Raw genomic sequence first — 57,671 nt, 5'->3', positions numbered from 1 at the left:
AACTCTTTCTGCTTTGACCATTCACTATATCCAATAACTTTATCTGGCTTATCTCCTATAACTGTTGCTCCCTGTGCCACTAGTTCTTTAATTCGCTGTAAAGTTTTAAGGTGCATATACCCGGTTTTGTACAAATGCAATGCACGATAACGGGTACCTTCAGGCAGCACTAGGTATCCGTCCTCCACTTTTACCCGGTTAATAAGCACCTCAGTATTGGTGTAATCGTAGCCAAACCCAGCTGGCACTGATGTATTATTCGCATTACCTACGCGCAACGGAGCCATATCCCCAAGGTGAACAAGAAAATCGGCATCGGGAACTCCTTGTTGAAGCAAATATGAGCCGCGCGCCAAATACTTAAACCAGGCTTTTCCTCCATTGCCCCACCACGTTTGGGTTCTATCAATATGGGACCCAATCGAGTCCATCGTCATGCCCGGCTTGACAAAGTTGTTAGGTTGATGCGCAAAGCGGTGGAACATGGTTTCGTTTATGCCCCTTGCCCACATTTCGTCACCATAATGTTTATAGAAATATGGATGGCCATACCAATTTACCGTATTAATAGATGTGAAAGACTCAGCTGATATAATGTTCTTTCCATATATGTGGGCAGAGGAGATAGCAGCCATAACACGGCCGTTATATTCCTGCTCTCTTACCCAAAATTCTCCCATAAGGCGGTCCGCTTGCCCCCCTGCGGCTAATTCATCAAAAGGCCCCCAACCATAGGGTTCAATGTACGACTCTAGGTCGTACTCATTTGATACCCGAGTAAACTCCCCAAAATAATTCTGAACCATAAGATCTGACAAGTGCTGTCGAAAATCTTGTAAAATAGCGCCTGTATGTTCAGCGGATTCTATAATGCGGCCTGTCAATAAAGGTAACCACGGGATAAGATCGTAACCAAACTTCGCTTCAAACGACTTATCAATATTCTGTGTCCAGTTTTGGCCTCCTACTTCATAGCTATCAATCTCTGTTGTTTTTAGAGATTGTATGCCTTCCTCCTGCACTTTTTTAACCAGCTTCCCCACATACTGTTCAAAATGGTACCGCAAAGCACTGGGATCGAACTTATCTACCTCTAAACCTTCTCCTTCAACCGTAGCCGGCACATTAAAAGCCCCTGTACTGGTGTATCCAAATCGCAGAATACGCCAATTTCCACTTGGCACTTGAACACCGTCTTGAGGCAAATCACCTCTATTTAGTACCACGACATCATTTACGCTAGTCATTGCCTCAGGCGCTAATGAAGGCGTCATGCTAAGTCTTCCGCGCTCCATTGCATTCATTGAAAGCCAATTGTCAATGCGAGGTATCGACCACAAGTCAAAGCGTTTAATAGCAATAGGTTTAGTAAAAACAATTCTAAAGTACTTTGCCCTAAATCCATCCTGCTCCTTACTGACTAGCTGCGGACTGAATGCCCACATCCTAGCCCCCGTTCTCGGCCTGCGAAGTTTATCAACCACGGTGGTAAAGTTGATACCATCGTCTGACACCTGTAGTGAAGCGTCCCCATGCCGGTTGGGCGTTTCTATCTGTAAGCTACGCAGCGACGCAGCGGTTTCAAGCTCAATTTGAACCCAATACTCATCATTTTTATTTTTAACAAACTCGAGTTCTGTATCCCAATCGCTATCCGACAATGCTGCAACGTTCAGTGCAGAATCTGAAGCGCTTAGCTTCGCATTGGCAAAGGCATTATTTGCATTAAATTTATTTATAGGTAAGGCGATTACAGCTACGTCTCTATAAAACCCCTCTGCGTAACCCGGCTGAGGTGGCGTTAAATTTCTTCCTCCACTTACGGCAACTTCTGACCATGTTATTCGCTTCATGGACAATTCAGGCGTAATCCAAGGTCCGCCACTCGAAGTCCAGCCATCTGAATTATGAATACCAAACTCTATGTTGTTTTTGTCGGCTTGTGCGGCAGCATGAACGAGATGATCGTAGAATTCTTCAGTACCAAATCTGATTGGCCCGTTAGATGAGTAAGGTACATTGCGTCGATGAACATGAAAAAATATGGCGCCCCCGATTCCTGCATCACCCAGTGCCCTGAAATCCTCGGTAAAGCCATCTTTACTGAGATTACCGTTCATTGCGTGCATCCAAGTTTTAGGTAAAAAAGTCTTTTCAGGGTTTTTAAAAGCTTGTTCCGACAGGGTATCTGCGTTCACTAAACTCCCGAATAGAAAGACGACTAATGACATTTTACAAACGACGTCAGCAACAGAATGGAACATTTCAGCAAATTGACTTTGATTCATAATGATTACTTTTGTAACATTGCGATTACATATGACCGAATATATATCACCTTTGTTTGTTTTTAAAGGGAAGGTGACTTAACACTCACATCTATGTGAGGCCAACCGAGAAAATAATTATGAAACTCAAACGTGATGCGTTCACAGAAGGCGCCTCAAACGCCAACATTCTATGGCTAACGACCCTATTGCTTTGCGTTATCGCGATTACCAGCGGTTGCAGCCTGACGGATAGCCGCGTGGAATCTAAAGAGAAAGTCAGCTTTTATTCTCAGCGCCAAGCTTTGATCGATACGTTTTCTAAGACGGATAATGTTTTCGCTGCGCTTGAAGCACAAATAGACCCTACGGATCCGGAAAGCAAAAGCTATTGGCAATGGCGGATAGACCAGTACATGTTCGGTCAATACCCCGAATACCAACCCATTTACAACGCTTTTAAAAGCGGCAAAAGTTTCAGCGATATTTACGGGATGGCAGAAGAAAATTTAGGTCCAAAGAAACCGCTGCCAGCAATACTTCCTGAGTTACCACCTGGATATTTCACAGATAACTTACAGGGCAACCCCCACAGAGGGTGGCATTATGTAGACGGCGATACGGTATACATCACTTACCAAGGCCAGCTAACAGACCCCTACATAGCTAAATACAATCTCGTCACTCACCAATGGCAAGGGCCGTTCAAAGCAGCGGAAAGCACCCTGTCAAAGGATGAACGCAAAATAGATAGTCACGGCAGGCCAGTCATAGAAATGGATAGCGAAGGATACTTACACCTGATATACGGTGGCCATGGTGGAGAACGCGAAGATGGGCTTAACCCAATGTCTATTGACACACCGCACGCTGGCGGGCGAATGCTTCATGTCATGTCCAAGAACCCCTATGATATTAGCGAATTCCATTACGTAGACGACATATCTCCCTTCGCTTCTTATACAAAAAGCTACAAAATGGGTAATGGTGATATCTATTTTTTTACGCGGGCAGGTACGCACAAGTCCCCTTGGGTGTACTACAAAATGAAAGCGGGGACCCACAGATTTGAGCAACCAGTAATAATTACAGCGCCAACACCACAGCTAGATAACCCAATCAATGTGGATACATTTTATATCAATCCGCTGAAAATATCTGATTCAGAAATTGCTATTAGCTACTTGTGGCACGAATGTAACTTCCTCGAATTACACGACAAAACTACGTATGCCCGTATTAATGCATATTACATGCGTTTAGATACAACCAATGACACCATGTACAACGCCCAAGGTGAGCAAATACAACTTCCAGTAACCCTGGAAGTCGCTAATGAAAAGATGCTAGCTTTCGATTCCACTGACAAGGAGGAAACACCGTTTGCTACCGTTCCTGTGGTATTAGAAAGCGGGGCACCGGCATTAGCCTACGAGGCACGCACTAAAGACGCACGCGAATGGCGTCTGACGTCATTTAACGATGGTCAATGGACACATAATTTGCCTATGCCCAACACGGTAAACCGCTCACTTCGCAATGAGAATGGCGAAGAAGTAATTAAAATCCTTGAGATAGAAGAGTTAACAAAAGAGCAAAACAATCACCATGCTTTAGTGACCTACCGCAATCGAAACAACCACACCACTTTCGCTAAAGCAACTAGTCAAAATGGCGTTAACTGGCAGGTAAAAGATGTATATCTTTCCCTTAAAAACACACGGATACAAATGGAGGCAATCCGCGATAGTTCAGGTGATGCTGTTGCGGTGCTTTTAAATGTCAAGCAAGGCCCGTCTCAACGCTTGTACTTGTGGCAAGACGGCACTTTTCGATCACCTCAACACCAACCAAATCAGAGTAACTTTTCAAAGAGTACAGCTATCATTTATGAATCTTTTGAAAACAAAGGTTGGAATGCCGTATCGCCTCGAGGCTTCACCCCGGGGTTAGACGCTGCGCTTGCCAAGAACTTTATGTTCAATCAACTGCAAAGTGAAGACGCTTTTGATTTGGAAACGGAGATTGTTCGCAGTGGTCAGTATGCCGCAAAACTAACATGGCATCACGAAAATCCGGCCGCTTACAATGGCGACCCTAAAAAAATAGATAACGTTGACAGAAAAGCCATGTTCCACGGTTTCAAAACACAAAAAGTAAAAGGCGCAGAAGCCTGGTACGGTTTCAGTTTTTTCTTTCCTAAGGAGGGAACGCAAAACGAACCCAATGAGTGGCTGTTTTTTCAAATACACGGCAGTGCCGATAAACGGCTGAAAGAACATTCTAGAAACCCTCCATTTAGCCTGACTCTTAGTGAAAGCGGTATGAAAGGAAATTGGAAATGGGACCCATATACGCTCAGCCCCACACGCCACGGCGATGGAACGTCTCACTTTAAAATACCAGGTAGTAAAGCAGACTATCTGGATAGATGGGTGGACTTTGTTCTTCATGTCAAGGTGGACTATTCGGATGCAAAAACAGGTTTCTTAGAGCTATGGGTAGACGGCAAAAAAGTCCTCAATCAGCACAATATCCAATTTGGTTACAACGACGACAAAGGCATTTATCCCTCATGGGGATTGTATTTCAATGGTGATTTAAGTGGTATGAAAAATGAGCACTACCTGTATCTAGATGAAATACGCATGACAGATCATCCTGATGCAACATACGAAGATGTAGCGCCAGGCCAGTAGATTATTAAGATTGTTCTGCAATAAGCAAAGTTTCTCTAAAAATCGGTTACGGTGATGCTGCCCTCTAACATTTTAGCCAGCGATGCCTCCCATTCGGAGGTGTCCCAATTCGTGCGTCTCCCCATAGATATAGCACGTTCCAGTTCTTCAACCGCGCGTTTGAAATCTCGTTCTGGGCGCAGCCTGTAAGAAAGAGATAGCAGGTAATAATATTCAGGGTTGAGGTTCTGAGAACCAACTATTGAGTCCAGATGTTGTATTGCCCCTTCAACGTCTAACAGCGATGCATCTGCTGACGTTAATTTTATTTTGGCAGTATGCAAGGCTGCCGCATCATTCCCTTTTTTCATTGCCGATTCAAACCAAAAGAGTGCTTTCTTCTCATCTGCAATAACCCACGGGCTAGATAGCAATAACTTACCTAATCGATACTCAGCCCGAACGAGTCCAAATTTACTTGCTTCTGTTATCCAATGAATGGCTTCGGGGATCGCCTTCTGGCTCAAATACAACTGCATGCCATATTCATACATTGCTGCTGGGTGCCCTTTAACAGCCAGTTGCTTTAATAAAGCCTCTGCCTCGCCAGCTTCACTTTGCATCCAAGGAAACACTACCATTGCCATTGCATACTCATAGAGAGATGCTAGCGAAGGATTACTTTTAGCTGTCCGCACAATCCGACGAGTTTCTCGATATAGGCTAGGTATTTCCTTATTTAAGGTGAATTGATCACTAATGGCTGCGCCCAAATATGCACGGTGTACAAACGCGGCTGGCTTTCCGTTGAGTACAGGCTTCGACAATGGAAAAAGTTTATACGCATTGAGATAACGCTGAGTGTTCCCCGACTTTTGCACCACGCTTACGTACCTGACAGAACCGTCACTGGCCACGTCATTTTCCACTACGAGAAAGCCGGGGTTGTTAACAACCAATACCAAATCCGTTACGTCGTCCTCCTCCATACTATTCAATTCATCGTCAAAGTTTTGAAATTCGTTCAATGCTTCAAAATAGATGTTGCGTTCCAGCTCGTCATTTCCGTCAAACGTTACCTTTTGGTCAAGTGTATTGTGATTTAATTCTGGCAAGTACTGCTGTTGATGCAAAAGATGCTTCTGTTTGACCTCGTTGACGACTTGCTTGACGAGCATTAGCTGCGATTCATCTAGCGAAGAGAGCATGTTATTTACCAACGCTTCAGCATTGTAATATTGTTTTTCTGCGGCTAAAGAAAAATAAACCAAAGCAGATACCGCATCTGTCTCCACTCCCAGTCCCTTTGAATACATAACCCCCAACTGATATTGGGCATGAGCATTACCCAGCAGTGCACTTTCTAAATACAGGGGCACAGCCAATGCGTAATTTTTGTGCTTAAATTCGGTATTGGCTTTAAGTACATTCACTGCAAATGCATGAGCCGACAACCCTGTCAAAATGGCTGTGGCCAGGAGTTTTTTAATTGTCATTATTGGAGTCCTTTATAAATTTAACAAGTCAAGCTATAAGACATGTAATGACTCTTGTGACCGCGAGTATATGCATGGCTCAGGTCGAGCATGTAGTAACCACGGCTCTATTGCAGCACCATAGAAAAATGCTTGAATACCGCTGGACTAGCCGTCTTCACCGGCTTATAGCCAACGTATCTCATATTTTTGTACCGCAAAAGATGGAATAGCGCCCTTTATGACTACATCTGAATGCGAAGAGGCACTGCCGACCGACGCTCCTTCGCGCCACTCACTCCAGTTAAGAGAATTCATTTTTCCGTAGTTAACTCTTTTTTCCGCGAATACAGATTGACCTTCTTCATTCAGAGCGTTTTGCAGTGAGGCTGTTGGATGAGTATTAGCTTTGCGCCATCCTCCTTCGCTTTCCGGTATCATAGCTTGGGGGAAATCTTCGCAAAATTGTTGCTCGATCATTGTTTCACGGTCAATTTGTGTGACCCGATACCTATATTTCGTACCTGCCGGTTTGTCGACATTCATGACAAGCTTCAGTGACTCTGGTTTCTGGTAAGCTGGGTTTTCCGTGTTGAAATTGAAGGTGAGTATATCCAACCCGTCGCCTTCCTGTCGTTGTGAGAAAATACCGTCGACCCGGTTGCCTTGGACCGTTTTTTTTACATTTGAGAAATTATCGAACACAGCATTGCCCAGCATACTGTGAATCGCTAACTGCGTCATAGCCTCCGGACTATATGAACCATCATGCATATTCCCCCACTGAAACACCTTTCTGATATCATGCGTTAATACCATTTTGCTGAACATGGCAAAAAACGCAGCATTGTGAGAAGTAGCAACGCTAACAAAGCCAGCGCGCTTCATTTTCACAATAAATTTGTATTCATGGATCTCAAAGTCGGCATGGGGGTTAAAATCTGTATGTGCCTTTATGGGGGCAATTTGTGTCGCATATACCTCGTCCATATCCATTTCGTGTGGATGTGTGATATGCGGATAATAAGAAATTGCGAGAAAATCATACGGAACGTTATTTTTCTTCGCCCAACTTACGAAAAAAGGAGCGTACGCGTTTTCCGTATTTCCCGTATAATCTACGTAGTGGCTTTTGTGAGATGCTTCGCGAAAATGAGCGCCCACTTTTGCGTTTGGCAGCACAGATTTAACCGCCTCAACGGTATTGCGGTAGTGTTCGAAAAACGCTTCGCGAGTGGCCGCCCAATGCTGTGGTCTGGTATCAATTTCAGAGCCAATTCGAAAGCGCCAGGCGCCTACTTTATCTTTCCCATACCGGCGAACTAATTGGGTCAAAAATTCCCGAATATATGCTTGCCATGCTTCTGAATCATTCGGGGGTAATCCGTTGCCGTAAACACCTACCCTGTCTTTCTTTAAATAGTGTTGCCCATCCGGCTCATCGACGAACTTATAACCTCGCTGAAATGCCCAGGGAGGGTTGTCTAGAACAATTTGAAATATCTCCCAGTCATTCTTCAACCATTGATCAATTCGCTCAAAAGCAGGGGCAAAGTTATAAACGTACTTTTCGCCATCCCACAGATAAGTATCACCAGTGAGATCCTGGTTAAACCATCCACCTAGCGTCCTTACCATATTGACTTTCGGTATGCGCCCAAATGAGGCGGGTTTGGATCCCGCATTACCTCGCTCTGTGCGAACGGCAACATCAAAGAAATCGTACACGTCGCCACGCTGTAACCGCTCGTCAGTAAAATCCGATGTCAAAACCACCTGCATTTGGTTATTGGCTATATGCCGTTTTTGATAAAACGAAGGGGCATCGAGCGGAAATTTTTTATGTAGCAGCATCCGAAGTTTATTTTCGATGCCGGTATGCTTTGGCCCTCCCGACTCATTAGATCGTGCTACAGGAGTTTTTCTGTGATCGTATAATTCAACGTATTCTACCTTTTGCGTTTCTGCGTTTCGCCATTCGGTGTACCGCCAGTCCCCATCAGTAACCGTAACCCCCATTATTTTACCCCGGTTAAACAAACTGTAGGCCGCCTCTTTAAAATCTTTGTCGGGTTCGTCAACCAGGGACAATAAGCTCGTGCCATCAATATCTGGTATTGAAATACCTGCAGCTTCTGCAAGTGTGGGGAAGATGTCCACATTCTCTACCAGCGCGTCTGAGGTTTTATTGGCAACACGTGTTTGGTGAGACAATTCACGACTAATGATCAGCGGTACACGGGTATCTAACTCCATGTTTGTATGCTTGTTCCATGCACCATATTCTCCCAACTTATAGCCGTGGTCACTCATTAGTACCACTAACGTATTTTCTCTCAAGCCAAGTTCGTCTACTGCATTCATGATGCGACCAATCTGTGCATCCATGTAACTTACTGACGCGTAATACCCGTTAATCAGTGTTCTGGTCAGCGCGTCACTTGTACCGCCTTCTTTGGGTATACCGCCGTACATACGCAGCTCACCCCACTTGGTTAATGCAAGGCGATACATACCCTCAGGCTTTTGCCGGTTGGGAACTGTGATTTGCGCACTATCGTACAAATCCCAGTATTTTTTAGGGGCGTTAAAGGGAAGATGCGGCTTACTCATCCCCACAAACATAAGAAATTTTTTATTTTTTACTTCTTTGAGCGTGCGAATAGCGTCGTTTGCCACTTTGCCATCTTTATAAAAATCATCTTTCACATTTCCGGCTTCGTATGCGAATCGGCTCTCCTTGTTCTTCTCAATTGCGTAGAAGTTATCTAATTTTTCAATATGCGTTGACCAGTTTTCCTGATCATCTGTAGTGCTGTGATAAACCTTTCCAATACTAATAGTCTGATAGCCGTTTGCTTTGAATAGCTGTGGTAAGGACACAACATCGGGCTGGTTGGGCCTTAGTCGTCCATCTTTTCGAATCGTGTATAGCCCGGTTGTTTCGGGGCGTAACCCGGTCATGATACTCACGCGGGAGGGGCCACAAATCGCTTGTTGCGCATAGGCACGGGTAAACTTCACCCCCTCTTGGGCTAACCGATCTATATTGGGGCTATGCACCCGAGGGTGCCCGTAGGCCCCTAAATCCGGACGTAGATCATCAACGAGAAATACCAGGATATTTAACGGTTTTCCGGACTCATTCGCACGGCTACATACAGTAAAAAACAATGTCATTGATACCAGGATTACCAATATAAAATATCTATTCATCTCAAAACCTGTCCGAGCGCCTTCCCGAAACAACGCTAGTTATTTGCACTGTCAACGCAAAAGATTGAATTTGACAACAAAAGACCATTTATAATCAAAATACATTTTTATTACAAGTTTAACCACTAAAAGAAACAGACAAGAAAAATAAAGCAATTTATTGTTTTTATTGGCGACAAGTCTTTCCCACAGAGTAAATATCACCATACTTGTCAACCCGGTGACGGTACCAAAAAAGGACCAGCGAAGGTCTCTACTCATTAATTAATCACGGAGTGAGCGATAATGACGCATAAAAATCACAAATGACTTTAATACTTTAGTTTAAACAACAAAAACAAAAAATAATAAAAAACAATAATTTAAAAAAAACAACGTTAGCATTCACGTTTAAGGAATCGCCAGAACCTCTGTATTTAACGCCAAAAAGCAAGGAAATTACATCTACCATGTTGAGGTCCAATTTGAAATTAAATGTTAAAAATGATGACAAATGACTTGTTTTGATTGTTTTGGGTGGTTAATATAGTTTCACAAATCCTTAACAAGGTGTTTAAGAGAAACGCACTTAAACCAAATAACGAAGAGAATGGGACGATGCACAACACACAATCACATGTAAACAGAAAGCTGTTGGGTAATACCGCAGCACTATTGTTAACCATAAGCTCCCCCACGCTATTAGCACAGGAAGTAAACTCAGCGATCGACAATGCCGCAGCAGCCGCAGAGAGAAAACTTCCCAATGAGGACATTGAAGTAATAGAGGTTTCAGGAGTCAGAGACTCTTTGGAAGACGCACTAAATACTAAACGCAATGCTCCATCTATTGTAGACGCTATATCGGCAACAGATATTGATGCATTGCCAGCACTAGATTTCGGCGAAGCGCTACAGGCAATTCCCGGTGTTCAGCTAAACTCTGATGAAGAGGGAAGACAGAGCACTATCAGTCTCCGCGGCCTTGGTAGTGGCTTCGTTAAAACAACAGCGTTCGGCCAATCATTTGCCACCCCCTCTAGTGCGAATAATATCAACTCTGTCGGTGAACCCAATCCTTTTGCTGCGTTTGAAGCAAGCATATTTGACGGGGTAACTATCATTAAGAGTCCCACTGCCGATCTACAGGCAGGAGGAATTGCAGGTACAGTAGATCAGCAATTGCAGCAAGCCTTATCGAAGAAGGACGGAATACTGACATTTAGTGCCGGTGGTCGCTATGAGGACTTAACCGGTAATGTGGATCCCAACGTAAGAATTGCCGGTGTTAAGCATCTAATGGACAATAAACTCGGGGTTGCCTTCAAGTTAGCCGGTTCGGGGCAAACGTTCAGAAGAGACACATTTGATATTATTGACTACACATCAGTCGACACTGTCGATGGTGATGTCAGGGCAACAAACATTGCTGAATACAGAGAAAAATGGGGGCTGCCAGATGATGCCCAGCTAACGGCCCCTGCACGTGGTCGTAACGTTAGCGAATACAGTGACGGTGACCGCGTTTCGTTTTCCGGAAATATCGAATATCGCGTTGCAGACCATTTTAAACTGGGCGCACATCTCTTATTTTCAGAGCGGGACTTAGCTGACGGAACAAAAGAAGCGAGTACATTTAGCCCCGGTTTCAATACCAATCGTCGCGATAGAGATCATTTTGATGGTCGTGTAACACTCGACATGGATACAGCGCCATTTGCCTATGATAGAACCGCTGATGAACAGAATGCACCGCTAGTTTACGCGGTGTCTGCATATGACTTTACAAATGGTGCACTGCAAACTGAGAACAGAAAAACAACATTCCGCGAAAAAACGCAAGGTATCATTTTATATGGTGACTATTACACCGAAAATTGGGCATTTGACGGAAAGATTACCCGATCAGACGCGACAAACGAGTTTCAGAATGTCGGCTTTACTTTTCTGCATGATCAAGACTGGCGTTCCGCTTTTAACTTCACCGACGCAGAAGGCCGCAGAACCGGTGTAGAAAGTATTCCAACAGGGTTCAATGGATCGATTAATTCAGGAAACGGTAATCTGGATGATATCGTTGTCCAAGGACAATTGGAGCAGCCTTACGTTTACAATGACTTGGTTTGGCAAATTCCGAATTTAAGTTCTGCAAGTATCAATTCGGTGTCTGATGCAAACCAGGGGCGTCGCTTAAGTTTCCGCATAACTGGCCGCGTGAGAGATTTATCCCGTGACGTGACTAGCGCAGAATTCAATGCCGAACGTTATACAGATTTTGGATTTGGAGATAAGCTGAATTTCGAAACCATTAAATTTGGTGCGCGATTCTCCAGGGAATCACTGGAAAGTATTGACCAAAGACAAGGTCTTGCTGGTGTTGATACAAGTAATATCTCTGATGCATTCCTCACTGACAATGTGCTGTCTTCGTCGCAAAACGACTATTTTGGTGGAAACATTCCAGGCACCTTTGATAACACCTCCGGCTGGTTGACTATTGACAACGCACTGGCGTTGGAAATGTTACAAAGAGGAATAGAGACCGACGTTAACAATATCCCAACCGCTACTACATTCAGTACACCCTACCCTGAGTTGGAGCGAAACAGAACCGGTTTCTGGGACACTCAAGACCGAAATAGTGGTCTGCCATCAAATATCGGTTATAACTTTGAAGCCGAACAGGATATTTTTGCTATCTATGCCATGTCGGATTTTGCCGGTGAATTTGGCCCGGTTATGTACAGAGGTAATATCGGTGTACGCCATATTCAAACCGACAACACATTTGATGGCTTTGAAACCCAAGTGGATGATCAAGGCCGCAATGGTATCGCATCACCCGTTACCTTTGAAGATGACTATCAACACACCTTGCCCATGGCAAACATCACGTTTGAATTACGTGAAGATTTACTCTTGAGAGCAGCGTACTACGAAGGTATCGTTCGCCCTAACTTATTGGCTCAACGACCTACCGCGGCGCTTCGGGGTGGCAATCAATCGGTTCGCCTTGACCTACCCACCGCAACCGTTAGACCATACGAAGCGACAAACTACGATTTATCCCTTGAGTGGTACAATCGGGAAGGTAGTGCAATATCCATCGGCTATTTCAAAAAAGATATTACCAACCTGTTTGACACCGAAGAGGGCTTTTGCCCAGATCCAGGGACCAACAATATCGTTGACAATCTCCTCGGCGATATTGAACGGACGCCAGGCACCAATGGGCGTGAGTTTGGATGCGTACAAACTACACCTATCATCGATGATGATGGCAATGAAAACTTCAGAGAAGTTAACATAACAGCTCCCATCAACGTTTCCGATACAATTACTGTTACTGGTTATGAGCTGGCGATTCAACAAAAACTCGATTTCTTACCCTATCCGTGGAACGGATTCGGTGGAGTTTTCAACTATACCAGTCTTGACCAGGAAGGCAGCGAAGTTGAGTTAACCCGTGTATCACCTGAGTCTTTCAACGTAATTACCTATTGGGAGAACGATGGCATCAGTTTGCGGTTATCTTATAACTGGCGCGATGATCAAACACTGAAAGGGGCAAACTCGTTCTTAGGAACTAACTCCCGGACACGTGCAGCCATTGGTCGTCTTGATTTTGTTGGATCATATGCGATTAACAAAAAAACAAAAGTATTCCTTCGCGCGTTTAATTTAACTGACGAAGTGGGTAAAGAATACTTGGGCACAGATGAAAGAGCAGTCAGTCGTCTCACCTATACGGGGCGCATCTACCAATTAGCTGTTAATTACAGATTTTAATTCATACCTTCCGCTGGCTAAGAACAATGCGTCTTAGCCAGCGATTTACTCTACAAGAACAGCTTTGTTCCTATCCATTGCACGTTAAAAAGACACTAAAATTGGCGTGTACCTACCTAAGGCCTTGCCGCGGCAAGGCTTTTAATCTGCACCTGTTAAACCCGTGATTCGCGAGATAAAACATCCGCTTTTCTCACTATAGACGCTGGCGGCAGGCGAAAGACGCCGAAGTTGAGAGCGAGCGCATTGCGCCCGTTTCTGCAATATCAGGAGGGGAGTGACAACGTATATCGATGGTGCGGTAGAGAAATCGCTTTTAGTTTTCAATGGTCAAAATTGTCTTTATGTCTTGTGGTGTAGCATGTTTGTTTCCTCCCTGATCAGCACCTGTAATCCACCAGAAGATCATTCCGGCATCTGAGCAGTCAAACTTGCCACTTTGAAATGGAACTACTCCGTCCTGCTCCGCGTAAGCTAGCATTTCCCAGATAAGTGAAATACCTTTATTTTCACTATTTTTTGCCCAATCCCAAGCGCTGATAGGTGTTTGTAACCCAACATTTTGGTCACCAATTTGATGCTCTTCAACACCATAATCCAGTATTTCTTGCCATGTAAAGTAATCGCCGCTGTTATCATTAGCAGGATGGTGTGATACGACTTTTACGTAGCGCCTTTTTTCTTTGCGGGAGGCTTTTAGCGCATATCCAATAAGATCAGGTTCACCGGCTTCAATTATCCACAAAGGTTCTTCGTTCGATGCATTGTTTATAGCAGCAGTTAAATCAGCAATGGCATCGTGTTGTGCCGTTCTGCAATTATACAGTTGGCTTACTCGCTCAAATGGGCCAAAAACGTCAAGAGCTTTAGTTATGGAGTGGTCAAGAATGCGTTGACGTCGCATTTCATTTTCTGCATCAATTTGATAGCGAGCTTTATTTCGAAATGGATCCAAGTCACATGAATGAGAAATGTGTACCAGTCTGTCTGACGCTTGGGCTTTGTCTAAGAGTGCTAAAAGCACAGGCGTCGCGCCGATGTCATCCGGATCTGGCGAGTTCCCGTCAATGACTACCGCCAACTTCCCATGAGGTAAATTAACTTGTTCAAGTACTGACTGGGGTACTACAAGCGCACGATTTCGATTTTGTATATCCGCGTGTGTAGAACAAGCCGACAGTACAAGACTTGTAAATGCAATGTGAAAAGCAGTTTTCATAAATTCCTCGTGTAGGGAGCTATCAAGCAGGCAGGTCAATTAAGCTCAATGCAAAATAACCAATAATGAACAGATATGATTATATATTGTCAACTTTAGTCACATTGTGTCAGAATGTAAATATTGTTAATAGGTGTTCTGTTTGCGGAGCATTCGGTGTGTGACCACGGTCACGTGATGCTTTTCGGGAACCTTAGTACATAGAAAACGGTTTACGAGTAAGGTGAGACATGACAAACGCAAAGTGGTGTATTTTTGGTGCAATTATTACTTTATTGGCCTTTTCCGGTCAGGCGTCGCAGACCAATCAACACAATATCGTCATGATCATCGTCGATGATCTTCGCCCGGTGCTCGGGACGTATGGCGATGAAAAGGCTTACACGCCTAATATTGATAGACTGGCGTCTCAAGGCGTTACATTTAATAAAGCCTATGCAAATGTGCCAGTATGCGGCGCCTCGCGCGCCAGTCTCCTCACAGGGTTGCGACCTACTAAAAATCGGTTTCTCAATTACAAAACTTTGGCAGAGATTGATGCACCGGGTGCTAAATCGCTCCCCCAGGTACTGCGTGAAAATGGGTATCGCACTATGGCCATAGGCAAAGTATTTCATCACCCACGGGATTTAGCCGATGTTAGCTGGAGCGAAGGCGTGCATACATCGGGAATGCCTCACACAACATCGTTGCGAACCGATGCTGGGATAAAACAGGATGAGCAATTAGCAGCCCCAGACAACACGAGTATTCCTTGGTACGAAAGTGCGGATGTCGATGACGAAGATTACCCAGACGGTAAAGTAAAAAACAAGACATTAGAGGCGTTATCATTTCTCGCTTCCAAAGATGAGCCTTTTTTTCTAAGCGTAGGTTTTATTCGCCCCCACCTGCCTTTCTATGCGCCCAAGAAATATTACGATCTTCATCCTCTGGAAAAGTTCTCACCATTTTTTCATCGGACTCGTCCCAGCCAAGCACCTGCTTCGCTGCACGGTTCCGGCGAAATTAAAACTTACAGTTTTGGCGATTATGTCTATAACAGTGACGAATTCCATGTCGCTTCCAAGCGCGGCTATTACGCGTCAGTAAGTTACGTGGATGCCCTGGTTGGTGATGTACTTGAACAATTAACATTCTTAGGTTTGCGGGAACATACCACTGTAATTTTTGTAAGCGATCACGGTTTCCATTTAGGCGAACACAACTTTTGGACTAAACACACCTTATTAAAAACGGCGTTGCAAGTACCTCTCATCATAGCTGGCCCCTCTGTAGCAAAGAATGAAAAATCAGATGCACTTCTGGAACTAATCGACATTTTTCCTACCGTACTGGATTTAGCCAAAATTCCCAAACCGCAACATATTGATGGACAGAGTTTTACAAAAGTAATGACCGCACCTTCAAACACCCACAAAAAGCAGGTTTATAGTCGCTTCAAAAACGGTGACTCTATCATTACCGATGATTTGATTTTTACTACCTATAAAGCAGATGATTCGCGCGTTGAGGAAATGCTATACGATTTCACCGTTGACCCATACGAAACCATTAATCAGTCAGCAACCCCTGACTATAAGAAGCATGTAAACGCATTAAAAACGATGTTGCAAAACTGTACGAAATATCACCAATGCGTTACACACTAGCGACTGGTCATGGCATTTAGGGGAAATAGATCTATGGGGATACGGGTGAAAATGAGACTCTACAAAATTCTTTTGGGCGTACTTTTAGCAGGTTTTCTAATGGGTTGCACAAAGCAGGAGGGGCCTGCATCGACAGCTATCCAACAATATAATACAAACCGACCCAATATTGTATTTTACCTGGCTGATGACCAAGACTATACGGATTATGGTGTTTACGGTAACAAAAAGGTCGATACTTCAGCAGTTGACCGCTTGGCAAAAGAAGGCATGTATTTTGGCAACGCATTTACAGGGCAGGCAATTTGCGCCCCCAGCCGATCTCAATTGTTTACCGGAAATTACCCCATAAAAAACGGCGCTTTTGCAAATCATACCCCCACTAAACCCAATATAGACGCGGTAACAAAGAAAATGCGAGCCCTGGGCTATGAAGTAGTGTTAGCGGGGAAAAGTCATGTGAGACCGGAGTCAGTTTATGACTGGGATCGGGAATGGGAGCCGGTACCCAAATCGGGAGTTCCCCGTGACTATATTCCGTTAGAAGACATTGAGAGCTACTTTTTAACAGCTACAAAACCGTTTGTGATGTTTATTGCCTCAAAGTATCCCCATGGCAAGTACTTCACGGTAGAAGATCCTGTGCCTGAAAGTTTAACGTTTTATCCTCACGACGAGCACTTAAAAACAAACCCGGACTATATCGCTAAGAGAGCAGGCTACTATCGCAGTATTCAGGAGGACAATACTCAACTGAAGTATGTGTTGGACATGGTCGACCGTATTCTTCCTGATAATACAGTGTTTATTTACAGTGCCGACCATGGAGTATCCGGTAAATTCACGGTAAGAGATATCGGATTAAAGGTGCCATTTGTGGTGCGGTGGCCTGGCGTTGTTCCCGCCAATTCTCATTCAGAACAACTGATCCACTTTACTGATGTATTACCTACTTTTATTGACATCGCAGGCGGTGCAACAGATAGCGAGATGGACGGTAAAAGCTTTCTCCCTTTATTAAGGGGAATAGATAGGCCTATACATCAATACGTTTACGGCATAAGCACCAATCAAAACATCATTAATGCCCATGTATTCCCCTCCCGCATGATTCGCGACAAGCGCTTCAAATACATACGAAACTTCAACGCACTGGACGTATTAAATGAAAACCTCACTGACAATGAAAACGCAAATGTGTTTTTGCGATTAGGTGCGTTAAAACACGCTGATACTCCCTTTGAAGAATTATATGACTTAGAAGCCGACCCTTTCGAAAAAAATAACCTGATTAATGCGCCACACATGCGAGATGTAGTTGAACGACTTAAAACAGAACTGTTTTCATGGATGGAGAAGCAAGGGGACTTTCTCGATGAAGAAATGGGTAACGTGCCGTTGCTCTATGCTCCTACATTCAAACTCGATCAAAACAACCCGCTGAAAAAAACACGACTAAAGCCTGAGCACTTAAACATCTTGAAAGAAGATGATTACCTAATAATCGAACACTGGCAGCATCGGAATGAAGAATAAGGACCGCAAATGAAATTATACATCCTCGCAATTGTATTCTGCTTTGCACTCGCTTCCTGCAGCAATGGGCCGTCGCTTTCCAATTCCAAATTTAACGAAAAAGTTGTATCGCCTAACTTCACTAAGCCCAATATTGTGATGATAGTGGTCGATGATTTAGGTTGGTCTGATGTTGGGTATAACCAGACAACTGATTTATTTGAAACGCCCAATATAGATATGCTTGCTCAACAGAGTCTGAATTTCGACAATGCTTACGCAGGAGCGGCAAATTGTGCCCCTAGTAGAGCCGTTTTAATGTCCGGTCAGTATGGCCCTCGACATGGCGTATATACGGTTTCACCATCAGCCCGGGGGGATATAAAAACACGTAAGTTGATCCCAATTAAGAATAAAAGGGGCTTATCTACAGAGATTACCACTCTAGGCGAAACCTTGAAAACCGCAGGCTATACAACGGGACATTTTGGCAAGTGGCACTTAGGAGCTGATCCTGATGAGCAGGGTTTCGATGTAAATATAGCGGGCAGTCATCAGGGGATGACGTTTCATTATTTTAGTCCTTACAACTTACCGAATATTGAAGATGGTCCAGAGGGAGAGTATCTAACCGATCGATTAACCGCGGAAGCGATCAGCTGGATGAAAGCCCAAAAAGAACAACCATTCTTTGCCTACATCCCGTACTATACTGTTCACACACCTTACCAAGCAGTGCTGGATAGAGTAGAAAAATACCGGAATAAAGGAATTACCAACGAAAAGCAGGCAACTTATGCGGCCATGGTAGAACACATGGACACTAATGTAGGACGCATAATGAATATGTTGAAAGCTGAGGGCTTAAATGAAAATACTCTGGTGATTTTTACTTCTGACAATGGGGGATATCGCATGTCTTCCTTTCCGTCGCCTTTACGCGCGGGTAAAGGATCTTATTACGAAGGCGGTTTGCGTGTCCCCTTGTTATTTCGCTGGACGAGTAAAATCCAACCCGGTACAAATCACACGCCGGTTATCAATGCCGATTTTTATCCAACCCTACAAGCACTTTCACATGCAAAAAGCCCAACACAACCCTTAGATGGCATAGATTTGACGCCCATATTAATGGGCCACCAGCAACGGGCTTTGAGGGACATATTTTGGCATTTCCCGATTTATCTAGAAGCCCATCACGCCCCGACTGATCAGTCGCAAGATCCGCTCTTTCGCACTCGGCCCGGTAGCGCAATTCGAAGCGGAGACTGGAAGCTTATTCAGTATTTCGAAAACAATGATTACGAGCTATACAACGTAACTCGGGATGTTGGAGAAACCGTTAACGTCAGAGATCGCTATCCAGAAATTTTCAATGAATTGAAAGCCAGGCTATCGAATTGGCAGCAAACTATTGGAGCGGATATTCCCTCTCAATTAAACCCCATGTACGACGAAGCTTACAACCGACGTAGGAGTGCTGCAATCTTGACGGAGGATAAACGTTGGCCAGGGCTTGCTGAGCAGTCTCATTAGTCACGAGCAGCTAAAGAACCTTTGGAAACCCCGTGCCAAGGCTATTCAAGTGGCCTTTACTACATATCCAGCGCGGGTTTCAGATGTTCTATCGCTCACCTGATTCGCTATAGATATTGCTGTGGCTTCCGGCTTGGTACTTGAAGCGCTGTTTATATCTTTTTTGGAAATAGCTTTTATCAGTAAGCTGCAGCGTATTTTATACCGAAAACTACCACATTGATCCCGGACAAACTAAAAAGGTCTGACAGTAATATTGCGGAAACGTACCGCGTTGCGTTTGTCTCTTTGCATCTGGTAAATTTCGCTTCCGTGATGTTGAAATGCGATAACACCTGCGCTGTCTTTTGCATCCTCGACGTGTGTAGTCAATATGCCGTTGACAAAGATTTTTATGTCCGTGCCTCGACAGACAATTTTAAGTTTATTCCACGCTAAATGTTTATAGGCTTCACTTTGACGTGAACCCCACTCACCTAAGTGGTTTTTTAAAAAATCTTCATCGCGGTGAGAGCGTGTTGGATGCACTGGGTACAACCACTTTCGCCTTCCTTGGTCAAAAAGACCACCGGTCCATCGCCTTTCGCTTGGGTCTATTTCAGCTTGGTAGCCTATAACTCGTCTACCATTTTCGGTTTCTTCAATTTGCCCACGAAAAATTATACCTGAGTTACTGAACTCAGTGGTGTCTGGCATCTTCACTTCAGCTTCCAGAATAAAATCGTCATATTCTGCTTTGGTAGAATAAAACCAGTTTTTTTCGGCAATTAAATGAAGTTCACCATTTTCCAGTTTCGCTTCGCCATAGGAATATACGTTCTCAAATTGCGTAAGCTTCTGATCAAGCAGCCTTTGAGCTGACGCACATCCAATCAGACCGCTTAGCAAAAATACCATCGAAAATAATAAGTGTACTTTCATTTCAATTTACTCATTTATGGTTCAGGCAGCCGAATCTATTGCTGTAACACCAAGCCTCGCCACCTACCCCGTGAATAGGCTGTGCCACCTTTTTCAGGTATTTTTCCGTTGGTAACAGCTTTCGACAGTACGGCAATTATATCGCCAGGTTTAAGCGTTAGCGGGCCCAGGTGAAAGTAGTTTTCCTGATAATCGGTAGTGGTTACCTGTGCGGGCAACACCCGGTAAACAACCTGGCGAACGAACATAGCCAGCATAAGTATCATCCCTTACCGTTTATCACCGGAACAAGGCTAAAATGGTATCGACCTGTCGGCAGCGCACTCCACTCGGTGATTGATAGATCTTTGCTACGCGCCGCTTTCCCTACGCGATAGCCTTTAGGTGGAATAAACGTTGCCAGAGTATTAAAAGGAATAGTGATATCAACGTTGACGCTGTCCTGTGACACTTCCCACGCAACCTCGACTTCGCCTTGTGGCGTGGGAACAGAGCCTTCAGCAAATGCTAATCGCGAGGTTAATTGCGGTGCTATATTCACCTTTTTAAATCCAGGAGTAGCGGGAGTGACCCCTAGGATCCCTTCATAGAACCATCTGGAAATAGTGCCATAGGCATAGTGGTTCAGAGAATTCATACCCTGTGGATTGAACCCATCTTTAATTGAATAGGAATTCCATCGCTCCCAGGTCGTTGTGGCGCCGTTGTTGATAGAATAGAACCAGGACGGATACGTTTCTTTGAAAAGTAGTTCATAGACTAAATCGGTACGGCCAGCCTTTTGCAGCGTCTGTGCAAGTAAGGGGGTGCCCAAAAAACCGGTGCGTAAGTGCGTGTCCGATGCCTCCAGAAGCGCAACAAGCTTCTCTTGTGCTTGTGCTACTTCGCTTTCGGGGAGAAGGTTAAACGCCAACGCCAGTAAATACGCTGTTTGTGTGCTCTCACCATGGGTCACGTTTAAGTTGTTATCGAAAAAGTAATTTCGGAACGATTTAGCGAGTTCACTGTGCTGATTTTCAAAAAAAATAGCGTCTTGAGCATGCCCCAGGGTTTTGGCTGTTTTGGCGGCTAGTTCTACGGAGCGCGCAAAAAACGCGGTTGAGATGAGCGAGAAGTCAGTATCACCTCTATTGGCGCTCTTTCCCTCAGCTTTAGGGAAAGGTTGAAGCCAGTCACCAAAGGTCTTCATAGTAGAAATCCCTTGGGACGCCTGACTCTCGTGATACTTTACCCAGGCCTTCATCGAAGGATAGCTGTCTTCGAGGATCTTTTTATCTCCGGTCATCATATACAACTCCCATGGCAGGATTGTTGCCGCATCGCCCCACCCCGAGGAAGTCCAGTTAATCCATTCAACGAAAGGGATATACAGTGGAACAAAACCGTCTTCAGTTTGCTCCTCCCGTAAACTTTCTAGATAGGCTGCCCAAAACCCGTAAACATCTGCCATGTACATTGATGGTGCGATAAACGCATTGGCATCGCCTGTCCAACCCAGTCTTTCGTCACGTTGAGGGCAATCCAGTGGTATATCAAAAAAATTACTTTTTAGGCCCCAATTTATATTACTGAAAAGCTTATTGAGCTTGGGGTTTGCGCTTGAAAAATTGTTATAGAGTTCAACGTCGGAATGCTGCACTTTTGCAGATACCCAATCTAATACCGGCACTTTACTATCATCAAAACCAGACACTTCTACATAACGATAACCGTGAAAAGTAAATGTGGGCGTGTAGCTAGCAACTTCCGTTCTCGCTGGTAAGTAATAGTCAGTAGAATGGGCAGAGCGATAATTTTCTGTGTAGAACTCGCCTTTATTTAATGCCTCTGCAAAGCGCAGCCTTACTTCTTTTCCGGCCACAACGGGTAGCGCAATAGAGGGAACGCCGACCATATTCTGTCCAAAGTCAAAAACTACGGTGTCTTTGTTTATCTGCTCAAAGGAGATAGGTTTAAGAGTGTTGATATTGCGAACAGGAAGGTGCCTTTTAGGGCGTAATGCGGTGTTCTCTGAAACCGCCTCTTCAATAACAGCTGCCCAACCTGTATCGTCAAAACGAGGACTATTCCATCCAGGCATTTCAAAATGCTGGTCGTATTTCTCTCCATCGTAATTGCTTGCAAAACGAACAGGGCCTGACTGTGTTGATTTCCACGAGCTGTCAGTAGTTATGATATCTGTGGCACCGTCTTGATAGGTAATTTCAAGTTGAGCCATGAACCTGGGTGGCTTGGTATGATCAGTTTCCATAAGCCCTGCGATGCGGCCTGCATACCATCCTCCAGCAATGGTCGCCCCCAGAAGGTTTGCATCTTGTTGTACTAACTGTGTTACGTCATAGGTCAGGGTTTCAATGCGTTTTTCATAAGGCGTCCAACCTGGTGGCAGTGCATCGTTTTCCGAGACATCTACACCGTTGAGGTAGACCTTAAATACGCCTTTTGCCGTGACATATAATCGCGCTTTAGACACGTGTTTAGAAACAGAAAACGGCTTTCTGAAATATTGTGGCGTCGCAAGTGTACGCTTTGATGGTGACAATTCCTCCTTAGTTGCTGGTGCGCCTATCCACACAGCTTTCCAATCTGAGTTATTGAGCAACCCAAGCTCTATTTTAGCAACTTCACTCCACTGCGATACCTTGTTATTGTCGTCCCAAATACGCACTCGCCAAAATACAACCTCTCTAGATGTAAGAGGCTTCCCTTGATAGTCTACCCATGACATTGCTGATGACTGCACTTTTCCGCTATCCCATTTATCAGGTTTGTTGAGCAAACCAGTTGGCGATGAACTCACTTGGATCTGATACGCAGACTGGCTTTTAGACGCCCCGTCAGAGGGTGCAAATAGCCATGAAAAACGAGGCTTAGGTTCATAGTAACCAATGGGATTAACAAACCCCTCTCCCACCTCAAGCGACGTTGGACTCGCAAGTACTGCACTGTCCCTTGAAGTACAAGCACCTGTCAAAACGGTACACAGCACTGTAAGCAACATAAGACGAATCAAAATCATATCAACACTCCGGTATCGTTAATCTGCGTCAAGCGCCAGGATTGCAGGGCTGCTTTCGATATAGCCTATTCTATGCGCTACCGCCTCAATCGTACCTTCTTCAACAGCGATCTCATCACTGTACGGCCGCCACGGCGAAACATTTTCATGTTGCTTGATGCGATAAGAAATAAATGCGCCTGGTGTTTTACTCGAAATAACTATCTTGCCGTCTCTATGTGTGATTTTCGGCGCTTCAGTCTTCGGTTGGTTCTGTTGTTCATTCCACAGTTCACTGATTAGCTGCCTCTCTGGCTTTAGTGGTTCATCGCCAATTTGTGCCAGCCATGTGTCTAAAGCGCGTTGCATGTGACTGAGCTTTTCACTGTAATTCGCTACCCGAGCCAGGTTTGATAGCTCATGTGGGTCATTGCACACGTCAAAGAGTTCATGCTCATCTTTTTCACTGCGAAACCATTGTCGCTGCGAAGGGGTGAGCATATCTTTCCTGTTGAGTTGCAGTAACTCCTGCATCGTAGGAATTTTTTCCCTGTACGCCACTGGGAGATAATAAGGTTTCTCCGGTCTGTAGTTACGAATGTACTTATAACACCGACTTCTCACCGTTCTGACTGTATCGGTTACGCCATCAAACCGGTCAGCAGCTGCGAACACGTATTTTCGTTCCGCAGACCTGTTGGCAATGAAGCTTCTACCGTGCATATATTTGGGTATGGGGGCTCCGGCCATTGCTAGCGTAGTGGGTGCGAAATCGACAAAGGAAATGAGTTGCTCATCAATGGTGCCTGCTCTGTAACCTTTGGGAAAGCGAATAATAAGCGGAACCTTCAAGCCGCTATCATAAATAAGCCGCTTTTGTCTTGGCATCGGTCCACCGTGATCTGAGTAAAAAACGACAATGGTATTTTCCATCAACCCATCTTTCTCCAATAGCGCTAATATGGCGCCTATTTGTCGATCAGTTTCCGCAAGATTATTGTATACCTTCCACAAGTCACGCTGGACTACGGGCGTGTTTGGCAGATAAGGAGGAACAGGAAAAGCTGCGTCTTTTGGAACGTGAATGGGCGTTGCCGCTTTATCAGTTTTGATTCTGTGGTCGTTGGGTAGTTTTGCAATTTTATCCGCATCACTGGAAAAGTAGTGTCTTTGCTCCAGCTTTCTTATGCCGTAAGGTTCAAACAACCCAGACTCATGAGTAGTCGTAAAATTAAAAACTGAGAAAAAGGGTTTATTGCTTGGACGGTTGCGCCAATGAGCGTAAATACTACTATCGTTCCAAGCCGTTTTCGGCGCGTTAAACTGATAGTCTGTTTTGTAATTGTTTGTGGTGTAATACCCCGCATCCTGCATTAGTTGGCTCAACATTTTTGCTTCTGCAGGCGGAACTGCTTCGTATTTCGGGAGGCCGGTTTCATCTGTATTGGAGCCGGTTCTCATATTATTTGCCCCAAACGATGTAGGGTACAACCCAGTTGCCAAGGCCGCCCGGCTTGGGGCACAAACCCCTGACGTAGAAAACACGTTAGTATAAACTACGCCTTCTTTCGCTAGACGAGATATGTTGGGCGTTTCGATAGTATGGTCCCCGTACATTGGCAGTAGCGGACTCATGTCTTCAATAACCAGCCATAATATGTTTGGCTGGGTACTGTCTTTTGCGGCACTCACGACACTGCTAAACGCCATAAACACAAATAACAAAAACACGCTTATTATTGGCAGCAGGTATTCCCTCGTTTGCGCGCCATAGCTTCTTCTCAATATGTCCGCCATAAATCACTGTCCCGTCAATCGTTAACTCATTGCTCGATCGTTTACTAACAATCATGATATTAACACTATTTTAATCATTAATGTAAATATATAATCAAATTCAATCTTTTTGAATGGATGTAATCATGACAAAAGGCGATATCAGTCGACGTTTTTACTGCTTAACCAAGGCAGTACTATACGTAAATTGGTTGTTGCACCAACCTTTGCTGACTAGCATAAACTTTTTATGTCCATGCTTTTAAATGAAATTAAACATCTTTACTTTTAGATACATGAAGTTAACCAATATCAACGCTACATTGTGAGCGAAAAAGATTGTATATGACCACTATTTTGTTTAAAGTTATTTCCGCATTAACGCAATTTTAACGTTTTTCGTATCAAGGAGATGTTGTGAAGCGCTTTAGGCCCCTCGTCTGTTATACCCTTCTAAGTTCCGCTTTACTTGTGTCAGGTTTCGCTTTTGCTCAAACCTTTGATAAAAGCAGTTGTTTTGAGGTTGAGGCAATAGACAGGGTATGGGCAGGGCACCGCGTAGCATTTGACTATGTTGGAAAAGGCGACAAACAGATTGTGGCTTATTACGATGCAAGCCGACAAATGAGTGTTGCTTATAAACCATATCCAACTGGTAACTGGATATATCAAAAGTTAGACAGCTACCTTGGGTGGGATAGCCACAACAGCGTCGTAGTAGGCTTAGATGAGCGCGGGTATATTCACATCGTCGGAAATCTGCACGTTAACCCGATCGTTTATTTCAAAAGCGAACACCCGTACGACGTTAGAAGTCTTAAACGCGTTGACTTTATGGCAGATAAAGAGACAGAAAGTCGTATGACCTACCCTGAATTTTTTAATGGTGCTGATGGAGAACTCTATTTTAAATACAGAAATGGCAGAAGTGGAAGCGGGAATGAAATTTACAATGCTTTCAATGCGCAAACCGGTAAATGGCATAGGCTTCACGACACTCCGCTAGTAGATGGTGAAGGTGAGCGAAATGGCTATTTCTGGGGGCCTGTTTTAGGGCCTGATGGCTTATTCCATTTATCATGGGTCTGGCGCGAAACGCCTGTTGCGGCATCAAATCACGATATTTCTTATGCAAAAAGTAAGAATTTAGTAGATTGGCAAAAGTCGGACGGCACTCCCATTCGCTTACCAATGAAGTTAGACAACGCTGAGTTTGCCGTTCCGTTGCCACAACATTCGGGGATCCTTAATGGTCACACACCAATCGGGTTTGACCATAAGGATCGTCCTATCATTTCCTACCAGGCTTATGATACCAAAGGGGATAGTCAGTTATTTGTGGCCCGCAATATCGCAGGCGAGTGGCATTCTCACCAAATCTCGAATTGGACGGACTCAAGACAGGAGTTAAATCTCACAGGGGCGCTGCCAACCACGCTCACAGTTAAGAAACCTGCTCAACTACTAGAAAACGGGGACGTTCAGGTATTTGCCGAGTTAAACGGAATTGTTTACGCCTATAATCTCGATGCTGAAACGCTACGCGTAAAATCCTCCTCAACGATTCCCAAAATACCTGAGGCGTTACAACCTTTCGACAAAGATAATGACATGCCGCTCTATACGAAACCTTTACACCAGTTAGTCCAAGGCGAAAACTTTCCAACTGCAGATAAGAAATTCTATTTAGCGTGGGAAGCTCTTCCACCAAATAGAGATAAAGGAAGGGCGAGTATCCCCGAACCAACTACATTGACCGTGCATTGCCTTAAATAATGCTGTCAGAGAATGTACTCATTGATTGAGTTGTAACTTTACTAGGAATTACCATGAATAAATTTAGGTTTAGTCTTATAAACGTTCTTGGCGCTCTAATCGCAACAGTATCCGCTAGCGTTATTGCACAGGACAAACCCAACATTATTTTCATACTCACAGATGATCTTGGATTCAATCAGATTGGTGCATATGGCAATACGCCCATAAAAACTCCGAACCTTGATGCGCTTGCGTCAAACGGCATTCGTTTTGATCAGGCCTATGCTGGCAACACCGTTTGTTCTCCGTCCAGGGTATCTCTTTTCACCGGCCGGGACGGGCGTTTGATGACAAATAACTCAAATACAGTCCAGCTTACTGACAAAGATATCACATTGGCACACGTACTAAAGCACGGCGGCTATGATACTGCGTTATTTGGAAAATACTCTATTGGCTCTCAAATGGGTGTAACTGATCCTTTGGCCATGGGTTTTGATACTTGGTATGGCATGTACTCCATTCTGGAAGGCCATCGCCAGTATCCACAAATTTTGTGGCGTGACGGCAAAAAGATCCGTATCCCTGAAAACGAAGGCGGCAAAAAGGGAGCATACGCACAAGAGTTGTTTACTAAAGAAGCTATCGATTACATCAAGCAACCTCGAGAAAATCCATTCTTTATTATGTTGGCTTATTCATCTCCCCATGCTGAACTTGGAGTTCCCGAAAAATACAGTAAGCAATATGATTTTGAAGAAAAGCGTTACAGCGGCATGGAAGGAGGCACGCCAGCCGACAAGTATGCTTCGTATTATCCTGAGCCTGTGGCCAAACCCAATGCAACGCTAGCGGGTATGGTGTCTGCTTTAGATGATTATGTAGGGCAGATTGTGGATCAACTGGAAGCAATGGGGCAGCTCGACAACACATTGATCTTCTTTACTTCGGATAATGGCCCACATGACGAAGGTGGTGCAGACCCTCAATACCTCAAAGCATCTGAACCCTACCGTGGTATGAAACGCGATTTGTACGATGGTGGCATTCACGTACCGATGATTGTGCACTGGCCTGAGAAAATTAAGACTGCGCGCACGGATGATACCCCATGGCTGTTCGCCGATGTTTTACCCACATTTGCGGAAATCGCCGGCGTAAACCTGAATATGGTTCCCAGAGTCAAAACAAATGGTAAATCCATCGTTGGTTTGTTGAAAACAGAACCAAACGAAATGGAAGAGCGCGTACTTTACTGGGAATTTTCCAAGCAAGTGGGTGACCCAAATTCAGGGGTCATCGGCGATACCTATCAGGCTGCTCGCAAAGGGCAATGGAAAGCCGTTCGCTATGGATACGATGCACCTTTGGAGTTATTCAATATAGAAAAAGACCCCGCGGAACTGAGTGATGTTGCCAAAAAGCATCCCAAGATAGCAGATGAGTTTTTAGCCTTGTTTGAAGAAAACAAAGATTCGTAGCAATTCAAAATATTTGGTAAATAACAATGTTAAAAGCGAATTTCATGTTTAAGAAAACACAGTGGTTACTATCTCTATCCTTGACAGGCTGCCTAACATTAGGAGCCTGTACGAACCAACCTTCGACCAGTGAAGCTGTGATGAGCGATAGCGCAAAACGCTACGTTGACTACTTCGCAAACAACGCAGTGGGCAACCCGTTAGCGATAGTCCAGCACCCCGCGGCTATCCATGAGAACGGGATTACGTATGTGTCTTATCAAGGGCCCAAAGAAGATCCTTTTGTTGCAACATACAATCACAGTACTCAAGAATGGCATGGGCCATTTAAGGCGGGAACGAGCGAACTAGGTAGACGCGAGGGCGGTAAAAAGTTCGATAACCACGGCAAGCCAACCATGCTTATCGACAACGAAGGTTACATCCATATTTTTTATGGCGGGCATGGTGGTCACTCCTCCGACGGTAAGAATCCGCTCGGCAATACTCACTTTGGTGCCAACAAACACGCGGTATCCAAAAGACCCTATGACATCACAGAGTGGGAAGATTTAGACAATATTACGCCATTTGGTACTTACAATCAGGCGGTAAAAATGGATAACGGCGATATTTACCTGTTTTATCGCCACGGCGCCCATCGCAGCGACTGGGTTTACCAAAAATCTGTGGATAATGGCCGAACATTCTCGGCCCCCGTCTCTTTTCTAAAACACAAGAGAAGAACAGACATTAAAGCGGTTGATAGCTGGTATGCCTGGGTGGGAAAAGGCGAAGGCGACAACCTTATCATTTCATATGACTATCACGTTTGTTGGGACGGTGGTGCAGGCATAAACGGGCGAGGGCACACGACCGAGCGCCACGACGTTTACTTCATGAATTTTAATACTCAGACCAACGAGTGGACCAACGTTAAAGGTGAAGCCTTAACCCTTCCCGTTACCAAAGAAGAAGCCGATGAAAAAACACTGGCGATGAAAACCGGTGACCTTTGGACCTTCAACGGTACGTCCCGTCTTGACAGCCTCGGCAATCCGCACATTGCGATAAACGCAGGCGTCGATAAAGGCGCCAAAACCGGTGGACCAAAGCAAACCAGGCATGTCTGGTGGGACGGCGCACAATGGCGGGGAGGTAGCAAAATTATTAACTCCTATGAGGGCATATCCAGAGGGGATTTTCGCGTTTCCAAACCCGACGACATCCGCTACCTAGTTGCATATCAAGAAGAAGGTGATGCAATTTTGTCGTGGTGGCATAGCAATGAAGATGGCAATTCGTTTTCAGAGGAAACTACGGTGCTCAAGAAAGACAATGCGAGTTTCGCCATCAGCACACTCATTGAGAATCCCCATCCGGACGCGCAAATGCTCGTTGCGGAGAAAACAAGTGATGAGGGGATAAAGATTTATCTGGTTGGTGAACATGGTCCCATTCCTCGAGCGCTAAACGACCTAACGTCTGCAAGACAACCGGTTATGTAATCGCGTGTAAACACACTTGTGTTTGTGAAAACGACCACATTGCCCGTACAAAATAGTTGAGAACGATTATGAACAATATGAATATAAAGCAATCTGCAATAGCACTAAGCTTCGCTTTAGGTCTGAGTGCATGTTCTGGTGAACCACCAGCAACAACCATGCATTCCAAGCCTGTAGAACAAATGGACGCCAGCCCCATTGTGGCAACAAAAGACATTCAGTCTACAGCACGCCGTATTGGCAACAGTGTAGCAAACTGGCAAATAGCCCAGTTTGGCAACTTAACGTACATACCCGAGTCACACCGTGAAAAATCTGAAAACGCGAAGTTTTGGATCCAGGCTTCCTTTTATATCGGTTTAACACGTTGGATTGATGCTACTGACGATACTGACCTAGAGAACTTTGTGAAAGATGTGGCAAAACGGGAAAATTACGAATTAATTCTAGAGCGTCCTTATCATGCTGACGATCACGCTATCGCGCAAACCTATCTTTGGTTAGCCGAACACGCCAATATCGAAGAAGCCTACAAACCGACAAAAGAAGTTTTTGACATGATTTTAAGCAAGCCACCAACGGTTGGTTTGTCAATGTCTGATTCGGAATCCAGTACCGGGAAATACCATCTTGAAGGTAATTGTCAGTTGCGATGGTGCTGGGCCGATGCGCTATTTATGGCTCCCAGAGCGTGGGCACAAATGTCCAAAGTAACTGGCGATCCAAAGTATTTAGAATACGGAGATAAAGAATTTTGGGCTGCCGCAGACTATTTATTCTCAGATGAATACGGCCTATTTTATCGGGATAGTCGGTATTTTGATGCCAAAAGTGACAATGGCAAACCGGTATTCTGGGGGCGTGGAAACGGCTGGGTTTTTGCTGCCATACCAATGATTATTGAGGAACTCCCCTCCAGTCACCCTTCTCGTGAACGATACATTGAACTATACAAAAAGCACGCTAAGGGTTTAATGGCACTTCAAAAAGACGATGGCTACTGGCCTGCATCGTTAATGGACCCCGACAAGGTAAAAACACCAGAGGTGAGTGGAACGGGCTTTATCACCTTTGGGCTGGCATGGGGCGTAAATAACGGCATTTTGACCGATGAGCATTCGAAGATGGTTGTCGAGAAAGGTTGGGAGGCGATTACTAAAGCGATAACGGATGACGGGCGTGTTCACTGGGTTCAACATGTTGGCAAAAGTCCTGATCCGGTAAAAGAAAGCGATTCGCAGCTCTATGGTTCTGGTGCAGTATTACTTGCTGCGTCAGAAATGTTGAGATGGAAAAAATAACCCGTTTTTGTCGCTCCCCTTGGTCGGCCATTCCCGGCCAAGGGATATTATGCAAAATGTGATATTCCCCAGGAGCTTTGTCATGCATTGCCTACTCCGTTTCTCCATACCAATACTCTTTTTTTTAACTGGATGTCATTCAGCCGTGGAACAATCCGTTTCGCAACCAGGCAATTTAATGGTAGAAGGGCTGGTACAACCTCTGAATGTACACACCCATAACCCTGCTCTTTCCTGGCACGCCAATGTTGATGAACAGAGCTATTATCAAATTCAGGTCGCCAGCTCAAAAGAACGACTCGCTAGCGGGAAGCCTGACTTATGGGATAGCGGGAAAGTCGCTTCTTCCCGGTCTGTAAATATTCCGTACCAAGGCAAGCCACTTGAAAGCCGGCAACAAGCCTTTTGGAGAGTACGAGTTTGGCCTTCAAAAAATGGAACTCCGGTTTCATGGAGCCGTGTCTCAAGTTGGGAGGCAGGACTTATCAATAAAGCAGACTGGGCTGCTGAATGGATTCAGGTAAAATCTCCCGAAGCAGCAGAAGTTTCCCCGCAGGTCGACAAATGGATTTGGCACGCAGCAAGTGCACAAAATATAGAGAAAAAGCGACCGGCGTTCATAGTAGAGAAACTGGCGTTGCAGCCTACAGCAGCGTTATTAAGGCACGATTTCAATATTGATAAGCAAATTAAAAGTGCCCGTTTACACAGTACGGCCGCAGGCTACTATGAAATATTTATTAACGGCAGCAAAGTCGATTCCCGCATCATGGATCCTGGGCAAACAGACTATGAAGAGCGCATTTTATATAATACCGATGCAGTAGAAACCCTCTTAAAACCGGGAAGTAACGTAATCGCGGCCCATTTGGGAAGCGGTTGGTATGACGAAGCTATCGCGTTTTCATCACCTGAGAAAAATTTGTCTTATGGACAACCTAAACTCATCGCCCAGTTGGAAATTACATTTAAAGATGGCACAACACAGATTGTTACTACCAACGGCAAGTGGTTGTCTCATCCCTCGGGGGTTTTAAAAGAAGGCCTGTTCTCTGGCGAATTGTACGATCATAGAAAACAGGTTGAGAATTGGCAAACCGCAAACCAAGCTGCGCTTACCTCTGAATGGAAAACCGTTGAAGTGTTAGACACCTGGCCCACCAAGGCCTTGGAACCGCAGCTAATACAACCCGTTCGCCTTGCGGATAAACTGACGCCCAAACGAATACTAACACCCAAACCCAACGTATGGGTATTCGATTTCGGACAAAACTTCACCGGTGTTGCAGAGCTAAATTTACAGGCGCTTAATCTCAATGAAGGGCAAGGTGTCTATTTGAGATTCGCTGAATGGGTAGATGAGAAGGGCAATATTAGTCAGAAAAGTGGCGGTGGTGCACCTAAGTTAAAGCAAGTTGACGGCTATATCGCGGCCGATAGTAACCCGACCGTATGGCGCCCTACCTTTACTTGGCATGGATTCCGCTATGTGGAAGTTACTGGGCTTGACTCAACACCGCCGCTTAATGCACTCAGCGCATATCTAGTGAGAAGCGATGTGCCTGTCAGTGGGCATTTCAGTAGTTCTGATGAACTCATAAACAAAATACACAATATGGCGCTGTGGGGCTATCAGAGCAATTTAATCAGTGTTCCTTTTGACTGCCCAATAAGAGAGCGTGCCGGGTGGACCGGCGATGCTCATGCGGCTTTAATTACCGGAAATTACAACTTCAACATGAGCAATTTCTGGGAGAAGTATCTGGGTGATTTTAGAACATCACCGTTTACAGCACCCACAATAGTGCCGGGTCGGCGTGCTCACGGAGGGAAATTTGACTGGGCGGTAGCAGAAGTCATTATTGCTTGGGAACATTATCGCCATCACGGGGATATTTCTTTGCTGGCTGATCAATATGAAAGCTTGCAGGAATACATGAGGGCCGGCGTCAGGGAACTCGACAATAACATGATTAGAAGTGGGTACGGCGACTGGTGTGATCCTGTCGTCAAACCAGGCATGGCTCGTGTGGGTGGACGCTGTACACCACAACACACCAGCCATGTAGTCACTAGCTCTGCGCTGTTTGCGCATTCCGCTGATCTCATGGCCAAAATAGCTGATGCGCTCTCAATTGAGACAGACGTTAAACGTTACCGCGATTTATTTGAATCGTTAAAAGCGCAGTTTCACACTGAAATTTTTGACCCTGAGACCGGCCACTACGGCAGCCAAACGGCCGATGCAATGGCCCTTGAATTTAACTTGGTTCCAAAGACATTACGTCAGCAGGTCGCAGATAGACTGAACGCTGATGTGGTGGAAAAATGGGGCGGTCATGCATCAGTAGGTGCCCTTGGTCAAACATACCTCTACAGAGCACTTAGTGATCATGGGTACGAAGATACAGCATTCAATATTTTCAAAACAGAGGGTTACCCTGGGTATCCATATCTCATCAACGATCTCAACGCTACCACGCTGTGGGAACGCAAAGGCGGATTTGTGAACAAAGCAAACCTTACCCTTGACGATGCGCCGGGACGCTCGTTGAATCACCCGTTTCATTCTGGCTACGATGGTTGGTTTTTTGAAGGGTTAGGTGGCATTCGACCTTTGGATGACAGCGTAGGTTTTCAGCATTTCATGCTAAAGCCAGTATTTCCCAGTGAACTCGATTCGATTGAAACAAGCTACACAACTGGTTATGGCAAGATAAAAAGCAAATGGCGTAAAGAGGAAAGCAAAGTCACATGGGAGTTTGTTATCCCACAAAATACTAAAGCAACAGTCTATGTTCCGAACAAAGCGCCTGAATTATATCGCCCCGGTAAATTCACGCTTGAATTCGATATTTAATGTCGCTAACTGGAGTAAAGGAGTAGCTATGCACATGCGTAACCTCGTATCCACAAGCAAAATAGCCGTGCTTAGTCTGTTTGTTCTTGCATCAGCAATGGGCTGTACGACAACCCGGATTGAAAACACAGTCAGTGAAGATACGCCAGAAAGGCAGCCGCCCAATATATTGCTAATCCTATCTGACGACCACGCGTGGAATGACTATAGTTTCATGGGGCATGACATTGTAAAAACACCACACTTAGATGAGCTGGCAGAAGGGGGGGTAACGTTTACTAAAGGTTACGTGCCTACGTCGCTTTGCCGGCCATCGCTGGCCACCATTGCTACGGGTCTTTACGCAAGCCAACATGGTATTACAGGCAATAGCCCATCTTCCCTTACACCAGGGGGAAAGGAAGGAACTGAATACCAGAGGCTTCGAGCGGAAATAATAGCTAAGATAGATACGGTTGAAACGTTACCCGAATTGCTGCGTAAAAGGGGTTACGTATCTCTGCAAACAGGGAAATGGTGGGAAGGTAGTTACCAGCGTGGCGGCTTTGATGAAGGTATGACAAATGGATTTCCAAATCCTGGTGGTCGGCACGGGGATGAAGGGTTAAAAATTGGTAGAGAAGGCATTTCAACTATCACCGATTTTATAGATCGCACCCATAGTGCTAATAAACCATTTTTCGTTTGGTACGCGCCGTTTATGCCCCATGCCCCACATACGCCGCCCAAGCGTATACTCTCTAAATATAAGAAATATGATTTACCGGAATCTATAGCTAAATACTATGCAATGATTGAATGGTTCGACGAAACAAACGGGCAGCTACTTGAACACCTGGAAAAGCGTGGCCTTAGAGAAAATACGTTAGTTGTATATGTCTCCGATAACGGGTGGGTAACCAATCCCACGCAAACGGGGCGTTTTTTGCCTAAGTCGAAACAAAGCCCCAATGAAAGTGGTGTACGTACCCCGATCATATATTCATTACCGGGTATATTCTCTTCTCAGTGGAGGCCTGAACGCGTAAGCAGTATAGATATTGTGCCCACAATTTTGGGGGCTGCAGGTATTGAAGTGCCTACCGAACTGCCGGGATTAAACTTATATGATGAACTCGCTAGCGGCTCACCAATTAATCGTGAAGCTATCTTTGGCGAGGGCTTTGCCCACGATATGGTCGATTTGGATGATATAGAATCGACGTTGCTCTATCGCTGGGTAATTAAGGACGATTGGAAGCTTATCGTAAGTTACAACGGGAAAAACGTGAGTTACCAAAAGTATCACGATGACTTTTTGGTAGGTCCCCGTCTATATCACCTTGCTAGCGACGAATATGAAGAGGTCGATTTAGCAAAACGTTACCCGGAAAAAGTAGAGAGTTTGATGAAAGAACTCAAACGTTGGTACCCAATAGAAAAACGAAAGGTTCTATAGCAAGTGGGAGAGCGAGTTCGTAATAGAGTTTGAACTCGCTTCTTAATTATTCACCGCACCTTTCTTAAGCCGTAAAATCGTAAATCCATTCGCTAGGATTACCGTAATCTCTAGTAATACTCCACCTATTGATCCTAGATAAATGTTATTGATCAACCAAAATACGGCGCCACAGATAAACAGCTTTCGCATCTTGATGCCGGACGCATAGAAAATGGCATACGTTCCAACGCTCGCACCCAGGATAGGTAATACGTCGATATAGCCTTTTACGTTCGCAACACCCCATGTGACATTTAATAGAATAAATATAGCACCCACATAACGATGCGTACTTCCTATAGAAATAATTGTGCGGAAAAAATTAAGTGCGTTAGCAATAGTGCCTGTTATTGAACCTAAAAAGAAAAAATGTGCTGTTTGGAATGAAAACATTACGATCAAACTCACTTTGAGTTTGCGGTCGTTTTTATGCGTAAATGAATAAATCGCCACCAAGAAGGCTAATATACCAAAGACTTGTCCGAGAATTTCGAAAGACATAAGAACGACACCATTTTCGGTAAGGTTTAGCAAATCAAAAGGGCCCGTACAAATACGGGCCTTTTGAACTTGAGTTTAATCGCCGAATTCGCGAATTAGACTATTAATAGTATCTTTCGCATCGCCCAGAATCATTCTGGTATTTTCCCTGAAAAACAGAGGGTTATCCACTCCCGCAAAACCTGCGTTAGCAGACCGTTTAAGAACAAATACTGTTTTCGCTCGATAGGCTTCAATAACCGGCATACCGTAAATTGGGCTTCCTTTCATTTCCTTGGCGGCGGGATTAACTACATCATTCGCCCCTATTACAATAGCCACGTCGTAGTTCTCCATACGCGGATTAACATCATCCATCTCATAGAGTTGGTCGTAAGGCACATCCGCTTCAGCCAAAAGAACATTCATATGACCAGGCATTCGGCCTGCGACAGCGTGAATCGCATAATCTACGGTACAACCGTTCTCTTCCAACAAAATGTGTAACTCTCGCACCGCATGTTGTGCTTGTGCGACTGCCATACCATAGCCAGGTACAACAAGAACGGCCTGGGCCGCCTCCAACACATAAAACGCGTCTTGAGCAGACAATACTTTAATTTCTCCCGATATGGCTTCACCTTGCTCAACAGGTTTTGAAAACCCAGAAAGAAGTACGTTCATCAAAGAGCGGTTCATGGCTTTACACATGATATTCGTGAGTATCAGCCCCGATGCACCGACTAAAAGACCAGTCACAATCAAGATAGTATTCCCTACCGCCAACCCCGCTGCCGATGCCGCAATCCCTGAGTAACTATTGAGCAATGCAATTACTACCGGCATATCTGCACCGCCAATGGATATCGTTGCCCAAAGTCCGAAGCTCAGACCTATTGCGATAGTGCAATACAGCCACAACATATTTGAAGGCTCGTTTACAAATAAGAAACCTACAGCTGCCATCGCCACAATATGCAACAGGCTAAGCTCGCGAAGCCCTGTGAAAATCAGTGCCTTCGACGATAGTTTTCCAGAGAGCTTACCCCAGGCGATAACAGAACCAGAGAATGTCACGCCCCCAATGAGAAGGGTCAAAAGTACAGTAACAAAAATAAAAAAGTGAGTACTTGCCAACACTTCTGAATCCATAGAGCTCACCGTCGCCCACCCCAACAACAAAGAAGCCGCACCGCCAAAACCATTAAATAACGATACCATTTCCGGCATTTGCGTCATTTGTACGCTTCGTGCCTTCCATGCGCCGTAAAGGCCACCAATCAGCACGCCGATAAATATGTAGTGGTAACTGATTATGTGTTGATCAAGTAGGGTTACTATCACTGCTACTAACATACCTACCGCAGACACAAGATTTCCCTTCCGCGCGGTAGAGGGGTGACTCAACAATTTAAGGCCAAGAATGAAAAGCCCGGCAGCGACCACATAGGCCAGATTTATCAGTATTTCTAAAGTCATGTTCGCACTCTCTTAGCTATTATCTTTCTTTTTAAACATGCCAAGCATGCGATCTGTAACCAGATAACCGCCCACAACGTTTATGCTGGCCAGCGCCACCGCCGTTGTGCCCAGTATCGTTGTTAACGTACTGCTACCTGCGCCTGACGCGGTAAGTGCGCCCACGAGAGTGATGCCTGAAATCGCATTCGATCCAGACATTAAAGGCGTATGGAGTGTAGCCGGTACTTTACGAATAAGTTCAAAACCCAGAAAAGCAGCCAGTAGAACAATAAATAGTAAGTAAATAGTTTCCATGGTTAAGCGCCCTCGTATGCTTTTAACAATGTTTCATTTCTTATTTTTCCGTTATGAGTTATCACAGACGCGGCGAGAATGTCATCGTCGAAAGACAACTGGAAAGAAAGGGGATCATCTTTGACAAATTCATCCAACAAGTTATATATGTTATTGGCATACATGTCCGTCGCTGCTCGTGATACCTCTTCGCTCCAATTACCTGTTCCGATCACCGTAACCCCATTTATCACTACTGTTTTACCGGGTTCAGAGCCTTCCACATTGCCACCCGAAAGTGCGGCCATATCAACCACAACACTTCCCGGTTTCATCAATTTTAAGGTTTGTTGATTTATCAATACCGGCGGCTTACGTCCGAAGAGTTGCGCGGTTGTGATGACGATATCGGATTGCGCGATAGCGTCTTTTTGCGCATCAGCCAGAATCGCTTGTTGTTTCTCTGTAAGCGCTTTGGCATAGCCGTCTTTCGTTTGGCCTGTTTCCCCAATATCTACTTTTAGAAACTTCCCCCCAAGAGACTCTACTTGTTCTGCCACAACTGGGCGGGTGTCGTACGCAAGCACATTTGCACCAAGTCGTTTTGCTGTGGCGATAGCCTGAAGTCCGGCCACGCCCGCACCTATAACGAATACCTTTGCTGGCTTTATGGTGCCCGATGGCGTCATCATCATTGGAAGAATAGATGGTAGGGCGTTTGCTGCTTTCATTACCATCGCGTACCCCGCCAGACTGGCTTGTGAACTCAACGCATCCATTTTTTGTGCGCGAGAACTTCGTGGGATCATTTCAACGGAAAGCGCTGTGATATTTGACTCAGCCAGACAGTTGATAAGTGGTTGTTGAAAGAACGGATCTAAGTGGCCGATCACGATAGTATTGGCGGGCAAGGTCGAAGCGAGCAATTCATTAGGAGCGTTCACGCAAGCAAGTACATCAATCTCACTCACGACTTCATCAGCCGTTTCTATCAGTTTTGCGCCGGAACGTTCGAACTCGCTGTCTTCGTAATTGGCGTGAAATCCCGCTCCCTTCTCGATAACTACATCGATACCTTTGCGAACGAGTTTAGATACGGTGCCGGGTGATACTGCACATCGTTTTTCTATGTGTGCGTGCAATCCGATTTGCCGCGATTCGTTTAAAATTAGGATTTTCAATTAACTCTCCTTTCCTAAAACTACGAGGAGAATGAGAAAAACAACTCATTCAGTATACTTTTCTGCCGTGTACTGAAGTGTTTAAACGAAGCCTACTTTCCAGAGAGGATGGTATGCATCGCGCCGGTGTCTTTGGAATTGTTAGACTGACACCAGTGCGTATTTTTGCGTTGAAAGTAGAATTATTCTAAGTGAAACATCATTTTAAGATCGGTCGTCACAGGTTCATTACTCTCATGTGTATCCATAATGTCGGCCATGTACGCCCACCATTTTTTTACCACCGGGTTGGCAGGCAATGTGTCCATAGTATGAGACGGTTCTCGCTTTAGTACCGCAAAGAGTTTATTTGAGCTAGCTTCGTGAAAAATGCTGTAATCAGATACACCAGCCATTTTCAGTTCGTCAACTAGCTCCGGCCATATTTCATCGTGACGTTTTTTGTATTCGTTCTCAAACCCAGGTTTGAGTGTCATGACAAACGCGATTTTTTCCATTGTTTAACTTCCGAAGGTATTTAAGTAATGTTTCCACTGTTCTATCGTGGTAATTTCTTCAGCACCTTCCCAAGCGAACCCTGCGTAATAGCTTAACAAACCATCTGCTGAAGTCTGGGTAATTATCCAAATATGACTTTCGTCCTTGTTCTCTGAAGGCTTGTGCTCAATGCTGGATATTCTGGATGGCTCGACAAGGGCTCCTGTTCCCAACCCCTTGCCGTCGATCATTTCCCAAGCAGCAATCCAGCCTGCTTGAGCGTTGTGATATACAGATGCTTTCTCGTCGTGCGTCGCTACACCGATAGCGATTGGGATTGATGCCGGTGACCCGTTTAACAAGAACCTAGACTCCACGTGATAAAGGTTAGAACCCAACGCCAGCGCAACGCGTTTTTCTTCCTCTACCTTACCCAGCGGTGTTTCAAATTCGTAATAGAGCGTAAATTTAACCTCTTCACTGTTGTTTTGATGGATTTCGTAGCGCGTAAAATTATGACCGTAATACGGCGTGTCATTTATCCAAACTGCAGACCCACCAACTCCCCGGCTGATACCTGTGTGGTAAGGGTCATATCCCTCTCCCCTATCCTGATGATAGGACAGGCCGTTGAAATGCATTTCATACCACTTGTCTATAATGGAATAGTCAACTTTTTTTAGCCAGGCATCTACACCACTTGCGTGGCCTGCCAATGGAGCCGCCGGGCCATAAACCCGAAATGCTACCTTATCGTTTTCCCACGCAAAATCATCACGCCGTTGCGGTACAAATTTAGCGTAAGCTTTTACTTCTTTCTGTACCCCTGTCGACTCTCTTGATGGATTTACATGGGTTTCTGAAGAACACCCCAGCGTACTTGCAACCGCGAGCATTACGGTAAAAGCGTAATAAGTCTGCTTGTATTTCATCATTCATCATCTCCCGAATTTGACGATGCGCCAAATAACAAAGGCCGTTTTACACGGCATCATTTCCAGTACGCAGCGCATAGCGCAATATCACCACAATGACAACATATGAGTGATATTGCACCATATTGACTTAATATGCAATGAGTTCATTTTTTCGAGCTGTTTTGTTTTTTAGTAAGACCATGGCAAATACATAATATAAAAGAATTTTACTAGTTAGCGCAGGGAATTATGCGGAAACACTAACTTTACCTCAACTTAACAAAATTATTGATAATGATTAACTTATGATCTATCGTGTCGCGGAAATGATTGGTTGTGATTGTTCTAGGAGGAGCAAATGTCAACGTTAAACACCAAAAAACTGCAATTGGCTATCGCAGTCTCTTCTGCTATTGCCTGTTCACCTCTCAATGCCTCTGCGCAAGAAGTACGCTCAGAGGAAAATACGCAACAAGACACTGAAGTCATCGAAGTTCGCGGTATTAAAAGCGCTTTGGCGAGTGCTCTCGCTGAAAAACGTTCGGCTGATAGTATTAAAGAAGTCATTCAAGCCGAGGACATTGGAAAGCTCCCAGATCAGAATTTGGCCGAAGTGCTGGAAAATGTTACCGGTGTTCAGATCGACCGTACTGCAGGAGTAGGAACAGGTGTGCAAATTCGCGGCACAAACGCTAACCGCGTAGAAATTAATGGCGTTTCAACAGTAGGCAGTGGCAATGGCCGTTCTGGTATCAGTTTTGACGATTTGCCAGCAGCGCTTATCTCTTCCCTTGAAGTTATTAAAGTACCTTCTGCAGAAACGATTGAGGGCTCAGTAGGGGGAACCATTAATTTAAGGACCCTGAGAGGTCTAAGTTTAGACGAACGCGTATTGTCTGTCCGTGCCCAGGCCGAGAACAGTGACTTGGCTGACGCGACATCGCCCCGGTTTTCCGCTACATTCGGGGACAACGTCGATACAAAATTTGGACGTGTAGGCGTTGTACTTACTGGCAGTTACGCAGAACAACAGGTCGCTTCTTTTGATCCTCGTTTTGATAGAGACAGAGAGGTTCTGCCTGACTCAGGGCGAGCAAGTGCAGAGTCCTTTCCATTTTTAAGGACACAATTCCTCGATCAAGTAATATCCCGCTATGAATACGAGACCAAAAATTTCACCGGTTCAGTAGAATTTGAACCCGTAGATAACCTGAAGTTCTATTTTGATGCCACGATCAACCGTCAAGAGCGGGCACAAAAAAGCTCTCGCGCCTTTATTTCTGGTACCGGCGGCTCCGCCGTTGTCGACAATACGAACAATACCGCATTTGAAACCATTGATTTAGGCACAATAGACGGGCCAAACGGACCACTGGTATTAGGCGAAGTACAAGCCGTATTATCAGGCACTCTTGGTGTGGGGGTAGATAGCAACAACAATAATATAGATCCCAACCTGCGTACCAGCAGCATTACTGGCTCCCGAGTCACCGACAGTGACGTGTTTGCGACGGGGTTTGACCTGATGCTCGATCGACTAGCACTAAGCGGTGAAGTGTCCTATTCGAGCTCAGATTCCACGTTTCCTCGGTTAAATACGACCCTGGATTTTATAAATCCACACGGACCACAACCCAGTGAAGGGTTAAGCATCGACAACGGCGTGCCAATCGAATTTGATGCATCAGGACGAGTGTTGCAGTTTGGCATAGCGCACGATGCCGAATTTGGCCCTTCTTCAACAGATTTGTTGACGCCTTCAAATTACGCGCTGCAAAACGTGGGGGTTGGCAGAAGTACACAAGAAAATTCGGAAACAGCTTTTCGAATTGATGGTGATTACGATATTTCCGATCTGAATCCTTATTTTTCTGGAATTAAAGCGGGGGTAAGATGGAATAAAAATAAAGCAGAAAGTAACGATATAAATACAGCGTCAAATTTCTCTAATCCTAATTTGGCATTCTTCAGACCCACTGCAGACCTCTTTGCTGATGTTGTTTCTGCGGGGCCATCTAACTTTAACGACGCAGATGGACGTAGGCTATACATCGCTGACTATTTAACGGTTAACCGCGATTTATCCTTTTCTAATCCAGATCAAGTACTGGACACCATCAACGCAGCGATTGTTGAAAATAACGCGATTCAGATTGCAAACGGTAACATTACCGAAGGCTATCCGACCTTGTCGGAACCCGAACTCCAACTCGATTCGTTCTTTGATATAGAAGAAGAAACCACTGCCCTCTATCTTCAAGGCGACTTTTACTTTTATGTGAAGGATATTCCGATTCGAGGGAACGTAGGTCTCCGCTACGTTGACACTGAAATAACGTCTGTGGGAAATAATATAGAGAATGGTGAAGTAACAGGTCTTCGGGAAGAAAAAGCATCATATGACTACTACCTTCCAAGATTCAGCCTCGCCGCTGAAGTCGTTGATGATGTCGTTATTCGTGCGGGTATCGCAAAAGACATACGCAGACCAAACTTCAACAACCTCTCTACTTCTATAAATTTCCCAGGTGGTGCCGGCTCCGCTGTCAATGTCGGAAATCCGGCTTTAACACCTGAGGAAGTCCTGTCTTACGACTTGTCTGCTGAGTACTATTTTTCAGATTCAAGCTTTGTCAGTGTCGGCTTTTTCCATAAAGAACGAACTGACATATTCGCTGCCGTGCGAGACAATCCGGAAGAGCCCATTGGTGACAATGGTCAGATCGAGCGAGATATTACCCCCCCTTGTGAAGGTGGCGGGATATGGAACCCCACAGTAACTGACAGAAATGTGTGGTCATCTGTACCTGGAACGGGAATTTGTGTTCCTCTTCAAACCACAATTAACCTGCCCAATGAAGAAACGCAAACGGGGGTTGAGATCGCATTCCAACACGACCTGTCCGACTATGAAGACGAATTAGGCTGGGCATCGGGTTTTGGTGTGATTGCAAATTATACTTATCAAGAGGCAGGGGCGGGCATAGAAACGTTCCGCGCTGCAACGGGTGACGGTAACGCCCTCAACAAATTGTTGGGAAGAACGGATGCAAATCAATCGACCGCTACGCTGGCTGATGACATCGTTGAAGAACGCATTGAATTAGAAGACCTCTCTCAAAACGCCTATAACATTACGGTTTTTTATGACAAATACGATTTGAGCGTGCGTGCAAGATACACTTGGCGTTCCGCCTTTAAAACCGGCGACTTGATTAGTTTTGATATGCCGCGGATCGTGGATGATCGAGCCCAACTTAACATGAGTGTGAGCTACGATATCAACGACACGTTCACGGTAGGGCTGGAAGGCATCAACTTACTTCGGGAAGACCGGACACAGTGGTGCGTCAATGAAGGCGCATTGCTGTGCGAACAAGGGCTTACAGACAGGCGTATTATCATGGGAGTAACGGCGAAGTTGTAGCGCAAAACATCCGATAAATACAAAGGCCTCTCAAAGCGCAGTTTAAGAGGCCTTTTTCACGTGAAGATTAGTGTGGTCATCGTGTTAAACGAGTGTTTGCTCAGAGGAACCTACGACAGGAAATCCTCTCTCATAGGACTGAACATATCGATTAGAATGCCGCCGGTTTCAGTTGTTGTACCGTGTTCAACATTGGGAGGAATAATGCAACTATCACCTGCTTTCAACACCTTCAATTTACCGTTAATCGCAAAGTTAAACTCCCCTTCTTCACAATAGGTTATTTGCGTATGACGATGGCTATGAACATAGCCCTCGGCGCCTTTTTCGAACCACACTTTAACAGCCATAGCGTCTTCGTTATACGCCAAGATTTGCCTCTTAATACCATTACCCATATCTTCAATAACGCCAACTTTTTCTGACATAGCGCTTTCTCTCCTTTCTACAATCTGATATTCCCAAAAACAAACCGAACACAATCAACAAAATACAATCATAATTTATCACGACAAGTCAGATAAGGCTATCAGACAAAAAACTGTTTATTGAGACTAGCCACCGAGAACTTTTGCGGGCAAATCACACGTACTTACGTGCTTATTAATGATGCCAAAAGATGCTATAGTATCAAAACATTTCAATATAAATCAGGAGCGAACATGAATATAGCTTTGATGATGGAAAACAGCCAAGCGGCAAAGAACCCCATAATACTAAAAGAGTTAGAATCAGTGTCTGATTCACTTGGTCACAATGTGTATAACGTTGGGATGAACAGTGAGGACGATCATCACCTTACCTATGTGCATTTAGGCATTATGGCCGGCGTACTGATAAACGCGGGGGCTGTTGACTTTGTGTTTGCAGGCTGTGGTACAGGGCAAGGCGCTCTAATGGCATTAAATGCGCAGCCAGGTGTCTTTTGTGGTTATTGCATCGACCCTTCTGATGCTTTCCTATTCAACCAGGTTAACAATGGCAATGCTCTGGCACTGCCGTTTGCAAAAGGGTTTGGCTGGGGCGCCGAGTTGAATGCACGCTATATATTTGAGAAAGCGCTAACAGGCGAAAGGGGAGCGGGATATCCAGTAGAACGACGGGAACCCCAGGTGAAGAACGCAGGTATTCTTGCAGATCTAAAAGCCGCTCTAGCCTGTGAGAATTACGTTGACACCCTGAAAAAAATGGATCCAGCACTGGTTAAAGTCGCGGTTTCGGGCGAACGTTTTCGGCAGTGTTTAGTTGAAAATAGCAAGGACGAAGAGATAAAGTCCTACGTCTTGTCACTATAGCCACGAAACGCAAAGGGCCTCTAAACGGCTTTAAGCCTGCGGCATAATACACCCTTCGCCACAAACCCGACAAATACGCGAACATGTAAGAACAAAAAAGGCGCTGAGTCTAAACTCAACGCCTTTCTTTTGGCTTCTTTTCTGTCCTACATCAATGTCTGTATTTGTGTCTACTTTAATGCATACAACCAACGTAAATCATTGATTTACAAGGACTAGACGAGAGCAGCTTTGATTACATCATGCCGCCCATGCCGCCCATTCCGCCCATGCCACCCATATCAGGTGCGGCAGGTGCGTCATCCTTTGGCAGTTCAGCTACCATCGCTTCTGTGGTGATCATCAGCGAGGCGATAGACGCTGCGAATTGCAACGCTGAACGGGTTACTTTAGTTGGGTCAAGAATACCCATTTCCAGCATGTCACCGTAGGTGTCATTGCCAGCGTTGTAACCGTAGTTGCCAGAACCGTTCTTAATTTCGTTAACAACAACAGACGCTTCTGCACCTGAGTTGATAGAGATTTGGCGCAAAGGCGCTTCCATCGCACGTAAAGCCAGTTTGATACCGTGAGTTTGGTCTTCGTTGTCGCCAGTCAGATCAGCAAGTTTCGCAGCTGCGCGAACCAGAGCAACACCACCACCAGGTACCACACCTTCTTCTACCGCAGCACGGGTAGCGTGGAGGGCGTCTTCTACGCGGTCTTTCTTCTCTTTCATTTCAACTTCAGTAGCAGCACCAACCTTGATTACTGCAACACCGCCGGACAGCTTAGCCAGACGTTCCTGAAGTTTTTCTTTGTCGTAATCTGAAGTAGATTCTTCGATTTGACCTTTGATTTGCGCACAACGGCCTTCGATAGCTGCTTCTTCACCGTTACCGTCAACAACAGTGGTGTTGTCCTTATTGATAACAACGCGCTTAGCAGTACCCAAATCTTCCAGCTGTACTTTCTCAAGGTCCAGCCCAATCTCTTCAGAGATAACGGTACCGCCTGTCAGAACAGCGATGTCTTGTAACATTGCTTTACGACGGTCACCGAAACCAGGTGCTTTAACAGCAGCCACTTTCACAATACCGCGCATGTTGTTCACAACCAAGGTAGCCAGCGCTTCGCCTTCAACATCTTCAGCAATGATCATCAGTGGCTTACCGGCTTTTGCAACGCCTTCCAAAGTAGGCAGCAATTCGCGGATGTTAGAGATCTTTTTGTCAACTAACAGGATGTACGGGCTGTCTAATTCTACAGTGCCGTTTTCCTGATTGTTAATGAAGTAAGGAGACAGGTAACCACGGTCGAACTGCATACCCTCAACCACGTCCAGCTCGTTTTGCAGAGCCTGACCTTCTTCTACAGTGATAACGCCTTCTTTACCTACTTTTTCCATTGCTTTGGCAATGATGTCACCCACTTCTGCATCAGTATTCGCAGAAATAGTACCTACCTGGGCAATAGATTTGCTGTCAGCACAGTCAGTAGACAGCGCTTTCAGTTCTTCAACAGCAGCGATAACGGCTTTGTCGATACCGCGCTTCAGATCCATTGGGTTCATACCCGCAGCAACAGACTTCAAGCCTTCAGTTACGATAGCTTGCGCAAGAACCGTCGCTGTCGTGGTACCGTCACCAGCTTCGTCGTTCGCTTTAGACGCCACTTCTTTCACCATCTGTGCGCCCATGTTTTCGAACTTGTCTTCCAGCTCGATTTCTTTGGCTACAGATACACCATCTTTGGTAATGGTAGGTGCACCGAATGACTTATCCAGTACTACGTTACGGCCTTTAGGACCCAATGTTACTTTTACTGCGTTTGCAAGAACGTTAACGCCTTTGAGCATTTTTGTGCGGGCGTCATCACCAAAACGTACTTCTTTAGCTGCCATAATGTAAATTCCTCTAAATTCAGTTAAACGATCGATTACTCAACGATTGCCAGAATGTCGCTTTCACTCAGGATAAGCACTTCTTCACCATCCAGCTTTTCGGTTTTTACGCCGTAACCGTCGTTGAAAATAACGGTATCGCCTACTTTAACGTCCAGAGCTTTAACGTCGCCGTTGTCCAAGATACGGCCATTGCCAACAGCGATAACTTCGCCGCGAGTAGATTTTTCTGCTGCAGAACCGGTAAGCACAATACCACCCGCTGATTTGGTTTCTTGTTCAGCGCGCTTAAGGATTACGCGGTCGTGTAAAGGACGAATTGCCATTTTCAAGTCTCCTGAAAATCCAACTATCAAGTGTTAGTTATATAGGACGCACGGTCTTATGTACGCCATTTACTGTTAATAGAAGCCGGGTTAACGACTTCAAATCGTGTTCTGCGAGGATAAATGGGGGAGTCCCCCTGTAACTTCAAGGGGATTAAGTGAAAAAAATGCAAATTTTTTTATTTTTGCCAGAGTGGTATCGTAAATAATTGACGTCAAAATAATTTTTTTGGGCGAGAAAGGATTCCTCAGTCCCGCTCATTCAATTGGCGGCTTTCACCGTCAGACGATTTGTCTGTGTATTGACCTTCAAACACATCGCCCCGGGCGTGTTTGGGTTCTCGCCCACCATCAAAGGGACTGTGTTGACCAAAGCCCTGCTGATGGAAAGTTGCCGTGGTTACAGCACGCATTTTCATGTGTTTGGTTACAAATGCTGCAATGCCATGGCGTGTTCCGGGCATCACAAGCAAAATGCCAAAAATATCGGTAACAAAGCCAGGCGTCACCATTAATACCCCGGCAACTGCAAGCATGAGTCCATCAATCAACTCTTTACCAGGCATCTCTCCACGCTGCATTTTTGCTTGCGCCGTTTGTAAGGTGCTGACGCCTTCCCTACGCACGAAGTAGGCACCGATAAAAGCGGTGAGCAACACAATACCGATAGTATTCCATCCGCCAATTATGCCACCTACTTTTACCAACAGGGCAATTTCAATAATGGGCATAATGGCGAACAGTAGAAATAAGATACGCAAAACAAACCTCGTCTGTCTGATTGGTTATAATAGCTACGCTGCTACAGGTGTATTCGACCATGTCGCTATCGTTATTAATGGGGCAATTTCCTTTGATTACAACAAATGTCCTTGAGTACACAGGTCAGGACACCGGCTTTTCACGACGGAGTGTTCGTGATTAGCGGTGAAATCTGAAAGAATAGATCCAATAGCGCGGTCTGTTTTTCTCGGTGATGCTGTGATTCCCCTAACGCGGTACAACATCGCTTTAAACTTGCTATTATTCACGAGGCAGAACCGTTAGCGTTTCCGTTACCCGAGGCATTATTTACATGACGAACTTCTCCACCCTGGTGGCCACTTTTTTATTATTGCTGTTTACCGTGTCATCAGCGGCGCAAATACCCAACGTGAACACCGCGCCGGTCTTTGAACAGGAGGAACCCGAGTTTCTTCCTGTTGATGAAGCGTTTTCATTCGATTTTCAGCAAAACAACGACGAACTAGTTATCATCTTTGATATTGCTGAAGCCTACTACTTGTATAAGCATCAATTCAAACTCGTGGCCAAAAACGTCACTTTAGGAGAGCCGGATTTTCCATCTGCGCTGAAAAAAGAGGATGAGTTTTTCGGTTTAACCGACGTGTATTACGATCAGGTATCGTTTACCGTACCAGTGCTCAATGCGGAAGAAGACGGCGCCGTAAAAGTGCGTTTTCAAGGGTGTGCGGATGCCGGTTTGTGTTACCCGCCTACGGTAAAGGTCATCTATCTTTCCGCTGTAGGCAAAACTACAGACACCGAGAATGCTATTGTCGCAAACTCAGAAAGCGCTGAAGACAAAGCGGTTCAGTCTGAGCAATTTAACCTGGCGGCCAGATTAGCCGACAAAGACAACCTATATATTACGCTGTTGCTCTTTCTTGCATTGGGTATAGGCCTGGCGTTCACCCCTTGTGTCTTTCCCATGTACCCTATTCTGTCTGGCATTGTACTGGGTCAGGGCAAGGGCGTCAGCTTGTCACGGGCATTCTCGTTGAGTTTTGTGTATGTGCAGGGAATGGCCATCACCTATTCATTGCTCGGGTTGGTTGTCGCGTCAGCAGGCGTGCAGTTTCAGGCTGCGCTGCAACACCCGGTTATTCTGATTATTTTCACTGTATTGTTTGTCGCCCTGGCCCTAGCCATGTTTGGCGCTTATGAAATCCAGTTGCCTTCCTCCTGGCAAAGCAAACTTAACGATGTGAGCAACCACCAAAAACGGGGCAAAATGATAGGCGTATTCGTCATGGGCGTCTTGTCGGGATTGGTTGCCTCGCCATGTACCACCGCACCGCTCACCGGAATCCTGCTGTTTATCGCGCAAACCGGCGACATGACACTGGGCTTTATTTCCCTGTATGTGCTAAGTATTGGCATGGGCATTCCACTTATCCTATTTGGTATGACCGGCGGTAAACTGTTACCTAAAGCTGGCAACTGGATGAATGTGGTGAAAGTGAGTTTCGGCTTTATGATGCTGGCAGTGGCGATTATTTTTGTCGAACGTATGTGGCGTGCCGATTACACCGATTTGATGTGGGCAGCACTAGGTTTGGCTACATTCTCCTACTACAGCGTGATGAACCAGCCCACGGCTGCAAGCTTCTTCAAAGGTGTGCGCACATTTATCATCACCCTGGGGCTTTTCGCTAGTGCCATGGTGGGTTATGTTACGCTGTTTGATTCACCCGTAACTGCGCAACACAGCGCCACAGCAAGGGCCCATCCTGATTTTCTGGTGGTAAAAGATTTAGCCGATTTAAAAGCCAAGCTGACAGCGGCCAATGCCAAAGGGAAAACCGTGATGGTTGATCTCTACGCAGACTGGTGTGTGGCGTGTAAAGAGTTTGAAAAATACACCTTCCCTGATCCTAAGGTGATTGACGCGCTGTCTGACACTGTATGGATGCAAATAGATTTAACCGACAACACCCCAACAAATATGGTTTTTCAGGAAGAGTTTGACGTTCTTGGCCTACCAACAATTTTGTTTTTCAACACCTCAGGTGAGGAAATTAGCTCCGCAAGAGTGACCGGATTTATGAAAGCCGAACCCTTTGCTACACATGTTACCCAAGCCCTGAAAAACTAGTATCTCTTACGACATTGTTCGCTGCACGTCCTTTGGGACGTGCACAGTGACAAGAACTAACGTCGCACGATGCGACTTTTACAAATTCTGCTCAAAAACTTGCTGGCATTTCCCCTGATTAGACCAGTATTTTGCTGCGAAAACTCCACAATTATCTATAATCCCATTACAAATTGGTGAAACAGCGCAATTTACCGTTGAATTTTCGTGCAACCAGACGTATTTTTTGTTGAAATGCTGAATAAGCATTCATTTTAAGAAAGATAGCAGCAAGTTTATGGAAATTTTATTATTGAATGGCCCTAACCTAAATATGTTAGGCAAGCGTGAACCAGAAACTTATGGTTACCAAACGCTACAGGACATCGTCGACAATCTGGTCACTAAAGCCGGAGAGGCGGGCGCGACGCTGAGTCATTTTCAATCAAATGCCGAACACGAACTCATCAACCGTATTCACGATGCAATGGGTAATGCCGACGCTATTATTATCAACCCTGGTGCGTTGACGCATACCAGTGTTGCGCTGCGCGATGCACTGCTAAGCGTGAGCATTCCTTTTATTGAAGTGCATTTATCCAATGTGCATGCGCGAGAGCCGTTTCGCCATCACTCTTACCTTTCTGACGTTGCTGCAGGTGTCATCCTTGGTTTAGGCGCCATAGGATATGAACTGGCGCTAACAGCAGCGCTTAATTTCAAAAGCTGAATTAAAACGAGAAACGACAATGGATATTAGAAAAATTAAAAAACTCATCGAATTAGTGGAAGAATCCGGTATTGCCGAACTGGAAATCACTGAAGGAGAGGAGTCTGTACGTATTCACCGCGGTCCTTCTGGTGCCGCCGCTGCCCCTATGCACTACAACCTCGCCGCGCCGGCGCCAGCTCCTGCACCAGTAGCAGCCCCCGCGCCAGTGGCAGAGGCTGAAGTAGACGACACGCCTACCGGACACCAGGTTAAGTCACCTATGGTTGGCACCTTCTACCGTGCATCGTCACCTACTGCCAAGTCTTTTGTTGAAGTAGGTCAGTCAGTAAACGTTGGCGATACACTGTGTATCGTTGAAGCCATGAAAATGATGAACCAGATCGAAGCAGACAAAGCCGGTGTGGTAAAAGCCATTCTGGTTGAGAATCAGGAGCCGGTAGAATTCGACCAGCCACTGTTCATCATCGAATAATTGGGCGGTAGCTATGTTAGATAAAGTACTTATTGCTAACCGTGGTGAAATCGCATTGCGCATTTTGCGTGCCTGTAAAGAGTTAGGCATCAAAACCGTTGCAGTGCATTCCACCGCGGACAGAAATCTAAAGCACGTGTTGCTGGCAGATGAATCCATCTGTATTGGCGGCGCCTCTGCTACGGAAAGTTACCTAAATATTCCGCGCATTATTGCGGCAGCGGAAGTCACCAACTCTATTGCTATTCACCCTGGTTACGGCTTCCTTGCAGAAAACGCAGATTTTGCTGAAGCGGTGGAAAAAAGCGGCTTTGTTTTCGTAGGCCCACGGGCAGAAACTATCAACTTAATGGGTGACAAGGTGTCTGCCATTAACGCAATGAAGAAAGCCGGCGTCCCATGCGTACCCGGTTCTGATGGCCCACTTACCGACGACGAAGAACGCAACAAGTCCATTGCAAAGCGCATTGGTTACCCGATTATCGTGAAAGCAGCCGGTGGCGGTGGTGGACGAGGTATGCGTGTTGTGCGCAGTGAGAAAGAACTCATTAACGCAATAGCAACCACCCAGGCAGAAGCTGGAGCGGCATTTGGTAACCCGGTAGTTTACATGGAAAAATTCCTTGAAAACCCTCGTCACGTGGAAATTCAAGTGTTGTCAGACGGTCAGGGTAACGCCATTCATTTAGGTGAACGTGATTGCTCAATGCAACGCCGTCACCAAAAAGTGGTAGAAGAAGCGCCTGCGCCTGGAATTTCTGAGCAAATGCGCAACAAAATTGGTGAGCGCTGTTGTCGCGCCTGTGTTGAAATTGGTTACCGCGGTGCGGGCACATTCGAATTTCTTTACGAAAACGGCGAATTCTATTTCATAGAAATGAATACCCGTATTCAGGTTGAGCACCCTGTTTCAGAAATGATCACGGGTGTCGATCTCATCAAAGAACAATTGCGCATTGCCGGCGGTCAGCCATTGTCAGTAGATCAATCCCAGGTTCAGATCCGCGGCCACGCCATCGAATGCCGTATTAATGCAGAAGACCCAGATACCTTTATACCCAGTCCGGGACTCATCAACATGTTCCACTCGCCAGGTGGTTTAGGTGTGCGTTGGGAATCTCATATTTATGCGGGTTATACGGTTCCACCGTACTATGACTCTATGATTGGTAAGCTCATCACTTACGGCGAAAGTCGTGATGAGGCCATCGCCCGTATGCGACATGCGCTCGAAGAAATTGTGGTGGAAGGTATTAAAACTAATATTCCTCTGCAACGCCGTATTATGGCCGACGAGAATTTCTTTGCTGGTGGAACGAACATCCACTACCTAGAAAAGAAACTCGGCATGGCGTAGTACACCCAAGGATTGAAAACACCTGCTCGCGGGTGTTTTTCCTTCTGTTTTGTCTCGAATATTGGTCAGTGGTCGTTATTTACTGCACAACGACTGTATTTTTCCGATATACAGAATTTAAATAACCCGTACATATCTGCGCCATGTTCCGACTATTGATCACCACCGCTTCAGTGTTGTTTTTCTCTGCCTGTTCAAATCAGGACTGGCGCACCGCCTCCCGTGAACCCGCTGGTATTGCTTTTGACCCTTCGGAGTTTTCAGCGCCGGTTATTGAAGTGTATGCCGCGGACGCTTTTAGCTGGCGGGGATGGTTTGCCGTACACACCTGGATAGCCCTCAAGGAAGAAAACGAAACCTTGTATACCGTATATGAAGTTGTAGGATGGCGGGTTAATCAGGGCTTGCCGGCGTTAAAATCATACACCACCGCCACACCGGATAGATATTGGTATGGTGCTAAACCAGAAAAAGTGCTCTCTGTTACCGGAGAAAAGGCAAAATCACTTATCCCTAAAGTAAAAAATGCTATTTCGAATTACCCCTGGGCCAATGAATACACCTTGTTCCCCGGTCCTAACAGCAATACTTTTCCGGCGTGGGTAGGAGTACAAGTGCCTGAGTTGGAACTAAAAATGCCATTTAGCGCTATTGGCGCCGGCTTTGCCGATTAACCTTCCCTGTCAATTGTTCTAAAAAACCGATTTCAGTAATCACTTTTAACTGTTTTCCCGACCAAATGGTCAGGACTATACTTACCTCAGTTTCAAAGTGCCACTGCGGTGGCATTCGCATCTCTCCCGATGCAGTTAAATCCTCAAAGCTGTTTCCCTACGGCTTGTATTTCCTTCATGGAGTCCTCCTCCATTACGTTCCTTTGCCAGCCTTAGGCTGGCTTTTTTTTAACTAAAATTGTTCAATTCTCCCACACCTCGCGTATATTGCTCATATAAAGCACTCGATGTTCACCAATGAATCTATCACATCCCGTTTTCCTTGTTGTCTGTGCGCTTTTTTACGCCCAATCGGCTATGGCTGCGCAGTGGCGTTTCGCCCACAAGCTCGATATTCAAACGCGATACGACGCCCGTACTGACAAGGAACACCGTATCCAGTACAGACTTCGCTACTACCCACAGATTGCGTTAAACGAAAATTGGAGTATGCATAGCTTTGTGGTGACAGGCGACGACTTCAGTTCAAGCCATAACACCGTGCACAGCGGCCAGAATCAATACCTGTACCCACGCAGATTATTCATGCGATACACCACTCGATGGGGAAAAACCGAACTCGGAGTAATACCTACCTATAAAGGCAGGGTCTCATCTACTGGCCTATCTAAGGACGGCTGGATAGAAGGGCTTAGACAGGTTGTAAGTGTAAACAAAAACCACGCCTTTGAGATGGTAGTAGGTAAACTGGATAATCAAAGCCCCAACCGCGCGCTGCAACTGGCAAGCAGTGTTGATTATATTGAATTGGAATATTCCGCAACTATCAGTCGCAATGCGAGCTACGAGATCAGTATAGAACGAATGACCGGCGGCAACTTTATTCGCAGTGAATACCGCTACGCATGGCGCCCTGACGGTGAGATTTTTTTCGAGTGGATCCAAAGGCTGGATGAAGCCCGTAGTAAAGCAGTGGTGGGCATAAGCGGGGAAAGCGTTTTGTGGGGAAAAGAGGTTTGTTATCACGCCTATTATTCCCATGTTGATGAGGAACTTGGCCTACGCGCCGAACTTACCGAAGATTTTTTGGGTTACGGGCATGGTATTTCTGCAGAAGCGAGCAGCGCGTTACTCTTAGGGGAAAATAGTGAATGGTTCGTGCGTATTGACGCTGTGAATGGCGTGGGGAGACTTTTAGCTGGCATTAAGTACTCACTTTAAAAAAGACCCGCCAGTGCAGCGGGTCAAACAGCAAGAACGCGTACACTTCTACAGTGCCAACTCTTTACGTATTTTTACTTTGTAACGTTCACAAGTAACCATTAAGTGTTTGTAATAGAGTCTTTTACCTGGAAACGCTCCACGGCTTTTGCGCTGAGTTTATCGCTTACATATACTGCCTTTCGAGCATTGGTCTTGTGTCTATTCGTTGGTAATATTGGTGGAAATTATGCAATAGTGATGTATGTGTCTGCCAGTTAGAACAATCTATGTACTACACCTTAAAGGGGGGTAAAATCAGCCATTATGCCTAAGCAACTAAAAAGCCAACAAATGGCTCAGCTTTCGCGATTAAATTTCGATGTACTTTTGGCCCTTCGCATTTTATTTTCCGGTGGAGTGAGCGACGCTGCTTTCAAAGAAGATATTACCTTATTAGCCCGCAACCCTGAGCAATATCTTACCCAAGTCAAAGCCAGTTGGGTGGCGTTTATTTACGAATCCCTCGCTATGTATGTACAAAAAAATCGTGACCAAGGGGAAATGATGATCGAACAACTCCTTGTCAGTGTGCAGCAAGTCCGTTCTGCCAGCATTGCTTATCAGCGCCACGCCGATATTTTACAACACGTCGCTACCAACACGTACGACAGTAAATCCAATAACATCGAATGGCGTAGAGCCCTGTTATCAGTATTGCTTTCTTTTGCCACGCTTAAACCTGAACCTTAAGCCTCTGGGGCTGGCTCTGCTGGGCCAGCAATAACAATTGTGCCGCCGCTTTAGCATCTGAGAGCGCGCGGTGATGTTGTTGCATATCGATATTGAAATGTGCGGTTAACGCTGCAAGTGAATAGGATGGTAAGCCCGGGTGCGCTTTACGTGATTCCCTCACTGTGCAGAGCTTTGGACGCTTAAAAGTTTGCTCAAGTCTGGCAAACTCCTGCTTAATGAAACCATAGTCAAAGTTCACATTGTGCGCAACGAAAATGGCCCCTTCAGTAAAACATTCAATTTCCTGAGCCAGGTCGGCAAAAGTGGGGGCATTGGCAACCATGTCGTTGGTAATTCCGGTTAAGCGTGTGATAGCCGAAGGAATATGGCGACCTGGGTTAACCAGCGATTGCCACTCGTCAACCACCTCGCCTCTCACTAATTTCACCATTCCCACTTCTGTTATGCGGTGAAACTGACTGTTACCCCCAGTGGTTTCAATGTCAACCACAACATAAGGTTGGTCAGGGTCCCGGCACCACGCCACCTGGGTTATCTGCACATCAAACCCACACTGCTGCATTTTCTGGATGGTTACCAGCTGATTTCTCCGCAGTTGATCGCCGGGCGCTTTCACTTCCTCGAAACGCAGCTTTCCATTTTCACATACCATAATATCGGGAAACCCGTCACGACAGTGGGAAAAGTCCTGGGCCATCACGCGCAGCAATGCTACAACGCAATCAAAATCAGCATACGCTAGAAGCGCTTTTATCGGCTCGAGTAATCCCGCTCCCCACAGGAACAAACTGTTTCCCTCCCCGTAATGCGCAGCCGCTACGGCGGTAACGTGTTTCATCAACTGCTCACTGTCAATGCACGTCGTGAGAATGAGCTCTATTTCGTCCTTAAACACATCGTAAAACGTATTGTTTTTTAACGTTTTGGGCCGGCTGTCAAACTCGGTAACGGGGGTATCCTTTTCAAACAGAGGCGTCCAGAAGGTAAGGGCAAACAAACTTCGCCACAACCGGTTCTCTGTTCGCCATGATGATATGCCCTGGCGCTTGTACCACGCCATAACACCCTGCTCAACAGACTGGTTGTACCTTTCATCTAAGCTGAGTGAGCGCGCCGCATTGCGCAACATATCAGTTACTACACTAGTGCGCTTTTTATGGAATTTTCGTTGATAAAAATCTTCTGCAAATGCGAGTAAGCCATCAGAAGATGGGGAGGAAATAATGGCTTCCAGTTCCGCCCTGACCGCTTCTTTTTGCCCGTCTTTATAGGCTTCCCGAACCCACTTCTCTTTGCACAGCTCTCCGGGAGCACGCTGGAGAAAGTGGAGACCTTGTTGCGGTTTTTCCTTGAGTAATACCGCAGCAACCTTTAAACAGTATTTCTGCGCATAATGCTGACTAATTACCGACTCCGCCAGGGGCAAGGGTTCATCCGCTTGATCAATAATTTCATTTACGTCCATAAACGCCAGCCGTTCTTCGCCATAAGCATAGAAAAACGCCGCTTGGGCATCGTCTTTTGAATCGAAACGGGTTTCATCGTCACTGGCATTCCCCCGAGTCCGCATGATTCCCAAATCACGCATGGAGAACTGATTCAGTCGACCTTTGGTATTACCAAAATATAATAAGAGTAAAAAACGGATCACAGGGTCGAAGCGACAGTAGAGGTATTGCTCAATTTGCAGTTCCTCAGGCCAGCCCGATATCGCCACCTGCCGAAACAGCAAGTTTATTAGCGCTGCTTTTTTCTCGTTGTTTGAAAAACCGGTACAACCACATATGTTCAAACAATGCACAATATCGGCTTTTGTTAGCATGCCTGCCAGGTCCCAGCGGGCAGCTTCTGCAATATCGCCAAACCAACCATCGGCTATCAGCGAGTCTATTTGATCCTGGGGCTGAGGAATTTCGTCGTAATTAAAATGAGTACGGTTGATCAGGCCATATTTTCTTGTCGCAGCTCTGGCAATAATACATTGCTCAGGCTCGGTTAACTCGTAAAAATCGCCTATAAATTCCCTGCTTTGAATATCTAGTAAACGGCCATTTGCCCCGCGAAAAAAAGCGAGAAATTCGCGAAAATGATCGAGGTAATATTTTGCTGGAAGCGCTTTTCTCATAGATATAGCCGACACACTGTACACAATAACAGTGTATATTTATACACGACAATTAATCAAGTAATACGGCAGTTCAGCTGCACATTTGTAAACTGACTCGCCATGGCGCGAAATCAATCCGCTCGATCTATAATCACGTAATCACTTATTCTTATTTCAGCGTGGGAGTTCTCATGAGTTTAACAACACCAATGGTATTTCACTGCCCTTACTGCATGGAACCGAATGAAGTGGGTATTGACGAAACTAACGATATCGATGTGATGCAAGTTCTGGACTGTCAAATATGTTGCCAGCCCATAGAAATGACGGTGCTTGAAGAAGGAGATACACTTTCTGTGCACGTGGAGCGCGAGAATGATTGATAGC

41 protein-coding genes (2 of these 41 only partly in view) are annotated in these 57,671 nt (G+C 45.4%); 22 read left to right on the top strand and 19 right to left on the bottom strand.

Annotation, left to right across the window (positions count from 1 at the left end; translation table 11 throughout):
• Positions 1-2,288: the 5' portion of a glycosyl hydrolase gene (locus tag KO518_RS01235; protein ID WP_216023983.1), read on the bottom strand. It extends 1,048 nt beyond the left edge of the window; only the first 2,288 of its 3,336 coding nucleotides appear in the window; the start codon lies at positions 2,286-2,288; the stop codon falls past the left edge of the window.
• 119 nt (positions 2,289-2,407) lie between these two features.
• Between KO518_RS01235 and KO518_RS01230 the strand changes: the two genes are divergently transcribed.
• Positions 2,408-4,966, top strand: a complete 2,559-nt coding sequence (locus KO518_RS01230) for a heparin lyase I family protein (RefSeq protein ID WP_216023982.1) — start codon at positions 2,408-2,410, stop codon at positions 4,964-4,966.
• 35 nt (positions 4,967-5,001) lie between these two features.
• Here KO518_RS01230 and KO518_RS01225 read toward each other — a convergent pair whose 3' ends face one another.
• Both KO518_RS01225 and KO518_RS01220 read right to left on the bottom strand, forming a co-directional pair.
• Positions 5,002-6,441, bottom strand: a complete 1,440-nt coding sequence (locus KO518_RS01225) for a tetratricopeptide repeat protein (protein WP_216023981.1) — start codon at positions 6,439-6,441, stop codon at positions 5,002-5,004.
• Between the two features lie 165 nt (positions 6,442-6,606).
• Positions 6,607-9,636 (bottom strand): sulfatase-like hydrolase/transferase, encoded by a 3,030-nt coding sequence (locus KO518_RS01220; RefSeq protein ID WP_216023980.1) that lies wholly within the window; start codon positions 9,634-9,636, stop codon positions 6,607-6,609.
• A gap of 597 nt (positions 9,637-10,233) precedes the next feature.
• Here KO518_RS01220 and KO518_RS01215 point away from each other — a divergent pair.
• Positions 10,234-13,404, top strand: a complete 3,171-nt coding sequence (locus KO518_RS01215; RefSeq protein ID WP_216023979.1) for a TonB-dependent receptor — start codon at positions 10,234-10,236, stop codon at positions 13,402-13,404.
• Between the two features lie 316 nt (positions 13,405-13,720).
• Here KO518_RS01215 and KO518_RS01210 read toward each other — a convergent pair whose 3' ends face one another.
• Positions 13,721-14,623 carry a hypothetical protein gene (locus tag KO518_RS01210; protein ID WP_252735729.1) on the bottom strand — a complete coding sequence of 301 codons (903 nt, stop codon included), beginning with the start codon at positions 14,621-14,623 and terminating at the stop codon, positions 13,721-13,723.
• Positions 14,624-14,853: 230 nt separating this feature from the next.
• Between KO518_RS01210 and KO518_RS01205 the strand changes: the two genes are divergently transcribed.
• From KO518_RS01205 to KO518_RS01195, 3 genes are all read left to right on the top strand, one after another.
• Positions 14,854-16,275, top strand: a complete 1,422-nt coding sequence (locus tag KO518_RS01205) for a sulfatase (RefSeq protein ID WP_216023978.1) — start codon at positions 14,854-14,856, stop codon at positions 16,273-16,275.
• A 99-nt stretch (positions 16,276-16,374) separates the two neighbouring features.
• Entirely contained in the window at positions 16,375-17,811 is a 1,437-nt protein-coding gene (locus tag KO518_RS01200; RefSeq protein WP_252735728.1) for a sulfatase, read from the top strand.
• A gap of 9 nt (positions 17,812-17,820) precedes the next feature.
• Complete coding sequence (locus tag KO518_RS01195; protein WP_216023977.1) at positions 17,821-19,326, top strand: sulfatase; 1,506 nt, start codon at positions 17,821-17,823, stop codon at positions 19,324-19,326.
• Between the two features lie 234 nt (positions 19,327-19,560).
• Here the strand turns inward: KO518_RS01195 and KO518_RS01190 are convergent, their stop codons facing one another.
• From KO518_RS01190 to KO518_RS01175, 4 genes are read right to left on the bottom strand one after another with little or no spacing between them, the layout of a single operon-like run.
• Complete coding sequence (locus KO518_RS01190) at positions 19,561-20,247, bottom strand: DUF1080 domain-containing protein (RefSeq protein WP_216023976.1); 687 nt, start codon at positions 20,245-20,247, stop codon at positions 19,561-19,563.
• Between the two features lie 35 nt (positions 20,248-20,282).
• Positions 20,283-20,504, bottom strand: coding sequence for a hypothetical protein (locus tag KO518_RS01185; protein ID WP_216024418.1), 222 nt, complete (start codon positions 20,502-20,504; stop codon positions 20,283-20,285).
• A 5-nt stretch (positions 20,505-20,509) separates the two neighbouring features.
• Positions 20,510-23,266: an alpha-L-rhamnosidase gene (locus KO518_RS01180; RefSeq protein WP_216023975.1), complete on the bottom strand. Its 2,757-nt coding sequence runs from the start codon at positions 23,264-23,266 to the stop codon at positions 20,510-20,512.
• 18 nt (positions 23,267-23,284) lie between these two features.
• On the bottom strand, positions 23,285-25,042 hold the full coding sequence (locus tag KO518_RS01175) for a sulfatase (protein ID WP_252735726.1): 1,758 nt from the start codon (positions 25,040-25,042) through the stop codon (positions 23,285-23,287).
• Positions 25,043-25,438: 396 nt separating this feature from the next.
• Between KO518_RS01175 and KO518_RS01170 the strand changes: the two genes are divergently transcribed.
• The 6 genes from KO518_RS01170 (at position 25,439) to KO518_RS01145 (ending at position 35,346) form a co-directional block, all read left to right on the top strand.
• Positions 25,439-26,797, top strand: coding sequence for a BNR repeat-containing protein (locus KO518_RS01170; RefSeq protein ID WP_216023974.1), 1,359 nt, complete (start codon positions 25,439-25,441; stop codon positions 26,795-26,797).
• A 53-nt stretch (positions 26,798-26,850) separates the two neighbouring features.
• Positions 26,851-28,260 (top strand): sulfatase-like hydrolase/transferase, encoded by a 1,410-nt coding sequence (locus KO518_RS01165; RefSeq protein WP_216023973.1) that lies wholly within the window; start codon positions 26,851-26,853, stop codon positions 28,258-28,260.
• Positions 28,261-28,400: 140 nt separating this feature from the next.
• Complete coding sequence (locus KO518_RS01160) at positions 28,401-29,747, top strand: BNR-4 repeat-containing protein (RefSeq protein ID WP_252735724.1); 1,347 nt, start codon at positions 28,401-28,403, stop codon at positions 29,745-29,747.
• 68 nt (positions 29,748-29,815) lie between these two features.
• A complete protein-coding gene (locus KO518_RS01155) occupies positions 29,816-31,048 on the top strand; it encodes a glycoside hydrolase family 105 protein (RefSeq protein ID WP_252735722.1) in 1,233 nt (410 codons plus the stop codon).
• A gap of 145 nt (positions 31,049-31,193) precedes the next feature.
• Complete coding sequence (locus KO518_RS01150; RefSeq protein WP_371742210.1) at positions 31,194-33,908, top strand: family 78 glycoside hydrolase catalytic domain; 2,715 nt, start codon at positions 31,194-31,196, stop codon at positions 33,906-33,908.
• A 34-nt stretch (positions 33,909-33,942) separates the two neighbouring features.
• A complete protein-coding gene (locus KO518_RS01145; protein ID WP_252735718.1) occupies positions 33,943-35,346 on the top strand; it encodes a sulfatase in 1,404 nt (467 codons plus the stop codon).
• Positions 35,347-35,388: 42 nt separating this feature from the next.
• On the opposite strand, the gene KO518_RS01140 is transcribed toward KO518_RS01145, so the two are convergent.
• From KO518_RS01140 to KO518_RS01115, 6 genes are all read right to left on the bottom strand, one after another.
• Entirely contained in the window at positions 35,389-35,889 is a 501-nt protein-coding gene (locus tag KO518_RS01140) for a YgjV family protein (protein WP_216023969.1), read from the bottom strand.
• Between the two features lie 75 nt (positions 35,890-35,964).
• Positions 35,965-37,347: an NAD(P)(+) transhydrogenase (Re/Si-specific) subunit beta gene (locus KO518_RS01135; RefSeq protein ID WP_216023968.1), complete on the bottom strand. Its 1,383-nt coding sequence runs from the start codon at positions 37,345-37,347 to the stop codon at positions 35,965-35,967.
• 12 nt (positions 37,348-37,359) lie between these two features.
• On the bottom strand, positions 37,360-37,644 hold the full coding sequence (locus tag KO518_RS01130) for an NAD(P) transhydrogenase subunit alpha (RefSeq protein WP_216023967.1): 285 nt from the start codon (positions 37,642-37,644) through the stop codon (positions 37,360-37,362).
• Positions 37,645-37,646: 2 nt separating this feature from the next.
• Positions 37,647-38,804, bottom strand: a complete 1,158-nt coding sequence (locus tag KO518_RS01125; RefSeq protein ID WP_216023966.1) for an NAD(P) transhydrogenase subunit alpha — start codon at positions 38,802-38,804, stop codon at positions 37,647-37,649.
• 182 nt (positions 38,805-38,986) lie between these two features.
• Positions 38,987-39,301, bottom strand: coding sequence for an L-rhamnose mutarotase (gene rhaM, locus KO518_RS01120; protein WP_216023965.1), 315 nt, complete (start codon positions 39,299-39,301; stop codon positions 38,987-38,989).
• 3 nt (positions 39,302-39,304) lie between these two features.
• Entirely contained in the window at positions 39,305-40,216 is a 912-nt protein-coding gene (locus KO518_RS01115) for a DUF4861 family protein (RefSeq protein ID WP_216023964.1), read from the bottom strand.
• A gap of 340 nt (positions 40,217-40,556) precedes the next feature.
• On the opposite strand from KO518_RS01115, the gene KO518_RS01110 reads away from it, so the two are divergent.
• The gene (locus KO518_RS01110; RefSeq protein ID WP_216023963.1) at positions 40,557-43,625 is read left to right on the top strand and encodes a TonB-dependent receptor; all 3,069 of its coding nucleotides are present in this window, start codon (positions 40,557-40,559) and stop codon (positions 43,623-43,625) included.
• Between the two features lie 110 nt (positions 43,626-43,735).
• On the opposite strand, the gene KO518_RS01105 is transcribed toward KO518_RS01110, so the two are convergent.
• A complete protein-coding gene (locus tag KO518_RS01105; protein ID WP_216023962.1) occupies positions 43,736-44,053 on the bottom strand; it encodes a cupin domain-containing protein in 318 nt (105 codons plus the stop codon).
• Positions 44,054-44,287: 234 nt separating this feature from the next.
• Here KO518_RS01105 and KO518_RS01100 point away from each other — a divergent pair, with 234 nt between their 5' ends.
• Positions 44,288-44,920: an RpiB/LacA/LacB family sugar-phosphate isomerase gene (locus KO518_RS01100; RefSeq protein WP_216023961.1), complete on the top strand. Its 633-nt coding sequence runs from the start codon at positions 44,288-44,290 to the stop codon at positions 44,918-44,920.
• Positions 44,921-45,155: 235 nt separating this feature from the next.
• Here KO518_RS01100 and groL read toward each other — a convergent pair whose 3' ends face one another.
• The 3 genes from groL to KO518_RS01085 all read right to left on the bottom strand — a co-directional run bounded on the left by groL (position 45,156) and on the right by KO518_RS01085 (position 47,889).
• Positions 45,156-46,802 carry a chaperonin GroEL gene (gene groL, locus KO518_RS01095; protein WP_216023960.1) on the bottom strand — a complete coding sequence of 549 codons (1,647 nt, stop codon included), beginning with the start codon at positions 46,800-46,802 and terminating at the stop codon, positions 45,156-45,158.
• A gap of 35 nt (positions 46,803-46,837) precedes the next feature.
• Positions 46,838-47,128: a co-chaperone GroES gene (locus KO518_RS01090; protein ID WP_216023959.1), complete on the bottom strand. Its 291-nt coding sequence runs from the start codon at positions 47,126-47,128 to the stop codon at positions 46,838-46,840.
• A 248-nt stretch (positions 47,129-47,376) separates the two neighbouring features.
• The gene (locus KO518_RS01085; protein WP_216023958.1) at positions 47,377-47,889 is read right to left on the bottom strand and encodes an FxsA family protein; all 513 of its coding nucleotides are present in this window, start codon (positions 47,887-47,889) and stop codon (positions 47,377-47,379) included.
• Between the two features lie 314 nt (positions 47,890-48,203).
• Between KO518_RS01085 and KO518_RS01080 the strand changes: the two genes are divergently transcribed.
• The 7 genes from KO518_RS01080 (at position 48,204) to KO518_RS01050 (ending at position 55,174) form a co-directional block, all read left to right on the top strand.
• Positions 48,204-50,006, top strand: a complete 1,803-nt coding sequence (locus KO518_RS01080; protein WP_216023957.1) for a protein-disulfide reductase DsbD — start codon at positions 48,204-48,206, stop codon at positions 50,004-50,006.
• 277 nt (positions 50,007-50,283) lie between these two features.
• A complete protein-coding gene (gene aroQ / locus KO518_RS01075; RefSeq protein WP_216023956.1) occupies positions 50,284-50,715 on the top strand; it encodes a type II 3-dehydroquinate dehydratase in 432 nt (143 codons plus the stop codon).
• A gap of 19 nt (positions 50,716-50,734) precedes the next feature.
• Positions 50,735-51,190, top strand: coding sequence for an acetyl-CoA carboxylase biotin carboxyl carrier protein (gene accB, locus KO518_RS01070; RefSeq protein ID WP_216023955.1), 456 nt, complete (start codon positions 50,735-50,737; stop codon positions 51,188-51,190).
• A gap of 13 nt (positions 51,191-51,203) precedes the next feature.
• Positions 51,204-52,547, top strand: a complete 1,344-nt coding sequence (gene accC / locus KO518_RS01065; RefSeq protein ID WP_216023954.1) for an acetyl-CoA carboxylase biotin carboxylase subunit — start codon at positions 51,204-51,206, stop codon at positions 52,545-52,547.
• A 143-nt stretch (positions 52,548-52,690) separates the two neighbouring features.
• Positions 52,691-53,221 (top strand): DUF3750 domain-containing protein, encoded by a 531-nt coding sequence (locus KO518_RS01060; protein WP_216023953.1) that lies wholly within the window; start codon positions 52,691-52,693, stop codon positions 53,219-53,221.
• Positions 53,222-53,518: 297 nt separating this feature from the next.
• The gene (locus KO518_RS01055) at positions 53,519-54,442 is read left to right on the top strand and encodes a hypothetical protein (RefSeq protein ID WP_216023952.1); all 924 of its coding nucleotides are present in this window, start codon (positions 53,519-53,521) and stop codon (positions 54,440-54,442) included.
• Positions 54,443-54,748: 306 nt separating this feature from the next.
• Positions 54,749-55,174, top strand: coding sequence for a hypothetical protein (locus KO518_RS01050; protein ID WP_216023951.1), 426 nt, complete (start codon positions 54,749-54,751; stop codon positions 55,172-55,174).
• On the opposite strand, the gene KO518_RS01045 is transcribed toward KO518_RS01050, so the two are convergent.
• On the bottom strand, positions 55,158-57,302 hold the full coding sequence (locus KO518_RS01045) for an exonuclease domain-containing protein (protein ID WP_216023950.1): 2,145 nt from the start codon (positions 57,300-57,302) through the stop codon (positions 55,158-55,160). The genes KO518_RS01050 and KO518_RS01045 overlap by 17 nt on opposite strands.
• 173 nt (positions 57,303-57,475) lie before the next feature.
• Here KO518_RS01045 and KO518_RS01040 point away from each other — a divergent pair, with 173 nt between their 5' ends.
• Positions 57,476-57,667: a CPXCG motif-containing cysteine-rich protein gene (locus KO518_RS01040; RefSeq protein ID WP_216023949.1), complete on the top strand. Its 192-nt coding sequence runs from the start codon at positions 57,476-57,478 to the stop codon at positions 57,665-57,667.
• On the top strand, positions 57,660-57,671 hold the beginning of the coding sequence (locus tag KO518_RS01035) for a flavin reductase family protein (protein ID WP_252735716.1). 651 nt of this gene lie beyond the right edge of the window; the window shows 12 of its 663 coding nt (coding positions 1-12); its start codon is at positions 57,660-57,662; its stop codon lies off the right edge, out of view. Before KO518_RS01040 ends, KO518_RS01035 begins: the two co-directional genes overlap by 8 nt.

Source organism: Aestuariibacter sp. A3R04 (assembly GCF_018860805.1).
Classification (GTDB): Bacteria; Pseudomonadota; Gammaproteobacteria; order Enterobacterales; family Alteromonadaceae; genus Alteromonas.
The sequence above is the reverse complement of the archived record's forward strand: the minus strand, read 5'-3'. Positions and strand labels throughout refer to the sequence as shown.

Excerpts from the sequence above, each read along its gene's own strand:
- KO518_RS01200 (WP_252735728.1), top strand. The coding sequence starts at position 16,375 with ATGGGTTGCACAAAGCAGGAGGGGCCTGCATCGACAGCTATCCAACAA.
- KO518_RS01205 (WP_216023978.1), top strand. The coding sequence starts at position 14,854 with ATGACAAACGCAAAGTGGTGTATTTTTGGTGCAATTATTACTTTATTG.
- accB (WP_216023955.1), top strand. The coding sequence starts at position 50,735 with ATGGATATTAGAAAAATTAAAAAACTCATCGAATTAGTGGAAGAATCC.
- KO518_RS01100 (WP_216023961.1), top strand. The coding sequence starts at position 44,288 with ATGAATATAGCTTTGATGATGGAAAACAGCCAAGCGGCAAAGAACCCC.
- KO518_RS01215 (WP_216023979.1), top strand. The coding sequence starts at position 10,234 with ATGCACAACACACAATCACATGTAAACAGAAAGCTGTTGGGTAATACC.
- KO518_RS01145 (WP_252735718.1), top strand. The coding sequence starts at position 33,943 with ATGCGTAACCTCGTATCCACAAGCAAAATAGCCGTGCTTAGTCTGTTT.
- KO518_RS01140 (WP_216023969.1), bottom strand. The coding sequence starts at position 35,889 with ATGTCTTTCGAAATTCTCGGACAAGTCTTTGGTATATTAGCCTTCTTG.
- KO518_RS01045 (WP_216023950.1), bottom strand. The coding sequence starts at position 57,302 with ATGAGAAAAGCGCTTCCAGCAAAATATTACCTCGATCATTTTCGCGAA.
- KO518_RS01155 (WP_252735722.1), top strand. The coding sequence starts at position 29,816 with ATGAACAATATGAATATAAAGCAATCTGCAATAGCACTAAGCTTCGCT.
- KO518_RS01060 (WP_216023953.1), top strand. The coding sequence starts at position 52,691 with ATGTTCCGACTATTGATCACCACCGCTTCAGTGTTGTTTTTCTCTGCC.
- KO518_RS01190 (WP_216023976.1), bottom strand. The coding sequence starts at position 20,247 with ATGAAAGTACACTTATTATTTTCGATGGTATTTTTGCTAAGCGGTCTG.
- KO518_RS01050 (WP_216023951.1), top strand. The coding sequence starts at position 54,749 with ATGCCTAAGCAACTAAAAAGCCAACAAATGGCTCAGCTTTCGCGATTA.
- KO518_RS01180 (WP_216023975.1), bottom strand. The coding sequence starts at position 23,266 with ATGATTTTGATTCGTCTTATGTTGCTTACAGTGCTGTGTACCGTTTTG.
- KO518_RS01195 (WP_216023977.1), top strand. The coding sequence starts at position 17,821 with ATGAAATTATACATCCTCGCAATTGTATTCTGCTTTGCACTCGCTTCC.
- KO518_RS01080 (WP_216023957.1), top strand. The coding sequence starts at position 48,204 with ATGACGAACTTCTCCACCCTGGTGGCCACTTTTTTATTATTGCTGTTT.
- KO518_RS01225 (WP_216023981.1), bottom strand. The coding sequence starts at position 6,441 with ATGACAATTAAAAAACTCCTGGCCACAGCCATTTTGACAGGGTTGTCG.
- KO518_RS01040 (WP_216023949.1), top strand. The coding sequence starts at position 57,476 with ATGAGTTTAACAACACCAATGGTATTTCACTGCCCTTACTGCATGGAA.
- KO518_RS01210 (WP_252735729.1), bottom strand. The coding sequence starts at position 14,623 with ATGAAAACTGCTTTTCACATTGCATTTACAAGTCTTGTACTGTCGGCT.
- aroQ (WP_216023956.1), top strand. The coding sequence starts at position 50,284 with ATGGAAATTTTATTATTGAATGGCCCTAACCTAAATATGTTAGGCAAG.
- KO518_RS01185 (WP_216024418.1), bottom strand. The coding sequence starts at position 20,504 with ATGCTGGCTATGTTCGTTCGCCAGGTTGTTTACCGGGTGTTGCCCGCA.
- KO518_RS01130 (WP_216023967.1), bottom strand. The coding sequence starts at position 37,644 with ATGGAAACTATTTACTTACTATTTATTGTTCTACTGGCTGCTTTTCTG.
- KO518_RS01230 (WP_216023982.1), top strand. The coding sequence starts at position 2,408 with ATGAAACTCAAACGTGATGCGTTCACAGAAGGCGCCTCAAACGCCAAC.
- KO518_RS01160 (WP_252735724.1), top strand. The coding sequence starts at position 28,401 with ATGAGCGATAGCGCAAAACGCTACGTTGACTACTTCGCAAACAACGCA.
- KO518_RS01220 (WP_216023980.1), bottom strand. The coding sequence starts at position 9,636 with ATGAATAGATATTTTATATTGGTAATCCTGGTATCAATGACATTGTTT.
- groL (WP_216023960.1), bottom strand. The coding sequence starts at position 46,802 with ATGGCAGCTAAAGAAGTACGTTTTGGTGATGACGCCCGCACAAAAATG.
- KO518_RS01090 (WP_216023959.1), bottom strand. The coding sequence starts at position 47,128 with ATGGCAATTCGTCCTTTACACGACCGCGTAATCCTTAAGCGCGCTGAA.
- KO518_RS01135 (WP_216023968.1), bottom strand. The coding sequence starts at position 37,347 with ATGACTTTAGAAATACTGATAAATCTGGCCTATGTGGTCGCTGCCGGG.
- rhaM (WP_216023965.1), bottom strand. The coding sequence starts at position 39,301 with ATGGAAAAAATCGCGTTTGTCATGACACTCAAACCTGGGTTTGAGAAC.
- KO518_RS01175 (WP_252735726.1), bottom strand. The coding sequence starts at position 25,042 with ATGGCGGACATATTGAGAAGAAGCTATGGCGCGCAAACGAGGGAATAC.
- KO518_RS01110 (WP_216023963.1), top strand. The coding sequence starts at position 40,557 with ATGTCAACGTTAAACACCAAAAAACTGCAATTGGCTATCGCAGTCTCT.
- accC (WP_216023954.1), top strand. The coding sequence starts at position 51,204 with ATGTTAGATAAAGTACTTATTGCTAACCGTGGTGAAATCGCATTGCGC.
- KO518_RS01165 (WP_216023973.1), top strand. The coding sequence starts at position 26,851 with ATGAATAAATTTAGGTTTAGTCTTATAAACGTTCTTGGCGCTCTAATC.
- KO518_RS01115 (WP_216023964.1), bottom strand. The coding sequence starts at position 40,216 with ATGATGAAATACAAGCAGACTTATTACGCTTTTACCGTAATGCTCGCG.
- KO518_RS01105 (WP_216023962.1), bottom strand. The coding sequence starts at position 44,053 with ATGTCAGAAAAAGTTGGCGTTATTGAAGATATGGGTAATGGTATTAAG.
- KO518_RS01055 (WP_216023952.1), top strand. The coding sequence starts at position 53,519 with ATGAATCTATCACATCCCGTTTTCCTTGTTGTCTGTGCGCTTTTTTAC.